Annotated in this window: 37 protein-coding genes (2 of these 37 cut by a window edge); 28 read left to right on the top strand and 9 right to left on the bottom strand. The window is 67.4% G+C overall.

The features are described from left to right. On the top strand, positions 1 to 926 hold the 3' end of the coding sequence (locus XnspCFBP7698_RS12945; protein ID WP_199680150.1) for a TonB-dependent receptor. The gene continues 1,744 nt to the left of window position 1, outside the view; the window shows 926 of its 2,670 coding nt (coding positions 1,745–2,670); its start codon lies beyond the left edge, outside the window; its stop codon occupies positions 924 to 926. Positions 927 to 1,163: 237 nt separating this feature from the next. On the opposite strand, the gene XnspCFBP7698_RS12940 is transcribed toward XnspCFBP7698_RS12945, so the two are convergent. The 4 genes from XnspCFBP7698_RS12940 to XnspCFBP7698_RS12920 form a co-directional block, all read right to left on the bottom strand. Then, on the bottom strand, positions 1,164 to 2,429 hold the full coding sequence (locus XnspCFBP7698_RS12940; RefSeq protein WP_047697100.1) for a multifunctional CCA addition/repair protein: 1,266 nt from the start codon (positions 2,427 to 2,429) through the stop codon (positions 1,164 to 1,166). Between the two features lie 429 nt (positions 2,430 to 2,858). After that, entirely contained in the window at positions 2,859 to 5,693 is a 2,835-nt protein-coding gene (locus tag XnspCFBP7698_RS12930) for a valine--tRNA ligase (RefSeq protein WP_104579116.1), read from the bottom strand. A 112-nt stretch (positions 5,694 to 5,805) separates the two neighbouring features. Beyond that, positions 5,806 to 6,231, bottom strand: a complete 426-nt coding sequence (locus tag XnspCFBP7698_RS12925; protein WP_047697096.1) for a DNA polymerase III subunit chi — start codon at positions 6,229 to 6,231, stop codon at positions 5,806 to 5,808. 114 nt (positions 6,232 to 6,345) lie between these two features. Beyond that, on the bottom strand, positions 6,346 to 7,827 hold the full coding sequence (locus XnspCFBP7698_RS12920) for a leucyl aminopeptidase (protein WP_047697094.1): 1,482 nt from the start codon (positions 7,825 to 7,827) through the stop codon (positions 6,346 to 6,348). A 107-nt stretch (positions 7,828 to 7,934) separates the two neighbouring features. On the opposite strand from XnspCFBP7698_RS12920, the gene lptF reads away from it, so the two are divergent. From lptF to XnspCFBP7698_RS12905, 3 genes are all read left to right on the top strand, one after another. Next, the gene (gene lptF, locus XnspCFBP7698_RS12915; RefSeq protein WP_039413717.1) at positions 7,935 to 9,017 is read left to right on the top strand and encodes an LPS export ABC transporter permease LptF; all 1,083 of its coding nucleotides are present in this window, start codon (positions 7,935 to 7,937) and stop codon (positions 9,015 to 9,017) included. Continuing rightward, the gene (lptG, locus tag XnspCFBP7698_RS12910) at positions 9,014 to 10,120 is read left to right on the top strand and encodes an LPS export ABC transporter permease LptG (protein WP_047697090.1); all 1,107 of its coding nucleotides are present in this window, start codon (positions 9,014 to 9,016) and stop codon (positions 10,118 to 10,120) included. The genes lptF and lptG overlap by 4 nt, the downstream gene beginning before the upstream one ends. Positions 10,121 to 10,237: 117 nt before the next feature. Then, a complete protein-coding gene (locus XnspCFBP7698_RS12905) occupies positions 10,238 to 10,531 on the top strand; it encodes a hypothetical protein (RefSeq protein ID WP_104579115.1) in 294 nt (97 codons plus the stop codon). Between the two features lie 137 nt (positions 10,532 to 10,668). On the opposite strand, the gene XnspCFBP7698_RS12900 is transcribed toward XnspCFBP7698_RS12905, so the two are convergent. Further along, positions 10,669 to 11,145, bottom strand: coding sequence for an RDD family protein (locus tag XnspCFBP7698_RS12900; RefSeq protein WP_104579114.1), 477 nt, complete (start codon positions 11,143 to 11,145; stop codon positions 10,669 to 10,671). Positions 11,146 to 11,495: 350 nt separating this feature from the next. On the opposite strand from XnspCFBP7698_RS12900, the gene xerD reads away from it, so the two are divergent. From xerD to XnspCFBP7698_RS12795, 19 genes are all read left to right on the top strand, one after another. Beyond that, positions 11,496 to 12,467: a site-specific tyrosine recombinase XerD gene (xerD, locus tag XnspCFBP7698_RS12895; RefSeq protein WP_104579406.1), complete on the top strand. Its 972-nt coding sequence runs from the start codon at positions 11,496 to 11,498 to the stop codon at positions 12,465 to 12,467. Between the two features lie 219 nt (positions 12,468 to 12,686). After that, entirely contained in the window at positions 12,687 to 13,487 is an 801-nt protein-coding gene (locus XnspCFBP7698_RS12890) for a DsbC family protein (RefSeq protein ID WP_104579113.1), read from the top strand. 397 nt (positions 13,488 to 13,884) lie between these two features. Beyond that, positions 13,885 to 17,931, top strand: a complete 4,047-nt coding sequence (purL, locus tag XnspCFBP7698_RS12875; RefSeq protein ID WP_104579112.1) for a phosphoribosylformylglycinamidine synthase — start codon at positions 13,885 to 13,887, stop codon at positions 17,929 to 17,931. 919 nt (positions 17,932 to 18,850) lie between these two features. After that, entirely contained in the window at positions 18,851 to 22,675 is a 3,825-nt protein-coding gene (locus XnspCFBP7698_RS12870) for a YadA-like family protein (protein WP_233548981.1), read from the top strand. 88 nt (positions 22,676 to 22,763) lie between these two features. Continuing rightward, the gene (locus XnspCFBP7698_RS12865) at positions 22,764 to 24,647 is read left to right on the top strand and encodes a S8 family peptidase (protein WP_199680149.1); all 1,884 of its coding nucleotides are present in this window, start codon (positions 22,764 to 22,766) and stop codon (positions 24,645 to 24,647) included. A 545-nt stretch (positions 24,648 to 25,192) separates the two neighbouring features. Continuing rightward, positions 25,193 to 32,251, top strand: coding sequence for an ESPR-type extended signal peptide-containing protein (locus XnspCFBP7698_RS12860; protein WP_104579109.1), 7,059 nt, complete (start codon positions 25,193 to 25,195; stop codon positions 32,249 to 32,251). A 237-nt stretch (positions 32,252 to 32,488) separates the two neighbouring features. Further along, a complete protein-coding gene (locus XnspCFBP7698_RS12855) occupies positions 32,489 to 34,372 on the top strand; it encodes a S8 family peptidase (RefSeq protein WP_104579108.1) in 1,884 nt (627 codons plus the stop codon). Between the two features lie 130 nt (positions 34,373 to 34,502). After that, the gene (gene gspE, locus XnspCFBP7698_RS12850) at positions 34,503 to 36,230 is read left to right on the top strand and encodes a type II secretion system ATPase GspE (RefSeq protein ID WP_199680148.1); all 1,728 of its coding nucleotides are present in this window, start codon (positions 34,503 to 34,505) and stop codon (positions 36,228 to 36,230) included. A 169-nt stretch (positions 36,231 to 36,399) separates the two neighbouring features. Beyond that, positions 36,400 to 37,617: a type II secretion system F family protein gene (locus XnspCFBP7698_RS12845; protein ID WP_104579106.1), complete on the top strand. Its 1,218-nt coding sequence runs from the start codon at positions 36,400 to 36,402 to the stop codon at positions 37,615 to 37,617. A 227-nt stretch (positions 37,618 to 37,844) separates the two neighbouring features. Then, the gene (gene gspG, locus XnspCFBP7698_RS12840) at positions 37,845 to 38,276 is read left to right on the top strand and encodes a type II secretion system major pseudopilin GspG (protein WP_039408341.1); all 432 of its coding nucleotides are present in this window, start codon (positions 37,845 to 37,847) and stop codon (positions 38,274 to 38,276) included. A 9-nt stretch (positions 38,277 to 38,285) separates the two neighbouring features. Next, on the top strand, positions 38,286 to 38,795 hold the full coding sequence (locus XnspCFBP7698_RS12835; protein ID WP_039408337.1) for a GspH/FimT family pseudopilin: 510 nt from the start codon (positions 38,286 to 38,288) through the stop codon (positions 38,793 to 38,795). Next, positions 38,792 to 39,205: a prepilin-type N-terminal cleavage/methylation domain-containing protein gene (locus XnspCFBP7698_RS12830; RefSeq protein WP_104579105.1), complete on the top strand. Its 414-nt coding sequence runs from the start codon at positions 38,792 to 38,794 to the stop codon at positions 39,203 to 39,205. Before XnspCFBP7698_RS12835 ends, XnspCFBP7698_RS12830 begins: the two co-directional genes overlap by 4 nt. Continuing rightward, complete coding sequence (locus XnspCFBP7698_RS12825) at positions 39,205 to 39,840, top strand: type II secretion system protein J (protein WP_104579104.1); 636 nt, start codon at positions 39,205 to 39,207, stop codon at positions 39,838 to 39,840. The genes XnspCFBP7698_RS12830 and XnspCFBP7698_RS12825 overlap by 1 nt, the downstream gene beginning before the upstream one ends. Continuing rightward, positions 39,837 to 40,688 (top strand): type II secretion system protein GspK, encoded by an 852-nt coding sequence (locus tag XnspCFBP7698_RS12820; RefSeq protein WP_104579103.1) that lies wholly within the window; start codon positions 39,837 to 39,839, stop codon positions 40,686 to 40,688. Before XnspCFBP7698_RS12825 ends, XnspCFBP7698_RS12820 begins: the two co-directional genes overlap by 4 nt. Next, positions 40,685 to 41,806, top strand: coding sequence for a PilN domain-containing protein (locus XnspCFBP7698_RS12815; RefSeq protein ID WP_123137450.1), 1,122 nt, complete (start codon positions 40,685 to 40,687; stop codon positions 41,804 to 41,806). The genes XnspCFBP7698_RS12820 and XnspCFBP7698_RS12815 overlap by 4 nt, the downstream gene beginning before the upstream one ends. Next, the gene (gene gspM, locus XnspCFBP7698_RS12810) at positions 41,790 to 42,440 is read left to right on the top strand and encodes a type II secretion system protein GspM (protein WP_047697695.1); all 651 of its coding nucleotides are present in this window, start codon (positions 41,790 to 41,792) and stop codon (positions 42,438 to 42,440) included. The genes XnspCFBP7698_RS12815 and gspM overlap by 17 nt, the downstream gene beginning before the upstream one ends. Next, complete coding sequence (gene xpsN, locus XnspCFBP7698_RS12805) at positions 42,430 to 43,227, top strand: type II secretion system protein XpsN (RefSeq protein ID WP_039408320.1); 798 nt, start codon at positions 42,430 to 42,432, stop codon at positions 43,225 to 43,227. Before gspM ends, xpsN begins: the two co-directional genes overlap by 11 nt. Beyond that, complete coding sequence (gene gspD / locus XnspCFBP7698_RS12800) at positions 43,224 to 45,521, top strand: type II secretion system secretin GspD (protein ID WP_123137449.1); 2,298 nt, start codon at positions 43,224 to 43,226, stop codon at positions 45,519 to 45,521. Before xpsN ends, gspD begins: the two co-directional genes overlap by 4 nt. Continuing rightward, positions 45,518 to 46,357, top strand: coding sequence for a hypothetical protein (locus tag XnspCFBP7698_RS12795; RefSeq protein ID WP_039408314.1), 840 nt, complete (start codon positions 45,518 to 45,520; stop codon positions 46,355 to 46,357). The genes gspD and XnspCFBP7698_RS12795 overlap by 4 nt, the downstream gene beginning before the upstream one ends. A gap of 335 nt (positions 46,358 to 46,692) precedes the next feature. Here XnspCFBP7698_RS12795 and XnspCFBP7698_RS12785 read toward each other — a convergent pair whose 3' ends face one another. From XnspCFBP7698_RS12785 to XnspCFBP7698_RS12770, 4 genes are all read right to left on the bottom strand, one after another. Beyond that, entirely contained in the window at positions 46,693 to 47,421 is a 729-nt protein-coding gene (locus XnspCFBP7698_RS12785) for a UTRA domain-containing protein (protein ID WP_123137447.1), read from the bottom strand. Positions 47,422 to 47,526: 105 nt separating this feature from the next. Continuing rightward, positions 47,527 to 48,102, bottom strand: coding sequence for a nicotinamide riboside transporter PnuC (gene pnuC, locus XnspCFBP7698_RS12780; RefSeq protein WP_123137446.1), 576 nt, complete (start codon positions 48,100 to 48,102; stop codon positions 47,527 to 47,529). 322 nt (positions 48,103 to 48,424) lie between these two features. Next, positions 48,425 to 50,593, bottom strand: a complete 2,169-nt coding sequence (locus tag XnspCFBP7698_RS12775) for a TonB-dependent receptor (RefSeq protein WP_123137445.1) — start codon at positions 50,591 to 50,593, stop codon at positions 48,425 to 48,427. Positions 50,594 to 50,624: 31 nt separating this feature from the next. Beyond that, positions 50,625 to 51,782 (bottom strand): phosphotransferase, encoded by a 1,158-nt coding sequence (locus XnspCFBP7698_RS12770; protein ID WP_123137487.1) that lies wholly within the window; start codon positions 51,780 to 51,782, stop codon positions 50,625 to 50,627. Between the two features lie 352 nt (positions 51,783 to 52,134). Here XnspCFBP7698_RS12770 and XnspCFBP7698_RS12765 point away from each other — a divergent pair, with 352 nt between their 5' ends. The 5 genes from XnspCFBP7698_RS12765 to XnspCFBP7698_RS12745 all read left to right on the top strand — a co-directional run. Continuing rightward, the gene (locus XnspCFBP7698_RS12765) at positions 52,135 to 52,974 is read left to right on the top strand and encodes a glycosyltransferase family 2 protein (RefSeq protein ID WP_047697682.1); all 840 of its coding nucleotides are present in this window, start codon (positions 52,135 to 52,137) and stop codon (positions 52,972 to 52,974) included. Positions 52,975 to 53,104: 130 nt separating this feature from the next. Beyond that, the gene (locus XnspCFBP7698_RS12760; protein ID WP_199680146.1) at positions 53,105 to 54,139 is read left to right on the top strand and encodes a hypothetical protein; all 1,035 of its coding nucleotides are present in this window, start codon (positions 53,105 to 53,107) and stop codon (positions 54,137 to 54,139) included. Between the two features lie 13 nt (positions 54,140 to 54,152). Further along, entirely contained in the window at positions 54,153 to 56,060 is a 1,908-nt protein-coding gene (locus tag XnspCFBP7698_RS12755; protein ID WP_047697679.1) for a glycosyltransferase family 2 protein, read from the top strand. A gap of 49 nt (positions 56,061 to 56,109) precedes the next feature. After that, complete coding sequence (locus tag XnspCFBP7698_RS12750; protein WP_199680169.1) at positions 56,110 to 57,405, top strand: hypothetical protein; 1,296 nt, start codon at positions 56,110 to 56,112, stop codon at positions 57,403 to 57,405. Next, on the top strand, positions 57,387 to 57,671 hold the beginning of the coding sequence (locus XnspCFBP7698_RS12745; protein WP_047697677.1) for a hypothetical protein. The gene runs 684 nt beyond the window's last position; 285 of the gene's 969 nt are visible here — the first part of the coding sequence; the start codon lies at positions 57,387 to 57,389; the stop codon falls past the right edge of the window. Before XnspCFBP7698_RS12750 ends, XnspCFBP7698_RS12745 begins: the two co-directional genes overlap by 19 nt.

Raw genomic sequence — 57,671 nt, 5'->3', positions numbered from 1 at the left:
GGTTCCTGCAGGGCAACTTCTCCGGCGCGCGCTATCGCGGCAATATCGGCGTGCGCTACGTGCATACGCGCGACTCCACCGATGGTTTCAGCTACGCACCGGGCGGCAGCTACACACCGGTCAACTTTCTCAGCAGCTACGGCAAATGGTTGCCGTCCTTCAACATCGCCTACGACCTGCGCGACGATCTGCTGCTGCGCTTTGCCGCCTCCAAGGTCATTGCGCGACCGCGCTACACCAACATGACCCCGTATGTGGCCACCGACGACACCACGCTGACGGCGTCCACCGGCAATCCCGGCCTGAGCCCGTACGAATCGACCAATCTGGGCGCTTCGGTCGAGTGGTACTTCTCCGACAGCAGCCTGCTCAGTGGTGAATTCTTCTCGCGCGATATCTCCAACTACATCCTGACCACGGTGCAGGACCGGGTGTTCTTCAACAACGCCACCGGTGGGTCGAGCACGTACCAGACCTCGGTGCCGACCAATGCCGGCGACGCCAAGGTGCAGGGCGTGGCGCTCAACCTGCAGCACAACTTCGGCAACGGCTTCGGCGTGGTGGCCAACTACACGTACTCCGATTCCAACACCGATGGCGATTACAGCCTGCCGTACAACTCGCGCAACGCCTACAACATCAGCCCGTATTACGAGCAGGGCAAATGGAGCGCGCGGGTCAACCTGGGCTGGCGTTCGGAATACTTCACCCAGATCGGCCGGCTCAACGGCCAGCAGATGACCGATGCGTTTACCCAGGTGGATGCCTCGTTCGGTTATCAGGCCACCGAGCGGCTACGCGTGGCGCTGGAGGCCACCAACCTGCTGGATGAAACCTACTACAGCTATATCGGCAACAAGAACCAGCCGTACTACATCTACAAGAACGGCCGCTCGTTCATGCTGAGCCTGAATTTCAAGATGTGATGGAGACGGGGCGGCTGCACGAAGCAGTCGCTCCAGCGTCGGTGCCGCACAGAGCGCAGGTCACGGCCGGCTCATCGCGTGATTAAACGGCAGTGACACACCAGCGATGGCGCAGCCCGGCAAGGCCGCTGCGCTACCGCAACCACACAGTCACGCAGTCACGTTGCGCAGCTGCCCGGCACTGCACGGCCCGTGTCGCTGAGTGCAGCCAGATCCCTGATGTGCCGCAGCGCCCGATCAAGGTGCGGCAACAGACTCCGTGCCGCCGCCGTGTCTGTCGCCGCCGCGCGCGGCAGCAATCGCGGCGATGCGTGCCCTGGCCAGTGCTTCGCCGACCTGCGGGCCTTGCAGGCCTTCGGCTGCCAGGTTGCGTGCATTGATCGCCAAGGCAGCAGCGTGCAGGCGTGTGAGTTCGGCCCCTTGCGGGTAAGGCATATCGGCGCTGCCCAGCCTGCCGCGCTTGTCGGCCTCGCACACCAGCGCCAGTTGCGCGATGCGTTCGGGCCGCCGGAACCCGTCGCAGCGCACCAGCAACTCGTGCACCGTGCGATCGCGCAGTTCCGCCAGGCGATGCACGTTGAGATGCTCGCGGCAGGCGGTGACCGCAAGCTGACGATAGTCCTGCGGCACCTTGAGGCGTTCGCACAGCGCCTGCAGCGGCGCGACCCCGCGCTGTTCGTGCATGACGTGGCGCGGCCATTGGTCCGGCGGTGTCAGCGCCTTGCCCAGATCGTGCGTCAACGCGGCAAAGCCGATCAGCGCATCGCCGGGCGCCAGCCGCGCGGCCATGTCGCTGACCATTTCCTGATGCACGCCGGTGTCCACTTCCGGATGAAACTCGGCACGTTGCGGCACGCCGTACAGTGCGTCGATCTCCGGCAGGATCACGCGTAGCGCATGCGTTTCATGCAGCGTGCGCAGAAACGCCGAGGGCCGGGCGCAGGTCAGTGCACGGCGCAGTTCCTGCCACACGCGCTCGGGCACCAGGGCGTCCAGCTCGCCGCTGGCCGCCATCTCGCGCATCAGCGCCGCGGTTTCCGGGGCGAGGCTGAAACCCAGTGGCGCCAGTCGCGCCATGAAGCGCGCGGCACGCAATACCCGCACCGGGTCTTCGACGAAGGCCGGGCCTACATGCCGCAGTACCCGTGCCTGCAGGTCGCGCGCACCGCCGTACGGGTCCACCAGCTCGCCGCTGTCTTCGTCGCGTGCGATGGCGTTGATGGTGAAGTCGCGCCGCAGCAGATCTTCTTCCAGCGTCACCGATGGATCGGCATCCACCACGAAGCCGCGGTAGCCGCGTCCGGACTTGCGCTCTGTGCGCGCCAGGGCATATTCCTCGCCGCTACGCGGATGCAGGAAGACCGGGAAGTCCTTGCCCACCGGTTTGAAGCCCTGTGCCTGCATGTGCGCCTGATCGGCGCCCACCACCACCCAGTCGCGGTCGCCGGGCGGCTGGCCAAGCAATGCATCGCGGACGGCGCCGCCAACGAGATAGATCTTCATCGCCACATGATGCCCGATGCGGTGCTTGCGTCGAAACAAGGCGCGGCCAGCGCTGTCGGGTTTTGCTTGGGTGTGGTGCCCGGCGGGAGCATCGCGTAGATATCGGTGTCTGCAAGCGATTGCTGCGGATGGATGATGCGCCGGGCGTCTGGTCTGCGACTTGGCTGCAGGGCCCTTGGCCGCCCACCATCGCGGGACACGCCGTGAATCCGTCCATGGAGGCTCTTCTGCGGCATCCATGCCGCAGAAGGTCCCGCGACGGTGGGCGGCCAAAGGCCGGTCACGATGGTCGGTGCACCACCAAGCAGTGCGTGCATTCATCGCTCTGAGCGATCCGCCCAGTGCCCGGCCCGGTGTTGCCGTCGCATCGGTGCAGCTTGCACGGATGCGTGGCCGTGCAGTTGCAGCGCACCGAGACGATCCGCTGCGTCAGATCTTGGCGCGCTGTTCCCGCAGGCCCGTCAACTGCACGGTCCAGTCGTTCAGGCGGGCACGTTCCTGTTCCACCACGGCTGCGGGCGCGTTCTGCACGAAGGTGGCATTGCCGAGCTTGCCGTTGCACTTGCCGATCTCGCCTTCCACGCGCTTGATCTCCTTGTCCAGGCGGGTGCGCTCGGCTTCCATGTCGACCAGGCCTTCCAGCGGCACCAGCAAGGTGAGCTCGCCGACGATGGCGGTGGCGGCCGGTGGCGTGTCCTGGCCGGCGTCCAGCCAGTCGATCGTCTCCAGCTTGAGCAGGAACGACAGCTGCGAGGCGAAGCGGGCAACGCGCGGGCGGTCCTCGGCGGTGCCGGCCTGCAGCAGCAGGCGCACCTGCTTGGAGGGCGGCACGTTCAATTCGCTGCGCACGCGGCGCAATGCCGACACCATCGACTTCAGCCATTCGACATCGGCGTCTGCGCTGGCGTAGCTGCTGGTGTCCACATCGCCGACCTGCGGGAAAGCCTGCAGTGAGATCGTTGCAGCGGTGATGCCCAGGCGCGGTGCAACCTGCTGCCACAGCTCTTCGGTGACGAACGGGGTCAGCGGGTGCAGCAAACGCAGCAACGCATCGAGCACGTACAGCAGGGTGTGGCGGGTGCTGGTCGCATCCGCGGCGTCCTCGCCGTTGAGCGCGGGCTTGGCCAGTTCCACGAACCAGTCGCAGAACGCATTCCAGGCGAACTCGTACAGCGACTGCGCGAGCAGGTCGAAGCGGTAGTTGGCGTAATGCGCGTGCGTTTCGGCAGTGACCTTGTCCAGCCGCGCCAGGATCCACTTCTCCGCTTCGGTACGCGGCTGCGGCACGCCGTTGAAGCGTGCGCCTTCGGTGTTCATCAGCACGAAGCGCGTGGCATTCCACAACTTGTTGCAGAAGTTCTTGTAGCCTTCGGCGCGCCCCAGGTCGAACTTGATGTCGCGGCCGTGGGTGGCGAGTGCGGCGATGGTGAAGCGCAGCGCATCCGCACCATGGGCGATGATGCCGTCCGGAAATTCCTTGCGCGTGGCTTTTTCGATCTTTTCGGCCATGCGCGGTTGCATCAAGCCATGCGTGCGCTTGGCAACCAGCGCTTCGATGCTGATGCCGTCGATGATGTCCAGCGGGTCGAGCACGTTGCCCTTGGACTTGGACATCTTCTGGCCTTGCGCATCGCGGATCAGGCCGGTGATGTAGACATCGCGGAACGGCACCTGGCCGGTGAAGCTGTCGGTGGCCATGATCATGCGCGCCACCCAGAAGAAGATGATGTCGAACCCGGTGACCAGCACGCTGGAGGGCAGATAGCGCTCGAATCCGCGCTCGGCCATCGCGGCCGCCTCCGGCCAGCCCAGGGTGGAGAACGGCCACAGCTGCGAGGAGAACCAGGTTTCCAGCACATCGCTGTCCTGATGCAACGCGATCTCTGCGCCCAGGCCATGCGTCGCTCGCACCTCGGCTTCGTCGTGGCCGACGTAATACTTGCCGGCATCGTCGAACCACGCCGGAATGCGGTGGCCCCACCACAGCTGACGGCTGATGCACCAATCCTGGATGTTCTCCATCCAATGGCGATAGGTGTTGATCCAGTTCGGCGGCACGAACTTGACCTGGCCGCTTTCGACCAGCTCCAGGCCGCGCTTGGCCAGCGCGTCCATCTTCACGAACCATTGGTCGGTGAGATAGGGCTCAATCACCTGGCCGGTGCGATCGCCGCGCGGCACCTGCAGCTTGTGCGGCTTGGTTTCCACCAGGATGCCGAGGTCTTCCAGCTCGGACAGCACCAGCTTGCGCGCGTCGTAACGATCCAGTCCGCGATAACGCTCCGGCGCGTTGTCGTTGATGGTCGCGGTAACGGTGAATAGATTGATCAACGGCAGGTCATGCCGCACACCCACCGCATAATCGTTGAAATCATGCGCAGGCGTGACCTTGACCACGCCGGTGCCGAACGCGCGGTCCACGTAATCGTCGGTGATCACCGGCACCTGGCGGCCGGTGAGCGGCAGCACGATGCGTGCGCTGTGCAGGCTGGCATAGCGCGCATCGTCCGGGTGCACCATCACCGCGGTGTCGCCCAGCATGGTTTCCGGGCGCGTGGTGGCCACCACCAAGTAGTCGCGGGTTTCGTGCAAGGTCTCGACGCCGTCGGCATCGTGCTCGATGTGTTCGTAGGTCACGCCATCGGCCAACGGGTAACGGATCGACCACAGGAACCCGTCTTCTTCGACGTTTTCCACTTCCAGATCGGAGATGGCGGTCTTCAGCACCGGGTCCCAATTGACCAGGCGTTGGCCGCGATAGATCAGGCCCTGTTCGTACCAGCGCACGAACGCTTCGTTGACCGCCGCCGAGGGCTGCGGATCCATGGTGAAGGTGCTGCGCGACCAATCGCTTGAGGTCCCCAAACGGCGCATCTGGCGCTCGATGGTGTCGCCGGATTCGGCCTTCCATTCCCACACCTTGGCGATGAACCCTTCGCGCCCCAGCGAGTCGCGCGTTTCACCGTTGCCTTCCAGCGCCAGATTGCGCGACACCACCATCTCGGTGGCGATGCCGGCATGGTCGGTACCCACCTGCCACAGCGTGTCGTAGCCGCGCATGCGGTGATAGCGCACCAGCGCATCCATCAGCGTCTGCTGAAACGCATGGCCCATGTGCAGCGTGCCGGTGACGTTCGGCGGCGGCAGCAACACGGTGTACGGCTCGCCCTTGCCGGACGGCACGAAATAACCAGCCGCCTCCCACTGCGCATACAGGCGCGATTCGAAGGAAGCGGGGTCGTAGCTGGAGGCGAGGGTGGTCATAAGGCGGGGAATGGGGAGTCGAGAATAGGGAATGGGTGAAGCCGGATGTACTGGTCGGTGACGGTCTGATGGGAGGGAGCCACGTTTCGATTCCCCATTCCCAATTCCCGATTCACATGTCGTACTTGGTCAGTTCCAGGCCCAGGGCCTTGTACTGCTTCCAGCGTTCGCGCAGCGGTTCGCGGGCGGCGGGGTCGGCGGGCACCACTTCCAGCACGCGGTCGCAGGCGCCCAGGTACGGGTCGTCGCGCAGGTTGATCACCAGCGGGCGCGAGGGTGCGGCGAATTCGGGCGCGGCGATCAGCACCGGCGCTAGTTCGTCTTCCTCGTCGGTGCCGGCGATCTGGTGCGGCACATAGGCCTCGTCATCGAACGCCCACAGCAGGTCGTCCAGCGCTTCGGCCTGCGCCGCGTCGCGGGCCAGGATCAGCGTAGGCAGGTTGGCGTCGTTGGCCTTGCGCGCCAGCTCGCAGACCAGCCGCAGCGGTTCGTTGAGGAAGCGCGGCTTGGCAATCAGATAGAAGTCGGCACGGGGCATCAGGGCAGGGAATCGGGAGAGGGGAATTGGGAATGGGCACAGCAACGCCGTGACCTCCGAGGTCGCGGCGTTGCTTGAGGATGAAGGGCTTTCACAATTCCCGATTCCCTATTCTCAATTCCCACCTTCGGCGCGGTCCAGCAACCACTGCGTCAGCAGCCCGACCGGGCGGCCGGTGGCCATGCCGCGCTTGCCTTCGTCGCTGGCCACGCCGGCGATGTCCAGGTGTGCCCAACGCTGGTTTTCGGTGAAGCGCGACAGGAAGCAACCCGCCGTGATCGCGCCGCCCCAGCGGCCGCCGATGTTGTAGACGTCGGCAAAGGTGGAATCCAGCAGGCCCTGGTATTCGTCCCACAGCGGCAGGCGCCAGGCGCGGTCGAACACGTGCTCGCCGGCGGCCAGCAATTCGTTGGCCAGGTCGTCGTGCTTGCTCATCAGGCCGGCGGTCTGGTGGCCCAGTGCCACCATGCAGGCGCCGGTCAGCGTGGCCACGTCCACCAGCGCTTCGGGGTTGAAGCGTTCGGCGTAGGTCAGCGCATCGCACAGGATCAGGCGGCCTTCGGCGTCGGTGTTACCGACCTCGATGGTCTTGCCGGACATGCTGGTGATCACGTCCGACGGGCGGTACGCATTGCCGTCGATGGCGTTCTCGACCGCCGGCACCACCACCACCAGGTTGATCGGCAGCTCGGCCTTGACCGTGGCCACGAAGGTGCCGATGACGTTGGCGCCACCGCACATGTCGTACTTCATTTCCTCGATGCCGCCCTGCGTCTTGAGGTTGACGCCGCCGGTGTCAAAGGTGATGCCCTTGCCCACCAGCACATACGGACGCGCGTCGCCGCCGCCGTTCCACTTCAGCACGATCAGGCGCGGGCGGTTGGCCGAGCCGCGCGCCACCGACAGCAGCGAGCCCATGCCCAGCGCTTCCATCTGCGCCTCGTCCAGGATCTCGGCCTCGGCGCCGGGGAACTTGCCGGCAAACGCGGCCGCGGTGTCGGCCAGGTAGGCCGGGGTGCAGTAGTTCGGCGGCAGGTTGCCCAGCTCGCGGGCGAACTCCACGCCCTCGGCGGTGGCCACGCCCACGGCCAGTGCACGGGCGTCGTCGCCGGCGATGGCCAGGGTGCTCAGGCCGCTCTCGTCGACCTTTTTCTTGCCGAGGGTGGCGGTGTAGCGGTAGGCCGCGTGGTCGCTGACGGTCACCGCCTGGCGGATGTTCCAGGCTGCATCGCGGGCCTTGACGGTCAGCTCGGTCAGGGTGAGCAGGGCGGTGCCCACCGCGCCGGTCTTCAGCGCACGGGTCGCATCGCCGATGGCCTTCAGGTAGGGCGCCACGCCGAACTTGCCGGCTTCGCCCAGCCCCACCACCAGCACGCGCGGGGCGCTGACGCCCGGCAGGTCATGGACCAGCGTGGTGCTGCCGGTCTTGCCGGTCACGTCGCCGCGTGCCACCAGGGCGCTCAGACGGCCCTGGCTGGCGCTGTCCAGCGCCTGGGCGGCAGGCGAAAGGGTCTTGTCGGCGAACACGCCAACCACGATGCAGTCGACGGCAGCGCTTGCCGGCGCGTCTTGGTTCAGGGTGAATTGCAGGGCCATTGATCAGATTCCGTAGGCAAATCCGTACAATCGCGGGCTGTTTACGCCAACCGGACTAGGCTGGCGGAGCCGCGAACGAATCCGAGAGTTTAAAACAAGCCCACCCCATGCCGAAGCTCGATCGATACCTGCTTAGCGATTTCACCCAGAGCTTCCTGGCCACCTTGATCGTGCTGCTGGTCGTCAGCGTCGGCGGTGTGCTGGTGGATATCCTCGGCAATATCGCCGACGGCCGCATCCCCGCTCGCTTGCTGCTGTCGCAGGTGGGCCTGCAGTTCGTGGCCTACCTGCCCATCATCCTGCCGCTGGCGCTGATGCTGGGCCTGTTGCTGGCGCTGGCGCGGCTGTACCGCGATTCAGAAATGGCCGTCATCACCGCCATTGGCGTGGGCCCCAGGCGCATGTTGCGGCCGATGCTGATGCTGGTGGTACCGGTGGTGGCCATCATCGGGCTGTGTTCGCTGTGGTTGGGCCCCTGGGCCAGCCGCACCGCCGAGACCATGCTGGAAGACGCCAACCGCAGCGTGCTGATGGCCGGCCTGGAGTCGGGCAAGTTCACCCCGCTGTCCGGCGGCGGCGTGGTCTACCTGACCACGATTTCGGCCGACGGCAAGGGCCTGGGCAAGGTGTTCCTGCAGCGCCAGAAGGACGACCGCATCGATGTGGTCACCGCGCAACGCGGGGCGATGTTCTTCGAAGGCAAGACCGACCGCTACCTGCGCCTGGAAGACGGCTACCGCATCGAGGGCCCGGCCGCAGGCGCCACCCTGGACTACCGCCTGATGAAGTTCGCCAGCAACGACGTGGCGCTACCCGACCGCACCCAGGTGCACGATGCCAACGACCCGGAAGTGATGTGGACCACCCAGTTGCTCAGCGATGAACGCCCGGCCGCGCGTGCGCAGCTGCACGAGCGTCTGGCGCCGCCGCTGCTGGCGCTCGCCTTTGCCCTGCTGACCCTGCCGCTGTCGCGCAGCGCGCCGCGCCAGCAGCGCTATGGCCGGATCATGCTGGCGTTCCTGGCTTACATGGTCGGCACCAATCTGATGATCGTCGGCACCCAGTGGATCGCCAACGGCAAGACCCCGGCCGCGCTGGGCCTGTGGTGGCTGACCCTGCCGCTGCTGGGCGTGGCGATCTGGGCATATGCGCGCGATGGCCGCGTGCGTCGGCCGAGGGTGCGCGCATGAGGCTGATGCCGCGGGTCCACGATTGGTATGTCGGTCGGGTGGTGTTGTTCACCGTGCTGCTGACCTGGGCGGTGCTGTTGGGCCTGGACCTGGTCAATGCGTTTGCCAGCGAAGCCAAGAGCATCGGGCAGGGCAGCTACAGCTTCGGGCATGCGGTGGCCTATGTGGCGTATACCGTGCCGCGCCGGGCTTACACCTTGTTCCCCACCGCCGCCGTCATCGGCGCCCTGATGGGCCTGGGCCAGTTGGCGGCAACCTCGGAATTGACCGCGCTGCGTGCGCTGGGCGTGTCGCGCAAGCGCATGTCCGCCTCGGTGGTGGCCGCAATGGCGCTGCTGACCGCAGGCATGGTGATCAGTGGCGAGACGATCGGGCCATGGGCCCAGAACCAGGCCGACACGCTCAAGACCAGCGCGCGCTACAACAGCAACATGGCAATGGCGCGCTACTCGGGGCTGTGGGCGCGCGAGGGCGACACCTTCCTCAATGCACTCAGCGGCGAAGAAAAACTGCTCGAGGGCGGCGGTACCGCGCTGGCCCTGCACGACGTGCGCCTGTATCACCTGGATGCCAGCGGCCGCATGCAGCAGCTGACCTACGCAGCGGTGGCCGAGCACCGTGACGGCCGCTGGACCTTGCACCAGGTGCGCCGCGATACCTTCCAGGAACGCTCGGTGCAACGCGAAACCTTCCCGGAACTACCCTGGCAGTCGCAGCTGAGTCCTGCGGCGCTGGCGGCCGGACTGGCCAAGCCGCGCAATCTTTCGGCCCACGAACTGCAGCAGAGCATCGAGTACCGGCGCCGCAATGGCCTGGATGCGCGCGATTACGAAGACCAGTACTGGAGTCGCTGGTTCTACCCGCTCAACGTGCTGGCGCTGTGCATGGCGGCCATCCCGTTTTCGTTCGGCTCGCTGCGCAGCGGTGGTCTGGGCAAACGCCTGTTCCTGGGCATCCTGTTTGCACTGGGATTCTGGCTGCTGCAGCTGTTCTTCGGCCGCATGGCCGGCGCGCTCAAGCTGGACTACCGCATCGCCTACGCATTGCCGCCGATGGTGATGCTGGGGGTGTCGGTGTGGTTGTTCAGGCGACGCAGTAGCTAAACGCTGCCGCTGGCGCGATGCCGTGTGTGCCGCAGGGCATTGCTGGTCCGTTACGCCGCGTCCGCTGGCGCGGCACGCCTGCAAGCTGGGTGATGACGTGCTAGCAAATGGCGCCGTATGCGTCGCGTAAGTATCGGTGGGCTGCTGCTGTGTCTGCCTTATCTGGCGGTAACCCTGCTGTGCGTCTGGGCCGCCAATGCGAGCACCGACCCGAAGGGGAACTTCGTCCTGTTGCAGCTGCCGCTCACGCCGCAGCTGGAGGTGGTGCATGCAGTGGGCGCGACGGCCTTTCTGGAGCATCTCTCCTGGGCGTGGGCATACGCCCTGTTGTATCCGCCGATGCTGGCGGGTCTGTACCTGCTTGGTTACGGGCTGCAAGCACTGATCGAGCGGCCTTCTGCCGACTTTTAGGCACCAGCGAAGGTGGGTGCTGGCCGCCTTGCTGGACACGCGGTGCTGGCGGGCACGCCTTGAGGGGCAGTGCGGTTGAGTGCAGACGCGTCACGCACGCCACTGCCGTGTCGACGACGATGGTGCAGTGGGGACGGTTATCGGGGTTGATGGTCTGGCTTGATGCGGCGCTCCAGCCGGGTGCCACTCGCACGGTCATGCCAGGTCAGGCGCTCGCGATCCAGCCATGCCCACCAGAATCCGGCGCCGCCCAGCATCAGCGACAGCGTGCCCACTGCATAACGCATCCAGGCCTGTCGCCAGCTGGGTGATGGCCCTTGCAGCTGCAGTCGCCACGGGCGCATGCCCAGGGTCTGCCCACCGCGCCGCCAGCTCACCGTGGCGTAGATCCCGCCGGCGACCCAGCAGCACAGCCACAGCAGCCACTGCCAACTGCTGAAGGGAGCGATGTTTTCGCGCGCCGGGTGCCCGGCGAGCGTAAAGCCCAGCGTGAACGCGGCGGAGATCAGCATCGACAGCGCCAGCACCGGCCAGGCGTCGTAGCACAGCGCCAGCAGTCGCCAGCCCACCAGGGCGGGGGGCCGTGCAACGCGAGGCGACGGGATCGAGGTCATGGCGCGAGCATAGCGGCCGGCAGGCACGGCGCAACGCTGCGCTGCGGTGACGGCGATCCGGGGCGTGCACGTGCTGCGCCATCGCTACATCGCGCCGCGCCAGGCGTCTCGATCGGGCGCGTGCCTGTGCCCAGCGTCTGCCTGCCGTGGTGCCGGCTCGCGGCGCGTAGACCGCCGCATTCCCGCCACACCGCTGCCGGTTGTCGGTCTCTCAGCAGGTGACGAGGTCGGTCATGCCTGGCACAGCCGTTTGGCGCAGCGGCATCACGATGCCGCGCATCCAGGCAGGCTGTGTGCAGGCGACAGCCAGCGCAGCGCCCCTCAACCGCGCCGCCCGTTATGCTGTTGCGATGTCAGCCAGCAGTCCCGCCGAACGCCGCCAGCTTGCCCAGCAGTTGCCCCCCGTCCAGGCGGCCGACGCCGCGGCCATCGAGCGCTTTCTAGATCGGTTGTGGGCCGAACAGGGCGTGGCGCGGCAGACCCTGGAGAGCTACCGGCGCGATCTGGAGGGCCTGGCACGCTGGCGCGATGGTGCCGGCGGCGGCCTGCTCGGCGTCGACCGCGCGGTGTTGTTCGACTATCTGCGCTGGCGCACCGAGGTGCGTTATTCGCCGCGCAGCAATGCCCGGCTGTTGTCGACCTTGCGCGCCTTCTACGGCCTGTGCCTGCGCGATGGCGTGCGCAGCGACGACCCCACCACGCTGCTGGACCCGCCGCGATTGCCGCGCTCGCTGCCCAAGGCGCTGACCGAAACCCAGATCGAGGCCTTGCTGGCCGCGCCCGACATCCAGACGCCGCTCGGCCTGCGCGACCGCGCCATGCTCGAGCTGATGTACGCGGCCGGGCTGCGGGTCAGCGAGCTGGTCACGCTGCCGGCGGTGGGCGTCAACCTGCGCCAGGGCGTGCTGCGCGTCACCGGCAAGGGCAGCAAGGAGCGCCTGGTGCCGTTGGGCGAGGAATCGCAGCATTGGCTGGAACGCTATCTGCGCGAGGCGCGCACGCTGCTGGCCGACGGGAAGCCGGTACCCGCCGTGGACGGGCAGGTGCCCCTGTTCATCGACGCTGCGCGCCAGCCGCCCAGCCGCCAGCAGTTCTGGTCGCTGGTCAAACGCTACGCGGCGCTGGCCGGCATCGACCCGGCAACGGTCAGCCCGCACGGCCTGCGGCATAGCTTTGCGACCCATCTGCTCAACCATGGCGCCGACCTGCGCGCGCTGCAGATGCTGTTGGGCCACAGCTCGCTGTCCACCACCCAGATCTACACGCTGGTCGCACGGCAGCACCTGCAGACGCTGCATGCCAGGCATCACCCGCGCGGCTAGCGGGGTGTTGCCGGGACCGCCCCGTCGCCTGCACCCGCGTTCCCCGAGGATCGATGGCGCCGGTCGCGCAATTGGCAGCGCCCGCGGGCCTGCCGCGCATGCCCGACGTCGAATGGTCACGAACCTACCGGCTGGCGAACGAACAAACTGTCGCGGCCGCTGCCTGGCTTCATCTGCCCTGTGCGAGAATCCAGCCACCCCATTCCACTGGATGCGTGAATGTATCGTCTTGCCATCGCCGCACTGCTGGGTGCCCTCAGCCTCACCGCCTGCGCGCAATCCTCGCAGCCCGCGGCAAGCAACGCTGGCGCCAAGCCGGCCGCCACCGCGCCTGCCGCTGCCGGCAATGTGGATCAGCGTGTGGGCGCGGCGCTCAAGGCGCTGGACCCGGATTTCAAGCCCGACTACATCGGCGCCGCGCCGTTCCCCGGCTTCCGCGAAGTGGTGGTCGGTGGGCAGGTGCTGTACGTCAGCGATGATGGCCGCTACCTGATCCAGGCCCAGCCGTTCGACATCCAGAACAAGCAGTTCGCGGCCAGCCCCGGCCTGCTGGCCTATCGGCGGAAGCAGCTGGACACCGTGCCCAAGGCCGATCGCATCGTGTTCGCGCCGGCCAACCCGAAGTACACCGTCACCGTCTTCACCGACGTGGAGTGCGGCTACTGCCGCAAGCTGCACAGCGAGATCGGCGAGCTAAACAAGCAGGGCATCGCCGTGGAATACCTGGCGTTCCCGCGCATGGGGCTGGGCAGCCAGGACCACAAGGAAATGATTGCGGTCTGGTGTGCGGCCGACCGTAAGCAGGCGCTCACCGCCGCCAAGTCCGGCCAATCGGTGGCGTCCAAGGACTGCAAGAACCCGGTATCGATGGAATACACGCTGGGCCAGCGCCTGGGCGTCAATGGCACCCCGGCGATCTTTGCACCGGACGGGACCCAGCTCGGTGGCTACCTGCCGCCGGCGCAGTTGCGTGAAGCGCTGGAAAAGCGTGCCGTGACCACGGCGGGCGGCAGCCTCTGAGGCGGGCTCGGCCCTGATCATCGCGGCGCCTCGCCGATGGCGCCGTCGCGGTGGTGGTCTGTGCAATGACAAAGGCCCGGGTGTCCGCATCCGGGCCTTTGCTGTTAAAAGCGGTGGGACGCCATCTGGCCATCACATGCTGCCGCCCGGCGCTACACGCCGGCATGGGCGCGGGTAGCGCAGAGGCCTGCATGCCTGACGATTCCGACTCCCGACTCCCCATTCCCCATTCCCCATTCCCGATTCCCCATTCCCGATTCCCCATTCCCGATTCCCGATTCCCGATTCCCGATTCCCGATTCCCGATTCCCGATCCGTAACGCCGCACACCCGACCAACGCCGACCCACCGGCTCCGTTACAATCTGCAGCCCCGTTTCTGACACGGTTCCCCGGACATGATGGTCCTCGAGGGCGCTTCCGCCCTTTCGCCGTTCCGCCGCGCTCGGCTCGAAACCCGCCTGCAAACCCTCGTTCCCGCGCTGCGCATCACCGGCGCCTGGCACGTGTACTTCATCCGCGCCGAAGCCGGGCAAGCGCCCGATCAAGCCACCTTGCAGCGGATCCTGCAGGCCGACGCCGCCCCTGCGCCACGCGACGCGGATGCCTCCTCGCGCTATGTGGTCCCGCGGCTGGGCACGCTGTCGCCGTGGTCCAGCAAGGCCACCGAACTGGTGCGCGGCGCCGGGCAGCCGATCCAACGCGTGGAACGCGGCACCCGCATCGACCTGGCCGGCTGGCCAGAGGACGCGGCCGCGCAGGCTGCCGTGGCCAAGCTGCTGCACGACCCGATGACGCAGTCGCTGCTTGGCTCGGCCGCCGCTGCCGAGGCACTGTTCAACGTGCCCGACCCGGGCCAGTTGCAACGCGTGCCGCTGGACGCGCTGGAGCAGGCCAATCGCGACCTGGGCCTGGCGCTGGCGCAGGACGAGATCGACTACCTGCGCGAACGCTTCGCCGCGCTTGGGCGCGACCCGGCCGATGTCGAACTGATGATGTTCGCCCAGGCCAATTCCGAGCATTGCCGGCACAAGATCTTCAACGCCAGCTGGACCATCGACGGCAAGCCGCAGGAACGCTCGCTGTTCCGCATGATCAAGCACACCCACCAGCAGACCCCGCAGCACACCTTGTCCGCCTACAGCGACAACGCGGCGGTAGTGGAAGGCGTGCCGGCCGCGCGCTATCGCCCGGACCCGGCCAGTGGCGAGTACCGCAGCGAAGCGGTGCTGCCGTCGGCCTTCGCGATCAAGGTGGAAACGCATAACCACCCCACCGCGATCGCGCCATTCCCCGGTGCGGCCACCGGTGCGGGCGGCGAGATTCGCGACGAGGGCGCCACCGGCCGCGGCGGCAAGCCCAAGGCAGGCCTGACCGGGTTTTCGGTGTCGCACCTGCGCATTCCCACCCTGCCGCAGCCGTGGGAAGCGCCGCGCGCGCTGAACCCGCGCATGGCGCCGGCGCTGGACATCATGCTCGACGGCCCGCTCGGCGGCGCGGCCTTCAACAACGAATTCGGCCGGCCCAACCTGCTCGGCTATTTCCGCAGTTTCGAGCTTGCAGAAGGCCCGGGCCTGACCCGCGCCTACGACAAACCCATCATGCTGGCCGGTGGCCTGGGCGCAATCGATCGCAACCAGGTCGAAAAGCTGCGCCTGCAGCCGGGCGATGCGGTGATCGTGCTGGGCGGCCCGGCGATGCTGATCGGCCTGGGCGGTGGTGCGGCCAGTTCGGTGGCTGCCGGCGACAGCGCCGAAGCGCTGGATTTCGCCAGCGTGCAGCGCGAAAACCCGGAAATGGAGCGCCGCTGCCAGGAGGTCATCGACCGCTGCGTGGCGCTGGGTGTCGACAACCCGATCCGCTGGTTCCACGACGTGGGCGCGGGCGGCTTGTCCAACGCCATTCCCGAGTTGCTGCACGACTCCGGCGTGGGCGGCATCATCGACCTGGGCCGCGTGCTCACCGACGACCCCTCGCTGTCGCCGCTGGAACTGTGGTGCAACGAATCGCAGGAACGCTATGTGCTCGGCGTGCCGCAGGCGCGCCTGGAAGAATTCGCCGCCATCTGCGCCCGCGAACGCTGCCCGTTCGCCGCAGTCGGCATGGCGACGGCCGAGGAGCGGCTGATGGTCGGATACGGCGTCCTGGACGCCGGGAATGGGGAATCGGGAATCGGGAATGGCAACGGCGCATTGCCGGCGACCGATGCCGCTTCTCACCAATCCCCAATCCCGACTCCCGGCTCCCAGCTTCCCATCGATCTGCCCATGGACGTGCTGTTCGGCAAGGCGCCGAAGATGCATCGCGATGCCGTGCATCCGCCGGCGCCGCAGTGGCCGGTGTTGCAGACCGCCTCGCTGGAACTGCAGCAGGCCGGTTTGCGCGTGCTGGCGCATCCCACCGTGGCATCCAAGAGTTTTCTGGTCACCATCGGCGACCGCAGCGTGGGCGGGTTGACTGCGCGCGAGCAGATGATCGGGCCGTGGCAGCTGCCGCTGGCCGATTGCGCGATCACCCTGGCCGGCTTCGACACATTCGAAGGCGAGGCGATGTCGATCGGCGAGCGCACCCCGCTGGCACTGTTGAATGCGGCCGCTTCCGCACGCATGGCGGTGGGCGAAGCGATCACCAACCTGTGCGCCGCCCCGGTGCAGCGGCTGGACAGCATCAAGCTCTCGGCCAACTGGATGGCCGCCGCCGGCCACAACGGCGAAGACGCCCTGCTGTACGACGCGGTGCGCGCGGTCGGCATGGAACTATGCCCGGCGCTGGAGCTGAGCATTCCGGTGGGCAAGGACTCGCTGTCGATGCAGGCGCAGTGGGTTGCCGGGAATGGGGAATCGGGAATCGGGAATGGCGAAACGCCACAGCCCTCCGCCCCTACCATTCCCGATTCCCGACTCCCGATTCCCGGTGAAACGCTGAAAAGCGTTTCACCGGTTTCGCTGATCATCAGCGCCTTTGCGCCGGTCGGCGATGTGCGCCGACAGTTGACGCCGTTGTTGCGCAACGACGAAGAGAGCGAGCTGTGGTTGATCGGGCTGGGTGGCGGCAAGCAGCGTCTGGGTGGATCGGTGCTGGCGCAGGTGTATGCCGATGACGCGGCGTTGCCGGCGTTTGGCGGCGAAGTGCCTGACCTGGACGATGCGCAGCGGCTGCGCAGCTTCTTTGAGCTGATTGGCGATGCACGCGAGAGCGGTCTGCTGCTGGCGTACCACGACCGCAGCGATGGCGGCGCGTTTGCGGCGCTGTGCGAGATGGCGTTCGCGTCGCGTCAGGGCCTGGACATCACCCTGGATGCATGGGGCGAGGACGCATTCCGTAGCCTGTTCAACGAAGAGCTCGGTGCGGTGGTGCAGATCGCCAGCGAAGATCGCGCCGCGTTCGCCGATCTGGTCGAGCGGCACGCCTTGACCGAATGCGCGCAGCGCATTGCACGCCCCACCGGCACGCCGCGCATCCGCGTGAGCGGGCAGGGCCGCGTGCTGGCCGAATGGCGCTGGGAAGAGCTGTTCGATGCGTGGTGGTCGGTGACCCATGCCATGCAGAAGCTGCGCGACAACCCGGACAGCGCCGACGAAGAGCGCGCGCTGGCGCGCGATTTCCAGGCGCCCGGCCTGCGTCCGAAATTGGTGTTCGACCCCTCGGAAGATGTGGCGGCGCCGTTCGTGGCCACCGGTGCGCGGCCCAAGGTGGCGATCCTGCGCGAGCAGGGCGTCAACGGGCAGATCGAAATGGCTTACAACTTCGAGCGCGCCGGTTTCCGCGCCTACGACGTGCACATGAGCGATCTGATCGAAGGCCGCGTGGAGTTGAGCGAGTTCGTCGGCTTCGCAGCGTGCGGCGGTTTCAGCTACGGCGACGTGCTGGGTGCCGGGCGTGGCTGGGCAACCTCGATCCTGGAGCGGTCGGCATTGCGCGATGCGTTTGCCGCATTCTTTGCGCGGGGCGATACGTTCGCGCTGGGTGTGTGCAATGGCTGCCAGATGTTGAGCCAGCTCAAGGACATCATTCCCGGCGCCGAGCATTGGCCGCGCTTTTTGCGCAACCGCAGCGAGCAGTTCGAAGCGCGCACGGCGTTGCTGGAAGTGGTGGAGTCGCCGTCGATCTTCCTGCGTGGTATGGCCGGTTCGCGGATTCCGGTGGCGGTGGCGCACGGCGAAGGCCGGGCCGAGTTCGAGACTGCCGTGGACCAGGCCGCCGCGCGCGTGGCCTTGCGTTTCGTCGATGGCGACGGCGCAGCGGCCTTGCGTTACCCGCTCAATCCGAACGGCTCGCCGGACGGCATCACCGGGCTGACCAGCACCGATGGCCGCGCCACCATCCTGATGCCGCATCCCGAGCGCACCCCACGCACGGCGAACCTGAGTTGGCATCCGGCCGACTGGGGCGACGATTCGCCGTGGCTGCGGATGTTCCGCAACGCGCGCGTCTGGTGCGGCTGATGGCTGCACGCCGCGCGCGCTGACCCGGGCGCGCGGCGATCCGGCTGCATTTGGCGCACGCCGTGCGGCCGGCGCGGGAACCAGCCGCATGCCGGCCGATTGCCGGAACCAGCCGGGTGAGCGACGGACGTCGCCCGCTGCCAGCGCCATCATTCACGGCCGTGTGCAGCCCTGCGCGCGGCCGTTGTCGTTTGTGCGATGGCCTGACATCGGCGTTCGCCAGGCGCGCCGCGTGCTGGCAGCGATGTCCCTGCGCCAGTGATTGATGGCGCCCGCTGGGCGGCCAGCGCGACCGCTGCGCCGTGATACCTGCTGCGCCGGGCCTGGCGCGGGGCCGGCCAGCACGACAGCCGAGCGCACTCCGCACCCCACCCCGACCGCCCACGGCCTCCAGCAGATCGAAGCGCAAGCGCGCTGCGCGATGCCGGTCTGCAGGTGGCGTGGAGATCGTATGCAAGTAAATGAAAACGCCGGTACGTGGTATTTTTTAAGTAACTAATAAAAATACTAGTTTTTCATGGGTGGATGGTCGCCACTTCGATAATGCGACGTCTAGCGCATTTGAATACTGTGTTTTTCAATAGATTCATCTGGCGTTATCCATTTGCGGAATTTCCGCATTATCTGCTGCATCCGTTTATTTACTTGATTGAATCTTTTGCGCGGGAGGTTTTCCGCCGCAGAAGGCATGTGTGCGCATGTCGACAGAGCCTCAGGGGGACCGTGCGATGCAATCGCGCGGTGGCCGGTTTTTTTACACACCAGGCCAATGGGGAGTAAGGCGTTAATGAAACGACATTATCTGCAGGACGGTCTCGAGCAGGGCGCTCTCGACCGAATGGCGGCGCATGCCTGCGCCACCGGACATCACCGGCCAAGCATGCGGCGGGCACAGGCCGGCAGCCTGCTGACGGCATCCATGGGGGTGGTGCTGTTCGGCATGGCGGGCGTTGCCGGTGCGGTCACCGCGCAGGCGGCGCCGGGCGCGCAATGCCGCCTGATCGATGGCCAGCAACACTGCGGTCCCGATGCGGGCATCGATGCCGCTGCCACGGCTGCACCGTTGGAGCGTGCAACGACCCAGCGCGCGGCAACACCCGCGGCCGACAGCGACCTGCCGCCCTTTGCCGACGGGCAGGATGCGCTGGCCCTGGGCAATGCAAGCAATGCCCTGGGCGATGGAACCATCGCGCTCGGCGGCGGCAGCCTGGCGGTGGAGCGCAATGCCACCGCAATCGGCTACAACGCAACGGCAGCCGGAGAATCGGCCGTCGCCCTCGGTGGGGTGGCCACCGTTTACGACTACGACGCGTTCGGGTTTGTCATTGGTCAACGCGAACTGGCCGCGCAGGCGGCAGGCGTTGGCGCCACCGCCATCGGGGGCGGTGCGGTGGCCGCCACGCCATTTGCCAGCGCGCTTGGCAGTGGTGCCAGCGCCGACGGCGTGCAGAGCACGGCGCTGGGCTACCGCGCGCAGACCTTCAGCGATGGGGCGACCGCAGTAGGCGGCCTGTCCACGGCAAACGGTTTCCTGTCCACTGCCGGTGGCTACCTGTCGCGGGCCAGTGCCGACACGGCAACCGCCTTCGGCTACCGGGCGCGCAGCGATGGCGCCAGCAGCGTTGCGATCGGCGATACCGCTTTCGCCATCGGTGCGCAGAGCGTGGTGATCGGGGGTGTCAGCGATTTCGGCGCGATCACGGCGGCCACCGGGCGTGGTGGCATCGCCTTCGGTGCGGGCGCGCAGAGTCAGTCCGACTATGCCATTGCGATCGGCTACGACTCCAACGTGTTTCCCAACAGACCCGGCAACACCGATTCGATAGCGATCGGGCACTCGGCGGGCACCTTCGCACCGGGCACCGTGTCGCTGGGCGGCTTCGCGTTGACGATGGGCGACGGTGGCATCTCGATCGGCCAGGACAGCGTCACCTATACCGAAAACAGCGTCGCACTCGGTGCCCGTGCCAGCACCTCGTGGTTCAACGGCAACAACACCGCCATCGGTGCCGATGCGCAGACCAACGGGGTCGATGCGGTGGCACTCGGCTATGGCGCGCGGGTTGGCGACTTTGTCGACGATGCGTGGAACCGTTCTGCCTCCAGCGCAGTGGCGCTGGGCGCGTTTTCCTACGCGGACCGCAGCAACACGGTGTCGGTGGGCAACGTGCAGACCGGCCTGACCCGGCAGATCACCAATGTGGCGGCCGGGACCGAGGCATCGGATGCGGTGAACGTCGCGCAGCTGGATAGCGTGCGCGCGGTCGCTGCACGCCTGGATAGCCATCTTGCGTTGGCCAAGTCCGACACCGACGAGCCGGCGGCCTTTGCCGAAGGCAGCAATGCGGTTGCGCTTGGCAGTGCCAGCAATGCGCTGGGCGAGGGTGCGGGTGCGCTGGGATCGGGCAGTGCGGCGATCGGGCGCGACGCCGTGGCGGTTGGCCGCAATGCCAGTGCCTCCGACGCCTCGGCGCTGGCGGTAGGCGGTGTTGCCACGGTGCCGCTGGTGGATGCCGCCGGCTTCATCATCGGCGAGCAGGAGCAGGCCACCACCGCGCAAGGGCGCGGCGCAGTCGCCCTGGGCGGCGGCGCTACCGCCATGCAGGTGTTTGCCACCGCCGTGGGGACCGGTGCCAGGGCACTGGGCACGCAGTCGACCGCGGTGGGTTTCGGTGCGCAGGCGCTGGCGGACACCACCGCCGCGTTGGGAAGTTTCTCGGCCGCACGCGGCGCCGGATCGTCGGCGTTCGGGTTCAATGCCACCTCCGCCGCCAGCCTGGCGACGGCGGTGGGCTTCAATGCGCTGGGTTTTGGCGAAAGCAGTATCGCCGTTGGCAGCAGCGCGGCATCGACCGGCGAGCGCAGCATCACCGTGGGCGGCTTCTCGCTCATCAGCAACACGCTGCGCAGTGCCGGCGCGTCCGGTGTCGGGGGCATTGCCATCGGGGCTGGCGCGCAGAGCCAGGCCGACTATGCAATTGCCCTGGGCTACAACGCCAATGTCTTTCCCAATGGCAGCAATACCGATGCGGTGGCGATCGGCCATAGCGCAGCGGCGTCCGCGCCACGTGCCGTGGCGCTCGGGGGCGCAGCATCGGCCTGGGGCGAGGAAGGCATTGCCATCGGCTACGACGCGCGTGCCGCAAACAACCGCAGTATTGCCATCGGCAGCGGTGCCGACACCTCAATCGTCCATCGCGATGCCATCGCGCTGGGCACCAACGCCAGGGCCGACGCCGCCGATGCGATTGCGATCGGGCGCGACGCCAGCGTCGGGGTGTTCGTCGGCGACATCGGCAGTGCGGCGGTCGCGGTGGGCGTGCAGGCGCGTGCGCTCGGCAACAACAGCCTGGCACTGGGCCACAACGCCTTTACCCGCGAGAGCGGGCGCAACGCGGTGGCGGTAGGCACCAACGCCGGTGCCAACGGCGCCGATTCCGTCGCGCTCGGCGCAGGTGCACGCAGTGACCAGGCCGAGGTGGTCTCGGTGGGCAATGGCAACGGCCGCGGCGGTCCGGCCAGCCGTCGCATCGTCAATGTCGGTGCCGGTGCGATTGCAGCGGGCAGCACCGATGCGCTCAATGGCGGGCAACTGTTCCAGTCGTTGAGCAATGCGGCCAGCTTCCTTGGCGGCGGTGCGGCGATCGGCGCGCAGGGCGTGTTCGTCGCGCCGACCTACGTGATCCAGGGCAGCAGTTACAGCAATGTGGGCGCTGCATTGACGGCCCTGGACAGCAAGGTCAGCGAGCTGGATGCGCGTGGCGGCACGGCAGTGGCGTCACGCGGCAGCGCCGCGCGCGTGGCATCGGCCCGCGTGTCGTCGGCGGCCAATGCGGTGGGCGGCAGTGGTGCAAGCGACCTTGCCGCTGGCGCACTGGCAACGGACGACACCGGCGCTGTCGCGGCCTCGCTCGCCACGGCGTCGGCCGGCAGTCCTGCGCAGGCCGATGGCGTGCAGGGCACGCCCACCGCTGCCGTGGTCGGCAGCATCACGCCGGCGGCAACGTCCACGGCGGTCGGCCCTGCTGCAGTGGCCAACCACGTCACCGGTACTGCAATTGGCGGCAGTGCGTATGCGCACGGCCCCAACGACACGGCGATCGGCAGCAATGCACGCGTCAATGCCGATGGCAGCACGGCGGTGGGCGCCAATACGCAGATTGCCGCGGTGGCCACCAATGCGGTGGCGATGGGCGAGGGCGCGCAGGTCAGCGCGGCCTCCGGCACGGCGATCGGTCAAGGGGCACGTGCCAGTGCGCAGGGCGCGGTTGCCCTGGGGCAGGGCTCGGTGGCCGATCGTGCCAACACGGTGTCGGTGGGCAGCGTCGGCGGCGAGCGTCAGGTGGCCAACGTGGCGGCCGGTGTGCGCGCCACCGATGCGGTGAACAAGGGGCAGCTGGACAGCGGGGTTGCCGCAGCCAACAGCTACACCGACAGCCGCTACAGCGCGATGGCCGACAGCTTCGAAAGCTACCAGGGCGATATCGAAGACCGTCTGCGTCGGCAGAACCGTCGCCTGGACCGTCAGGGCGCGATGAGCTCGGCGATGTTGAACATGTCCGCCAGCGTGGCGGGTATCGCATCGCAGAACCGCATCGGTGCCGGTGTGGGGTTCCAGAACGGCGAATCGGCATTGTCGGTGGGCTACCAGCGTGCGATCAGCCCGCGCGCCACGTTGACGGTGGGCGGTGCGCTCAGCGGCGACGACAGCTCGATCGGCGTGGGTGCCGGTTTCGGCTGGTAACGCAGGCCTTGCACGCGTAGCGGTGGCATGTGCGGCCGCTGCGCGCTCACTCATTCGCCATGCATTTCATCTTGAAGAGGACGTCATCGTGATTCAGACCCATCATTCCCGCGCGCTTGCCATCGCCTGCAGCGCCGTACTCTTGCTGTCCGGCGGCAGCGCCCTTGCGGCTGCCGCCGATGCCGGCATGCGCACCGTGCAACGTCAGCAGGCCCTGCGCGATGCGCCGGTCGACGGCATCATCGTCAAATATCGCAGCGGCACGGTGGCCGCGCGCAGTGTCGGCGCCGTGTCGGTGGCCACGATCACCGCGGCCGCGTCACGCGCTGCCGTGCAGTTGGCTCCGGCCGCGCGCAGCGGCGTGCATCCGGCGCCGACGCATGTGCGGACGCTGGCAGTGGGCAGCGAGTTGATCAAGTTGCCCACTCGACTGCACCGCAGCGACGCCGATCGCCTGGTACGTGCGCTGCAAGCGGATCCTGCGGTGGAATATGCGCAGATCGACACGCGCATGTATCCGTTGCAGAGCAGTGGCGGCAGCCTCCCCAACGACCCGTTGCTGGCGAGCAATCAATGGCATCTCACCGATCCGGTCGGCGGCATCGATGCGCCGGCGGCGTGGAAGACCGCGCAAGGCGAGGGCGTGGTGGTGGCCGTGATCGACACCGGCATCTTGCCGGGGCACCCGGATCTGGCCGGCAACCTGTTGCAGGGCTACGACTTCATCACCAACGCCGACACCTCGCGACGCGCCACCGATGCGCGCGTGCCGGGGGCGCTGGATTACGGGGATTGGGAAGCGACGGACGGCGAATGCGGCATTTTTTCAGCAGCCCGCGACAGTTCCTGGCACGGCACGCACGTGGCCGGCACGATTGCCGAAGCCACCGGCAACGGCATCGGTGGCGCCGGCGTGGCCTACAAGGCCAAGGTGTTGCCGGTGCGCGTGCTCGGCCATTGCGGGGGTTCGTCTTCGGACATCAGCGATGCCATCGTGTGGGCGTCCGGCGGGCATGTGGATGGTGTGCCGGACAATCGCGATCCGGCGGAAATCATCAACATGAGCCTGGGCGGTTTCGGTCCCTGCGATTCGGTGACGCAGGCGGCGATCAATGGCGCGGTAGCGCGAGGCACCACCGTGGTGGTGGCGGCCGGCAACGACAGCTCGGATGTATCCAGCGCGGTGCCGGCCAACTGTGCCAACGTGGTGTCGGTGGCGGCCACCCGCCTGACCGGCGGGCTGGCGTACTACAGCAATTTCGGCAGCTTGATCGATCTGGCCGCACCCGGCGGCGGCGCGCGCAATCTGGAAACCGACACCTTGTACGACGGCCCGATCGGCAGCTGGATCTGGCAGACCGGCTACACCGGCAAAACCACGCCCACGTCCGGGCAATTCACCTATGTCGGGCCTGGTTTTGCCGGGACCTCGATGGCCTCGCCGCATGTGGCCGGGACCGCCGCACTGGTGCAAAGCGCCTTGATCGCCGACGGCAAACCGCCGTTGACACCTGCGGCGCTGGAACGCCTGCTCAAGCGCAGCGCGCGCGCCTTTCCCGTGCAGTTGCCGCTGACCACACCGGCCGGTAGCGGCATCGTGGACGCCGCCGCAGCCATCGATCGTGCACTGCGCCGCTGCGACAGTGGCGACCTGAGCTGCCAGCTGGACGCGCAGACGCTGCGCAACGGCGTGGCCGAACGCGGTCTGTCGAATGTGGCCGGCGATGCCGGCGTCTTTGCCTTCGAAGCGAATGCCGGCGCGGTACTGAGCTTCATCAGCTTCGGCGGCAGCGGGCAGACCGCGCTGTATGTCGCGTTGGGCCGCGCGCCGACCGCGACCGATAACGACGGCATGTCCAGCCGCAGCGGAACCAGCCAGACCGTGCGCTTTACCGCGCCACGCACCGGAACCTATTTCCTCCGGCTCGATGGCAGTGGCTTCGATGGGGTGAGTCTGCTGGCGCGTCAGTGATCCGACACGCGGCAGCGCAAGGGAGCGCTGTCGTCGGTTTCTTGGCGCAGTTCTGTAGGTAACACCGGTCTCGGCGACAAGGGCGCAGCCTGAGGACGGCGGCGCGGAGCGCGCTGACCGGCCTTCTGACCTGTTCCGCGTACGGTTTTGCGCAACCAAGCCCGCTGGCGTCCTGCCAGCGGGCTTTTTTGTCTTCACCAGACACGGCTATTCAGGATCCGAATGTCTCGTGAGACACGATCTAGGTCGCTGTTTTCCAAAGAATTATCAAAAAAATAATAAAAGCAAGCAGAAGTGTGACTAAATGCACGCTTATCTTCGCTTTCTGTCAAAAACTTGACGCCTGATTTGACGACTGTTAACACTTCGCGCAGTTCTATGGTTGGGTAGCGTTCACTTTTTGACTATCCAGGGTGCAGGCGCGAGCCGCCCATCGCCGCAAGGTCCATAGCGCAACCAACCGCGGGGAATCGCCTGGCCGAACGGCCTTCCGATGGTGGGTGTTCGCCAAAAACCAGTCCAAACAACTCAGGAGTCGTGCGTCGATGAATCGGATTTATCGCAAGGTCTGGAACAAATCATTGGGCGTATGGGCCGTGGCATCGGAATTGGCCAGCGGTGACAGCCCCGGAGCCGTCGCTCCAGCCTCGCTCATCGACCGCCGCCAGAGCCTGGCCCTGGCCGCCGCCATCACCCTGGCGCTGGGTAGCGCCGGACTTGTCACGCCGCTCCCCGCAACCGCGCAATCGGTCGAAGTCGGCCGCGGCGCTGCTGCATCCGCCGCCAAGGCGACCGCCATCGGCGCAGGCAGCCATGCCAGCGCGACCGGCGCAGTGGCCACCGGCGCCGACAGCAGCGCCAGCGGCGTGAACAGCAGCGCGATCGGGCGCCAGACCAATGCGATCGGCGAAAACGCCGTGGCCATCGGCTACAACAGTTTCGTGCGTCAGGCCGGCGAAAACGGCGTGGCGCTGGGTGCCAATGCCGGCGTCACCGGTGCAAATTCCGTGGCGCTGGGCGCAGGCTCGCGCACCCACGAAGACGACGTGGTGTCGGTGGGCAGCGGCAACGGCCGCGGTGGCCCGGCCACGCGCCGCATCACCAATGTCACCGCGGGCGTCAACGCCACCGACGCGGTCAACGTCGCGCAGCTGCGCGACGTGGCCGACGTGGCCGAAGACACCGCAACGTTCTTCAAGGCAAGCCCGGGCGAAGACAGCGTCGGCGCCTATGTCGAAGGCGAGCGCGCCCTGGCTGCAGGCGATGGCGCCAATGCAGTGGGCGCCGCCGCCACCGCGCTGGGCAGTGGCGCCAATGCCGTGGCCGAGAACGCAACGGCAGTGGGGTTCAATGCACTGGCATCGGGCCAGAACAGCGCGGCCTTCGGCCATAACGCACAGGCCACTGGCCCGGCCAGCGTGGCCGTTGGCGGCGCGGCGGTGAACGAAGACGGCCAGCCGTTGATCACCAACGGCGGCGTGCCGGTCGATACCGGCGCCACCAGCGCCGGCGTCGGCGGAACCGCGGTTGGCGCCAGCGCCAATGCCGATGGCTTTGCGGCCTCCTCGTTCGGCGTCGGCGCGTATGCGGCCGGTGCGCAGTCGTCCGCGTTCGGCGCGGTGGCCAATGCGGCCGGCGATTACGCCACTGCCGTGGGCACGCAGACCAGCGCCAGCGGCACCAGCAGCACCGCTGTCGGCGGCCCGGTGGATCTCATCCCCGGCCTGGGTTTCTTCGTGCAGACCCAGGCCAGCGGCGAAGCGGCGACTGCGCTCGGCGCTGGTGCGATCGCATCCGGCACCTACACCACGGCCGTCGGCACGCTCAGCGAAGCCTCTGGCACCGAAGCCACCGCCGTGGGCTACTTTGCCTACGCACCTGGCGAAGGCGCCACCGCGGTTGGCCCGGAATCCTGGGCCAGCGGCGAACTCAGCACCGCGCTCGGCTACTACAGCACTGCACGCGGCGCCAACTCGGTTGCGTTGGGTGCCAACTCGGTCGCCACGCGCGCCAACACCGTATCGGTGGGCGCGGCCGGCGATGAGCGTCAGATCACCAACGTGGCCGCTGGTACCGAGGGCACCGATGCGGTGAATCTCGAGCAGCTCAACGCGGTGTCCGACGTTGCATCCACCACCGCGCGTTCCTTTGTCGCCACCGGCGATGGCGCCGCCGTTGCAGAAGGCGTCGACAGCGTCGCTGCCGGTTCCAACGCATCGGCCTTCAGCGATTACAGCACCGCGCTGGGTTCGAGCAGCGCGGCCTCTGCGCAGGGCGCAACTGCCGTTGGCAGTGGCGCCAATGCCACCACCGACAACGCCACGGCGGTGGGTTTCAACAGCGCCGCAATCGCCGAAAACACCACCGCGCTCGGCGGCAACAGCAGCGCTTCGGGCGAGTCCAGCACCGCAGTGGGCGGCGCAAGCCAGGCCACCACCAGCGGCGCGACCGCCCTGGGTTACGAAAGCATCGCCAACGGCGCCGATTCCACTGCGCTGGGTGTGGGCAGCGTGGCCTTCGGCGACACCAGTACGGCCGTGGGCGGCGCAAGCGTCGCGTTCGGCGATGACAGTGCCGCCTTCGGTGCCAATGCCGCCGCCGGTGGCAGCGCATCCACCGCGATCGGCGCAAACAGCAGTGCCTTCGGCGAGCGCACCGTTGCGCTGGGTAGCACCAGTAACGCGTCGGGCGACGACGCCATTGCGCTCGGTGCAGGCAGCCAGGCCTCCGCGCTGGGCACCACGGCGGTCGGCAGCAATGCCAACGCCAGCATTGCCAATGCCACTGCGATCGGTTTCAACAGCAGTGCCGGCGACGACTACGCCACCGCGCTCGGCGGCGACAGCAATGCATCGGGATATTTCAGCACTGCCGTCGGCGGCAACAGCATTTCCAACGGGCGTGGTGCAACGGCAATCGGTTACGAAAGCATCGGCAACGGCAGCGCATCGACTGCGCTGGGCTTTGCTAGCGTGGCATGGGGTAACGGCGGCACCGCCATCGGGACCGAAAGTGTGGCCTACGGCGATGACAGCACGGCAGTGGGCGCGAACGCGTTTGCGGCCGATACCGGCGGGATTGCGGTAGGCACCTACGCAAATGCATATGGTCCGCGTGCCATTTCGCTCGGCGGCCAATCCGATGCGACGGGCGATGACAGCATTGCACTGGGTTGGGAAGCCACTGCGGTGGGCACGCAGAGCATCAGCCTCGGCGGCGGCGCGCTGGCATCTGCCGACAACAGCGTTGCGCTGGGTGCAGGCGCCGTCGCCGATCGCGCCAACACGGTGTCGGTGGGCACGGCCGGCAGCGAGCGCCAGATTGCCAATGTTGCGGCCGGCACCGAGGGCACCGATGCGGTGAATCTCGATCAGCTCAACGCCGTGGCTGGCGCTGCGGAAAATACCGCGCGCCTGTACGCGGGCACCGGTGACGGCACCGCCCTCGCACAGGGCGACGACGCGACCGCGGCCGGTTCCAATGCCACCGCGGACGGCGATTACAGCAGCGCATTCGGTGCCGGCAGCCAGGCCACCGCAATCGGTGCGGTGGCCATCGGCAGCGGTGCCAGCGCCACGGCGCAGTACGCCAATGCGGCCGGTTACAACGCCGCGGCCAGCGGTTTCGGCAGCGTGTCCAATGGCGCCTTCAGCCAGGCCAGCGGTGACTACGCGGTGGCCGTGGGTGGCGAGAGCGAAGCAGCCGGCGCGCAGAGCACCGCGCTCGGCGCAGCGGCAGGCGCCTATGGCGATGGTTCGCTGGCGGTCGGCGCGTTGAGCGAAGCGCAAGGCAGCGAATCCACCGCGATGGGCTATTTCGCCAGCGCCAGCGGCGAGTCGGCCACCGCGGTCGGTGCGGAAAGCGTCGCCAACGGCACCAGTGCGGCGGCCTTCGGCTTCGGTGCCGAAGCCACCGGCAACTACACCACCGCCTTGGGCGGCTATTCCACCGCCAGCGGTTTCAACAGCACCGCGCTGGGTAATTTCAGCACGGCCAGCGGTTCCAACACGCTGGCCGTGGGTAGCGATGCAACCGCCACCGGCGCCTACAGTGTGGCGGCCGGCCAGGGCAGCGTGGCCAGTGGCTACAACAGCGTGTCGGTCGGCGGTGCGGTGCTCGGCCTGTTGCCGACCGAAGCCTCCGGCGATTTCTCCACGGCACTCGGCGGCGCGGCGTGGGCGCCGGGCCTCAACAGCACCGCGCTGGGGAATTTCTCCGAATCCACCGGCGAAAGCAGCGTGGCGTTGGGCGCCGATTCGGTGGCCGATCGTGACTTCGCGGTGTCGGTGGGCAGTGCCGGCAACGAGCGCCAGATCACCAACGTGGCAGCCGGCACGCAAGGTACCGATGCGGTGAATCTAGACCAGCTCACCGCGGTTGCCGAAGCCGGTGCAGCCACCAGCAAGTACTTCCAGGCCAGCGGCAGCGACGACAGCGACGCCGGCGCGTATGTGGAAGGCGACAACGTGTTGGCGGCAGGCGAGGGCGCCAATGCCACCGGTACCGGCACCACCGCATTGGGCGCAGGGGCGCAGGCAGTAGTCGACAACGCCACCGCAGTTGGCGTCGCCGCGTTGGCTGGCGGCATCGGCGCGGCAGCGGTGGGCAACAACGCTCAAGCAGTGGGCGAAAACAGCAGCGCGGTCGGCAGCAACGCATTGGCCAGCGATATCGGCGCCACCGCGAACGGTGCCGGTGCGCAGGCGATTTCCACCTACACCACCGCACTCGGCAGCGAAGCGGTGGCCTCCGACAACCAGGCCACCGCTGCGGGTTTCCGCAGTGCCGCCTCCAATGTCGGCAGCGCCGCATTCGGTGGCTACAGCGAATCCAGCGGCCGCCTGTCGTCGGCACTGGGCTACGGCGCAGTGGCCTCGAGCGACTACAGCACCGCCGTCGGCGCTGCCTCGCTGGCCTCCGGCGCCAGCGCCGTGGCCGTGGGTGAATTCAGCGAAGCCACCGGCGACGAAAGCGTGGCGGTGGGCGGCAGCACGTTCTTCGGGTTCATTCCGGCACGTGCGTCCGGCACCGGCGCGGCCGCCTTCGGTGCAGGTGCGTGGGCAACCGCGGACTACACCACCGCAATCGGCTGGAATTCCTATGCCGACGGCGCCAATGCGACTGCACTGGGCCAGAGTGCAGCCGCGCTTGCCGACAACACGCTGGCCTTGGGTGGCGGCAGCCGCGCCGATGCAATCGGCGCCAGCGTGGTCGGTGTGGATGCATCGGCCACCGGCATCAACAGCACCGGCGTCGGCCGTCAGGTCAACGTCATCGGCGAAAACGCGGTCTCGGTTGGCTATAACTCGTTCGTGCGCCAGAGCGCGGTCAACGGCGTGGCCCTGGGTGCCAACGCCGGTGCAACCGGTGCCGATTCGGTCGCGCTGGGCTCCGGTTCGCGGACCTATGAAGCCGACACGGTGTCGATCGGCAGCGGCAATGGGCGCGGCGGTCCGGCCACGCGTCGCATCGTCAACGTCAGCGATGGCCAGGCGGCGACCGATGCGGTCAACAAGGGCCAGCTCGATGCGCTGACGGCCGATGTGCAGAACACCAGCAGCAAGTTCAAGACCACCGGCGATGCAGTGGCTTCGGCGACCGGCGAGCGCAGCACCGCTGCAGGCTCGGGCGCCGCCGCCACCGGCGCACGTAGTGTGGCCATCGCCTCCGGCAGCAGCGCGTCGGCCACCGGTGCCAGCGCGATGGGCGTGGACAGCAGTGCCAGCGGCGTGAACAGCACCGCGATGGGCCGTCAGACCAGTTCCATCGGCGAAAACGGCGTGGCGCTGGGCTACAACTCCTTCGTGCGTGAAAGCGGCAGCAATGCCGTGGCATTGGGTGCCAACGCCGGCGCCAGCGGTGCCGATTCGGTAGCGTTGGGCTCGGGCTCGCGCACCTACGACGCCAACACGGTGTCGGTGGGTAGCGGCAATGGGCGCGGCGGTCCGGCCACGCGCCGCATCGTCAACGTCAGCGATGGCCAGACCGCCAGCGATGCGGTCAACAAGGGCCAGCTGGATGCATTGGCGGCCGATGTGCAAACCACCAGCGGCATGGTCAAGACCACCGGCGACGGCGTGGCCGTGGCAACCGGTGACCGCGCGACCGCCGCGGGTGCGGGCGCCACTGCCAGTGGTGCACGCAGTGTGGCCATCGCCTCCGGCAGCCGCGCGTCGGCCACCGGCGCCAGCGCGATGGGCGTGGACAGCAGCGCCAGCGGCGTGAACAGCACCGCGATGGGCCGTCAGACCAGTTCCATCGGCGAAAACGGCGTGGCGCTGGGCTACAACTCCTTCGTGCGTGAAAGCGGCAGCAATGCCGTGGCATTGGGTGCCAACGCCGGCGCCAGCGGTGCCGATTCGGTAGCGTTGGGCTCGGGCTCGCGCACCTACGACGCCAACACGGTGTCGGTGGGTAGCGGCAATGGGCGCGGCGGTCCGGCCACGCGCCGCATCGTCAACGTGGGCGCCGGTGCGATTGCCGATGCCAGCACCGATGCCATCAACGGTGACCAGCTGTTCCAGTCGTTGAGCAATGCGGCCAGCTTCCTGGGCGGCGGTGCGGCGATCGGCGCGCAGGGCGTGTTCGTTGCGCCGACCTACGTGATCCAGGGCGCCAGCTACAACAACGTGGGCGCGGCGTTGACTGCGCTGGACAGCAAGGTCACCGAACTGGATGCACGTGGTGGCAGCGCGGTTGCCGGCACGACGGCCGGCACCGCGTCGCTGCGGGCCGCAACGGTGCCCGCGGTTGCCGCAACTGTCACAAGCGATGCGGCCGGCAACGTGAGCGCCTCCACGGCGGCGAGCGGCGTGCAGGGCACGCCCACCGCCGCCGTGGTCGGCAGCATCACGCCGGCGGCAACGTCCACGGCAGTGGGGACGGCGGCGGTGGCCAACCACGTCACCGGTACTGCAATTGGCGGCAGCGCGTATGCGCACGGCCCCAACGACACGGCGATCGGCAGCAATGCACGCGTCAATGCCGATGGCAGCACGGCGGTGGGCGCCAATACGCAGATTGCCGCGGTGGCCACCAATGCGGTGGCGATGGGCGAGGGCGCGCAGGTCAGCGCGGCCTCCGGCACGGCGATCGGTCAAGGGGCACGTGCCAGTGCGCAGGGCGCGGTTGCCCTGGGGCAGGGCTCGGTGGCCGATCGTGCCAACACGGTGTCGGTGGGCAGCGTCGGCGGCGAGCGTCAGGTGGCCAATGTGGCGGCCGGCGTGCGCGCCACCGATGCAGTGAACAAGGGGCAGTTGGACAGCGGGGTTGCGGCGGCCAACAGCTACACGGACAGCCGCTACAGCGCGATGGCCGACAGCTTCGAAAGCTACCAGGGCGATATCGAAGACCGTCTGCGTCGGCAGAACCGTCGCCTGGACCGTCAGGGCGCGATGAGCTCGGCGATGTTGAACATGTCCGCCAGCGTGGCGGGTATCGCGTCGCAGAACCGCATCGGTGCCGGTGTGGGATTCCAGAACGGCGAATCGGCGTTGTCGGTGGGCTACCAGCGTGCGATCAGCCCGCGCGCCACGTTGACGGTGGGCGGTGCGCTCAGCGGCGACGACAGCTCGATCGGCGTGGGTGCCGGTTTCGGCTGGTAACGCGGCACACGCACGCGCAGTTGCATCACACGCGGCGGCGCGCACATGCGCCGCCGCGGCAAGGCAAGGCCTGAGGGGGCGGGCAAGGACCGTGGCTAGGCCAGCCAACGGATTCGCATGGAGTGATGGCCGTACCAGGAGCGATCCACAGCAACAGCGCAGGCCGTTTGACGGCTGCGCGCCGTTGCCGACGTCGTTCCAAGCCTGATTCACGAAAAACACGAAGAGGATTTCACCGTGATCGACAAGACCTTCCGCCTCACCCCGCTGACCGGCGCCATCCTGATGATGGCCCTGGGTGCATCCGGCACCCTGGCTGCCGCACCGAAACTGCTGGTCAAGGAACCGACCCAGGCAGCTCCGGCCGGCGCCGCATTCAGTAGCCGCCTAATCGTGCGCTACAAGGACAACACTGCCGCTGCGACCGATCGCAGCAGCAAGCTCAATGCCGTGCAGGCCGCTGTCGGCCGCGTTGGCGCCAGCACCGGCGCACGCAGCGCTGCCGCCGCTGCCAAGGCGACGTATGTGCGCAAGCTGGGCATCGGTTCGGACCTGATCAGGCTGTCCAGCACGCTGACTGCCGCACAGGTGAACAAGGTGGTGGTGGAGCTGAAGAACGACCCGTCCGTGGCCGACGTGCAGATCGACCGCATGCTGCGTCCGATCGACATCCAGAAGAACGTGCCGGCCACCGACGTGAGCCCGCAACTGGTGCCCAACGACCCGCTGTACGCGCAGTACCAGTGGCACCTGAGCAACCCGACTGGCGGCATCAATGCGCCGGCGGCATGGGACCTGTCGCAGGGCGCCGGCGTGGTGGTGGCAGTGCTGGACACCGGCATCCTGCCGGGCCACCCGGACTTTGCCGGCAACCTGCTGCAGGGCTACGACTTCATCACCGACGCAGAAGTCTCGCGCCGCCCGACCGATGCCCGCGTGCCGGGCGCGCTGGACTACGGCGACTGGGAAGAGGCCGACAACGTCTGCTACAGCGGCTCGGTGGCACAGGAGAGCTCCTGGCACGGCACCCACGTCTCGGGCACCGTGGCCGAGGCCACCAATAACGGCATCGGCATGGCCGGCGTGGCGCCGAAGGCGACCATCCTGCCGGTGCGCGTGCTCGGCCGTTGCGGCGGCTACACCTCCGACATCGCCGACGCCATCGTGTGGGCGTCCGGCGGCACCGTCGAAGGCGTGCCGGCCAACACCAATCCGGCCGAAGTGATCAACATGAGCCTGGGCGGCGGCGAGCCGTGCGACTCGGCCACCCAGCTGGCGATCAATGGCGCGGTCTCGCGCGGCACCACCGTGGTGGTGGCGGCCGGCAACAGTGGCGAAGATGCAGCCAACCATTCGCCGGCCAGCTGCAACAACACCATTACCGTGGGCGCCACGCGCATCACTGGCGGCATCACCTATTACTCCAACTACGGCAGCAAGGTCGACCTGTCCGGCCCGGGTGGCGGTGGCAGCGTGGACGGCAATCCGGGCGGCTACATCTGGCAGGCCGGCTACGACGGTGCGACCACGCCGACCTCCGGTTCCTACATCTATATGGGAATGGGCGGCACCTCGATGGCGTCCCCGCACGTGGCCGGCGTCGTGGCGCTGGTGCAGAGCGCGTCCATCGGTCTGGGCGATGGCCCGTTGACCCCGGCTGCGGTGGAAGCCCTGCTCAAGCAGACCAGCCGCCGTTTCCCGGTGACCCCGCCGGCCAGCACCCCGATCGGCAGCGGCATTGTCGATGCCAAGGCCGCACTGGAAGCGGTGCTGGTGGAGCCGTGCGACCCGTCCACCGAGAGCTGCGCGCCGACCGCCATCGCCCTGACCAACAAGGTGCCGGTGACCGGCCTGAGCGGCACTGCCGGCAGCGCCACGCTGTACAGCTTCGAGGCCAAGGCCGGCGCCGTGCTGAGCTTCATGACCTATGGCGGCACCGGCGACGTCTCACTGTACGTCAGCCATGAAGCCGAGCCCAGCGCCACCAGCTTCGATGCCAAGTCGACCCGCCCCGGCAACAGCGAAACCGTGCGCTTCACCGCGCCCAAGGCAGGCACCTACTACATCAAGTTGGTGGGTGCGTCGGCCTATGCGAAGGTGACGCTCGTTGCGCGACAGTAAGCGCATGCAATAGTGTGACCGATGCCCCCGGCTCATCACCGGGGGCATCGTTTTTCAGGGGGATTCAGATGCGTGCGGTTGATCGTCGCGGCAAACTGCTACAGTCGGCGCCGGACCAGTGGAGACGAGTGTGAACGCGGTTGCCGTCGATTCAATTGAGCAGCGAAGTGCCGAAACGCGCATCGTCGAAGCACTGCTTGAACGCCGTCGTCTGAAAGACTCCGACCTGCTGCGCGCGCGCCAGTTGCAGGCCGAGTCAGGCATGGGCCTGCTGGCCCTGCTCGGCCGTCTGGGCCTGGTGTCCGAACGCGATCACGCAGAGACCTGCGCCGATGTGCTCGGCCTGCCGTTGGTGGATGCACGCCAACTCGGCGATACCCCACCGGAAATGCTGCCGGACGTACAGGGCCTGTCGCTGCGCTTCCTCAAGCAATTTCATCTGTGCCCGGTGGGCGAACGCGATGGCCGGCTGGAGCTGTGGATCGCCGACCCGTATGACGATTACGCCGTGGATGCCGTTCGCCTTGCCACCGGCTGCGCATTGTTCCTGCAGGTTGGGCTGCGTTCGGAAATCGACGATCTGATCGAGCGTTGGTACGGCCAGGGCCGCAGCGCGATGGGCACCATTGTCGAAACTGCCGATGGCGATGCCAACAGTAACGACGACATCGAAGCGCTGCGCGATCTGGCCTCCGAAGCGCCGGTGATCCGGCTGGTGAACTTGGTGATCCAGCACGCGGTGGAACTGCGCGCCTCCGACATCCATATCGAACCGTTCGAAAGCCGGCTCAAGGTGCGTTACCGCGTCGATGGCGTGCTGGTGGAGGGCGAGAGCCCGCCGGCCAAGCTCACTGCCGCGGTGATCAGCCGCATCAAGATCATGGCCAAGCTCAATATCGCCGAGCGCCGCCTGCCGCAGGACGGCCGCATCATGTTGCGCGTGCAGGGCAAGGAGCTGGACCTGCGCGTCAGCACCGTGCCCACCGCGCATGGCGAAAGCGTGGTGATGCGCCTGCTCGATCGCGAAACGGTGGTGTTCGACTTCTACAAGCTGGGCTTCACCGAAGAGTTTCTGCCGCAGTTCCGCAAGGTGCTGGAGCAGCCGCACGGCATCATGCTGGTCACCGGCCCCACCGGCTCGGGCAAGACCACCACGCTGTACACCGCGTTGAGCCAGCTCAATACCTCCGACGTCAAGATCATCACCGTCGAAGACCCGGTGGAATACCAGATCGAAGGCATCAACCAGATCCAGGCCAAGCCGCAGATCGGGCTGGATTTTGCCAATGCGCTGCGCAGCATCGTGCGCCAGGACCCGGACATCATCATGATCGGCGAAATGCGCGATCTGGAGACCGCGCGCATCGCGATCCAGTCCGCGCTCACCGGCCACCTGGTGCTCTCCACGTTGCACACCAACAACGCCGCCGGCGGCATCACCCGCCTGCTGGACATGGGCGTGGAAGATTACCTGCTGACCTCCACCATCAACGGCATCCTGGCCCAGCGGCTGGTCCGCAAACTCGACCTGGCCAATGCCGAACGCTATGCCGCATCGCCGGAGGAGATCGACAAGTTCGATCTGCGCCGCCTGCAGCCGGAGGGCGAGATCTACCTGTATCGCCCGCGCCCCTCCGCCGCCGCACCCACCGGTTACCTGGGCCGCACCACCATCGTCGAGTTCCTGGTGATGAACGATGAACTGCGGCGTGCGGTGATGCGCCGCGCCGGCATGGGCGAGATCGAACAACTCGCACGCCAGGCCGGCATGCGCACCATGTACGAAGACGGCCTGTCCAAGGCCCTGCGTGGCGAAACCACCATCGAAGAAGTCCTGCGCGTCACGGAGGATGCGTGAGCATCAATGGAGCAAGAGTGAGCATCGGATGCTCGGGATTTGAGATTCAGCCGAGCGACGAGCTGGCAATGCCGCGCGCACATGTTTGCCATTTCGCGCCAACGCAGCGCGGCACCCTGCTTCTCCCGATTCCCGAATCCCGATTCCCGATTCCCGGCCTTCCAGTCTGATGCCCCTCTACCGTTACAAGGCCCTGGACGCCCACGGCGAAATGCTCGACGGCCAGATGGAAGCGTCCAGCGATGCCGAGGTGGCGTTGCGCCTGCAGGAGCAGGGCCATCTGCCGGTGGAAACACGCCTGGCCACCGGTGAGAACGACTCGCCATCGCTGCGCATGCTGTTGCGCAAGAAGCCGTTCGACAATGCGGCACTGGTGCAGTTCACCCAGCAGCTGTCCACCCTGATCGGTGCCGGGCAGCCGCTGGATCGCGCGCTGTCGATCCTGATGGATCTGCCCGAAGACGAAAAAAGCCGGCGCGTCATCGGCGACATCCGCGACACCGTGCGTGGCGGTGCGCCGCTGTCGTCGGCGCTGGAACGCCAGCATGGGCTGTTCTCCAAGTTGTACATCAACATGGTGCGTGCGGGCGAGGCAGGCGGCAGCATGCAGGACACCCTGCAACGCCTGGCCGATTACCTGGAGCGCAGCCGCGCGCTCAAGGGCAAGGTGATCAACGCGCTGATTTACCCCGCGATCCTGCTAGCGGTGGTCGGCTGCGCATTGCTGTTCCTGTTGGGCTACGTGGTGCCGCAGTTCGCGCAGATGTACGAAAGCCTGGATGTGGCCTTGCCCTGGTTCACGCAAGCGGTGCTGAGCGTCGGCCTGTTGGTACGCGACTGGTGGATCGTGCTGATCGTGGTGCCCGGCGTGCTTGGGCTATGGCTGGATCGCAAGCGCCGCAACGCTGCATTTCGTGCGTCGTTGGATGAGTGGCTGCTGCGCCAGAAAGTGGTCGGCAGCCTGATCGCGCGGCTGGAAACCGCACGCCTGACGCGCACGCTGGGCACCTTGTTGCGCAATGGCGTGCCGTTGCTGGCGGCCATCGGCATCGCACGCAATGTCATGTCCAATCTGGCGCTGGTCGACGATGTGGCCGCTGCGGCTGACGACGTCAAGAACGGGCATGGCCTGGCAATGTCGCTGGCGCGCGGCAAGCGCTTTCCGCGCTTGGCGCTGCAGATGATCCAGGTGGGCGAGGAATCCGGCGCGCTGGACACGATGTTGCTCAAGACCGCCGACACCTTCGAGCTGGAAACCGCGCAAGCCATCGATCGCGCACTGGCGGCACTGGTGCCCTTCATCACGCTGGTGCTGGCCTCGGTGGTGGGGCTTGTCATCATCTCGGTGCTGGTGCCGCTGTATGACCTCACCAATGCGATCGGCTGAGCGCAATGACCAACATCGCAGCAGCGCCGTCGCCGGACCCGAGCGGGGCTCGGCATCGGTACGCATCGCTCGTACACTTCGGTGGCAATGCACAGCTCCCTGACCGCAGTAACGGCTTCACGACAACTTTCCGGTGACCGCACGACACCCATGCGGGAACCAATGCAATGGCCGCCGTGTCCTTTGTTGGCGGCAGCATCCTTCATCGACGTGCAAGGAAATCGTTCATGATCAAGCGCTCCATCACCCGTAGTCCGTCGCGCGCAGGCCAGGCCGGCATGAGCCTGCTGGAAATCATCATCGTCATCGTGCTGATCGGTGCAGTGCTCACCCTGGTCGGTAGCCGCGTGCTCGGTGGTGCCGATCGCGGCAAGGCCAATCTGGCCAAGTCGCAGATCCAGACCCTGGCCGGCAAGATCGAAAATTTCCAGCTCGACACCGGCAAGTTGCCGGGCAAGCTCGATGACCTGGTGACCCAGCCCGGTGGCAGCAGCGGCTGGCTGGGCCCGTACGCCAAGCCGGTGGAACTCAACGACCCGTGGGGCCATACCATCGAATACCGCGTGCCCGGCGATGGCCAGCCGTTCGATCTGATCAGCCTGGGCAAGGACGGCAAGCCCGGCGGCAGCAGCTACGATTCGGACATCAAGTACCAATAAGCCCTCGCCATGCGCGTTGCGTGTCAGCCGTTGCGTCATCGGCATGGAGTGGTCGGCCCTGGTCGTCCGCGCACGCGTGGCACATCGTTGCTGGAAATGCTGCTGGTCATCGCGTTGATCGCCATGGCCGGCGTGCTCGCGGCGGCGGCATTGAACGGTGGCATCGACGGCATGCGCCTGCGCACCGCCGGCAAGGCGATCGCCTCGCAACTGCGCTACACGCGCACCCAGGCGATTGCCACCGGCACGCCGCAGCGGTTCCTGATCGACCCGCTGCAACGTCGTTGGGAAGCCCCCGGCGGCCATCGCGGCGATCTGCCGTCGTCGCTGCAGGTGCGTTTCACCGGCGCGCGCCAGGTGCAGTCGCGCGAAGACCAGGGCGCCATCCAGTTCTTTCCCGACGGCGCCTCCACCGGCGGCCGCATCGATCTGCAGGTCAAGGACGCGCGCTGGCGCGTGGACGTGGGCTGGATCACCGGCGAAGTGCGTTCGGGCCCATTGCGGACGCCGTCGCCATGAAGCGTCAGCGCGGTTACACCCTGATCGAAGTGATCGTCGCCTTCGCGCTGCTGGCGCTGGCCTTGAGCCTGTTGCTGGGATCGTTGTCGGGTGCGGCGCGGCAGGTGCGTGCGGCCGACGACAGCACCCGCGCCACGCTGCACGCGCAATCGTTGCTCGCCCTGCAGGGCATGGACAAGCCACTGGTGCCCGAGCAGCAGCAGGGCAGCTTCGAGAACGGGCATTTCCGCTGGTCGATGGATGTGCGCCCGTACGACGAACCGCGGCGCAACCCGCAGGCGCCGGTCGCGCCGGGCGCGCACAAGCTGCTGCAACTGACCCTGGTGGTGCGCTGGGGCGAGCAGTCCAATCAGATGCTGCAGTGGCGCACCTTGCGGCTGGTGGCCGCCACCGCGCAGGACGGCGCCTGATGCGCCGTTCGCGCAGTGCAGGGTTCACCCTGATCGAGGTGCTGCTGGCCACCATGCTGCTGGTTGGCGGCCTGGCGTTGGCCTTTGCCACGCTGCGCTCGGCCAGCGCAGTGAGTCAGCGCGGCGAGGCGATTGCCCAGCGCAGCGAGCGCGTGCGCGCGGTGGAAGAATTCCTGCGCCGCCGTCTGGCGGCCGCGTTGCCGCTGGCGATGAGCATCGACCCGCAGAGCCAGCAGCCGATGCTGTTCGTCGGCGAGCCGCAGCGCATGCGCTTTGCCGCCGACGTGCCGGATTACCTGGGGCGCGGCGGCCCGTATCTGCATGACCTGTCGGTGGTCGGCGACGGCGAGCAGCGCACCTTGCAGATTGCCCTGACCATGCTGCAGTCGGGCAAGTCGATCGAAGAAGGCAGTGCGCTGCCGCCGGAGCCGCTGGCGCAGGACGTGCAGCAGGTGAGCTTCCGCTATCGCGGCATGGACCCGCAGACCGGCCGCCTGAGCGCGTGGTTGCCGCAGTGGGAATGGCACGACCGCCTGCCGCTGCTGGTGCGCATCGACATCCGCAGCGGCGATGCGGCATGGCCGTCGCTGGTGGTGGCGCTGCCGCAATCCAGCAACCCCGGAGCAGGGCAATGAACCGGATGCGCGGCGCGGCGCTGGTGCTGGTGTTGTGGCTGATTGCCCTGCTCACCGCGATGATCGGTGCGTTCGCGCTCACCGCACGCGTGGAAGCGTTGCAGGGCAGCATGCTGCGCAACGGCGCGCAGGCGCAGGAATACGCGCGTGCTGGCCTGGAATACGCACTTTCGCGCTTGCAAAGCACCGATACCCAGGCACGCTGGCGCGCAGACGGCCGGCGCTATCGTTGGCAGCTGGACGATGCCACGGTGGAGATCCGCGTCACTGACGAAAGCGGCAAGGTGGATCTGAACATGGCCGAGCCGGCGCTGCTGGCCGGGCTGGTGCGTGCGGTGGGCGGCGAACAGGGCCGCGACACGCGCATTGCCGGCGCGATCGTCGATTGGCGCGATGGCGACTCGCTGAGCCAGCCCGGCGGCGGCGCCGAAGACCGCGACTATGCCGACGCCGGCCTGCCGTACGGCGCAAAGGACAGCCCGTTCGAAACCCTGGGCGAACTGCGGCTGGTGCTGGGCATGGACAGCGAGTTGTATCGCAAGCTGCTGCCCAACATCACCTTGTACAGCGGCCGCTCGCGCCCCGAAGCGCGCTTTGCGCCCGGCCCGGTGTTGACCGCAATGGGCCTGGATGCGCGGCAACTGCTGGCGCAGCGTGACGCGCCGCTGGGTTTGCCGGGCAGCGAGGCGACGGTCGGTGGGTCTGACACTTATAGTATCGAGAGCCGGGCGCGACTGAGTCAGGGACGCGAGGCTGTGTTGCGGGCGGTCGTGTCCACCAGCGCGTCCGCAGTACCGGGATCGGCCTACACCGTGTTGCGTTGGGAAGAGGGAGCAGCAGTGCAATGACCGCATGGCGGGATACCTTGGGTCGTATCGGCGTACGCGCCATGCCGGGAGCCGGAGGCTTCTGGCGTTGGTGGCAACAATCGCTGCTGGCCTGGCTGCCGCAACGGTGGCAATGGCAGTTGGGTCTGTCGCAGGCACGCCTGTTGTTGCAGCTCGATGGCGATACCTTGCAGTTGCTGCGCCAGCGCGACCATAGCCGCGAGGCGGTCGCCAGCCTGCCGTGGCCGGTGCAGCCGCAGGAAGTCAACGCCGTGCTGCCGAGTGCGCTGGATGGGTTGCCGCGGCATTGGCTGCTGCCGTCGGCGCATGCGCTGCGGCGCCCATTGCGGCTGCCGGCCGCCGCCGCCGCACGCCTGCAGGACGTGGCGCGTTTCGAGATCGATCGGCAGACCCCGTTCACGGCCGACCAGGTGTATTTCGATGCGCGCGTGCTCGACGTGCGCGAAGACGGCCAGCTCGATGCTGAACTGGTGGTGGTACCGCGGCGCATGATCGACGGCCCGGCCGGCGTGCCCGATGCCTGGACCAGCGCGTTGTCCGGCATCGACGTGGCCGACGCCCAGGGCGTGCCGCTGGGAGTGAACCTGCTGCCGCCGGCGCGCCGGCTGCGGCGCAGCGACCCCATGCAGCGCTGGAACCTGATGCTTGCCGCCACCGCGCTGGTGTTGCTGGCAGTGGCCGGCTGGCTGCTGCTGGACAACCGCCGTCAGGCGGCCGACGACCTGCGCGCCAAGGTGCAGGCCAATGCCGCGCGCGCGCGCCAGGTGGCCGCCGAACGGCAGCAACTGATGGACCTGGTCGAAGGCGCCAACTTCTTCCAGAAACAGCGCGCCACGCGTCCGACCTCGGTGGAAATCTGGGACGAGCTGAGCCGGCGTCTGCCCGGTGGGACCTATCTGGAAAAATTCTCGGTCGAAGGCGGGCAATTGCAGTTGATTGGCTTGAGCAACGAAGCCTCCTCGCTGGTGCGCCGTCTGGAAGGCTCGCCGTTATGGCGCACGCCCTCGCTGACCGGCGTGCTGCAGAGCGATGCCGGTCGTAACGTCGACCGCTTCACCATCACTGCCGAGCTGGCCGGCCCCGACGCCAAGGAGGCGGCCGATGCCACGCAGCGTTAAGCGCGATCGCTGGATCGCTTTGGGGTTGTTGCTGCTGGTGCTGGGCGTGGCGTATCTGGTGCTGGTGCACCCGTGGTTCACCCAGCCGATGATCGCCGTGCAGGACGACCTGCAATCGCTGCGCGAGCGCGAACTGCGCGTGCGCGTGCAGCTGCAGCAGGCGCCGGAAGTCAGCAAGCGGCTGCGGCAGGCACGCCAGACGCTGGAAAGCCGCCCGGGCTTCCTGCCGGAAACCTCCGCCGAGCTGGCCTCGGCCGGGCTGGTGCAGCGGCTGGAACGCGCGGTGGTGGAAGCCAGCCCCGGCAACCGCAGCTGCGCCATCAGCAACCGCTCGCCGCTGCAGCCGGAGAGCAAGGACCGTTTCACCCGCGTGGCCGTGCAGGTGCGCCTGCGCTGCGGCACGCCGGAGCTGGCCTCGGTGTTGTACAGCCTGGAAAACGGCACGCCGCGGCTGTTCGTGGACAACCTCAATGTCATGGCGCAGCGTTACCAACTCTCTCCCAACGAAAGCGGCAACGGGCTGGATATCGCCTTCGAACTGGCCGGCTACCTGCGCCCCGGCGCCAGTGCCGCACCGTTGAACACCGATGCCGCGCCCGCCGCCGCCGCCGGGGAGGCCAGCAATGCGCCTTGACCTGATCGGTTTACGCACCTGGTTGCTGGCCACCGTGGTTGGCTGGGCGCTGCTGGTGTGCATCCTGGCGGTGGCCGGCCTGGGCAAGCGCGTGGAGCTGCTGCCGGACGACCCCGCGCTGGTGCAGCGCCTGCCCACGTTGCCGGCACCGGCGCCGGAACGGCTGGGCGCGTTCGAGAAGTATTCGGAGATCGCCGCGCACCCGGCCTTCGCCGAGGACCGCCTGCCGCATCCGTTCTTCTTGTCCGGCAACGATGGCAGCGGCGCGGCCTCGACGGTGCGCCTGACCGGCGTGCTGCTGACGGAAAACTTCAAGATGGCCACGCTGACCCTGGACCCGCAGGATTCGGTGCGCGTGCAGCTCGGCGGCGACGCGGTCAAGGGCTGGCGCCTGCTGGCCCTGCAGCCGCGCAGTGCCACCATCGAAGGCCCCGGTGGCACCCAGACCCTGGAACTGCACGTGTTCAACGGCCAGGGCGGGCAGCCGCCCACCGCCAATGCCGCCGCGCGCGGGGCTGCGGGCGCCACCCCGCCGTTGCCCTCGCCTGACGCAGCCGATCCTGCCGCCACGGCGCAACCGCCGCAGCCACAGCCGGCCACGCCGCCGCAGCAGCAGCCCGGCGGGCAGGCACCGCCCACGGTGCCGCCGCAGCGCAGCGATGGCGCCCAGGAAGCCCCACGCCCCTCCGACGATCAGATGCGTGCCATCCGCGAACGCATCGAAGCCCGACGCCGCCAGCTGCAACAGCAGCGCCAGAGCGGCTCTACCCCCGGTCAGACCCAATGAGTGAACGCATGACGCCGCGCCTGTTTCCCGTGTCCCTGCTGATTGGCCTGCTGGCCGGTTGCGCCACCACTCCGCCACCGGACGTGCGCCGCAACGCGCGCCTGGACCCGCAAGTCGGCGCTGCCGGCGCCACCCAGACTCCCGCCGAACAGCGCGCCGACGGCGATGCCAACGCCAAGCCCAGCCCGGTGATCCGCCGCGGCAGCGGCACCATGATCAACCAGAGTGCGGCTGGCGCGCCGGCGCCCACGCTCGGCATGGCCAGCAGCGGCAGCGCCACCTTCAATTTCGAAGGTGAGTCGGTGCAGGCCGTGGTCAAGGCGATCCTGGGCGACATGCTCGGGCAGAACTACGTCATCGCGCCGGGCGTGCAGGGCACCGTGACCCTGGCCACGCCCAACCCGGTCTCGCCGGCCCAGGCCTTGAACCTGCTAGAGATGGTGCTGGGCTGGAACAACGCGCGCATGGTGTTCAGCGGTGGCCGCTACAACATCGTGCCTGCCGACCAGGCACTGGCCGGCACCGTCGCGCCCAGCACCGCATCGCCGTCGGCCGCGCGCGGGTTCGAAGTGCGCGTGGTGCCGTTGAAGTTCATTTCCGCCAGCGAAATGAAGAAAGTGCTCGAGCCCTACGCACGGCCGAATGCCATCGTCGGTACCGACCCGGCACGCAACGTCATCACCCTCGGTGGTACTCGCGCCGAGCTGGAAAACTATCTGCGCACCGTGCAGATCTTCGACGTGGACTGGTTGTCTGGCATGTCGGTGGGCGTGTTCCCGATCCAGTCCGGCAAGGCCGAGAAGGTCTCTGCAGACCTGGAAAAGGTGTTCGGCGAACAGAGCAAGACGCCCAGCGCCGGCATGTTCCGTTTCATGCCGCTGGAAAACGCCAACGCCGTGCTGGTGATCACCCCGCAGCCGCGCTACCTCGACCAGATCCAGCAGTGGCTGGATCGGATCGATAGTGCCGGTGGCGGCGTGCGACTGTTTTCGTACGAGTTGAAGTACATCAAGGCCAAGGACCTGGCCGATCGGTTGTCGGAAGTGTTCGGCGGCCGCAGTAGCGGTGGCGATTCCAATGCCTCGCTGGCGCCGGGCGCCGAGAGCAGCGTGCTCGGCGGTCAGCTGGGTAATCGCGACAGCACGATGGGCGGCAGCTCCGGCCTGACCGGTGGCAGCGTCGGCGAAAGCGGCGATGGCAGTGGTTCGGGCAGCTTCGGCGGTAGCAGCGGCATGGGTGGCGGCAGCAGCGGTAGCGGCGGCCTGGGCAACGGCAGCTTGCAGCTGTCGCCGCGCAGCAACGGCAATGGCGCGGTGACGCTGGAGGTGCAAGGCGACAAGGTCGGCGTATCGGCAGTGGCCGAAACCAATACCTTGCTGGTGCGCTCCACCCCGCAGGCATGGACGTCCATCCGCGATGTCATCGAGAAACTCGACGTGATGCCGATGCAGGTGCATATCGAGGCACAGGTGGCTGAGGTGAATTTGACGGGTGCGCTGCAGTACGGTGTGAATTGGTATTTCGAGAATGCAGTGAGCGTGCCAGTGGCATCCGGTGGGCCTGGCCTGCCACCCGCCGTAGGACGCGGCATCTGGGGCGATATTGCAGGTACCGTCACCAACGGCGGCGTGGGCTGGACGTTTCTCGGCAAGAATGCTGCGGCAGTCATCAGTGCCCTGGATACGGTCACCAATTTGCGACTGCTGCAGACACCGTCAGTCTTTGTGCGAAACAATGCCGAAGCCACGCTCAATGTTGGCTCACGCATCCCGATCAATTCCACGTCGATCAATACTGGCCTGGGCAGCGACAGCAGTTTCTCGTCGGTGCAATACATCGATACCGGTGTGATCCTGAAGGTGCGTCCACGCGTCACCAAGGACGGCATGGTGTTCTTGGATATCGTGCAGGAAATCAGCACCCCGGGCGCACGGCCTCAAGCGTGTACGGCAGCAGCCACAACCACCGTCAACAGCGCTGCTTGCAATGTCGATATCAATACGCGTCGTGTAAAAACCGAGGCAGCAGTGCAAAGTGGCGACACGATGATGCTGGCTGGCCTGATCGACGACAGTACGACCGATATCAGCGCTGGCGTGCCATTTCTCAGCAAGTTGCCGGTCGTCGGCGCCCTGTTTGGTCAGAAAAATAAAGATACCAACCGCCGTGAAGTCATCGTCTTGATCACTCCCACGATCGTGCGCAACCCGCAGGAAGCGCGCAATCTCACCGACGAATACGGCCAGAAGTTCAAGGCCATGGAGCCGCTGAAACCCAGCCAGAAGCCGCAATGAGTGCGGCACTGCCCGTCGTGCTGGTGCCGGTCGGTACCGACGACGAGGCGCTGGACGCGTGCCTGGGTGCATTGGATGCGGCCACACCTGCAGGCACGCGGGTGTGGCTGGCCGACGACGCGCAAGCCGGCCCGCGCGGGCGTGCGGTGATCGAACACTGGTTGGCACGCACTCGATTGCAGGCCCATCACACCCGTCGCCAACGCATGCTCGGCGAGGTGGCGCATCTGGATGAAATGCTCAGCGCCTGCGGCGACGCCGATGTGGTGGTGTTGGGCGTGGACGCCTGCCCATTTCCGGGCTGGTTGAGCCAGTTGAGCGCGTGCTTTGCGCGCGATGCGGCGATCGCCACGGCCACGCCATGGAGCAATGTGGGCGAAGCCTGCAGTTGGCCGCGGCTGGGTGAACTCAACCCGTTGCCGGACGCGCCGGAACGATTGGCCGCTGCCTGTGCGGCCATGCCGCCGTTGCACCCGGAGCTGCCTTCGGCGGTCGGCCACGCGGTGCTGTTGCGCGGCACCGCGCGACGCAAGGCCGGCGGCCTGGATGCCAGCAGTTACGGCTCGTGGTACGCCGCGCTGGTGGACCTCAGCCTGCGCATGGGCGGGCTGGGCTGGCGCAACGTGTTGTGCGACACCGCCTTCGTCGCCTCCCCGCACGAGGGCCGCCCGGCCGATGGCGACATGGATGCACTGGCCACGCGTTGGCCGGCCTGGCATGCACGCCTGGCCAACTTCCTGATGCACGACCCGCTGCGTGCGCAACGCGAACAGCTGAGCCGGCTGCTGGCCGAACTGCCGCCCCCCGATCCGCAACGCATGCTGTTCGACGCCTAGCCGCCCGCAAAACAACGCCTTCCACGCATGCCAGCGGTGGCGCAGCGACGTCGCGATGACGGACGAGACGTCGCGATCACGCAAGAAGATGCAAGGGCATAACCATCGCGCAGTGGTCAGCGCACGCAGCTGCTGCCCGGTACAGCACACAGCACAGCGATCCGCATTTGCGCCGCTCGCCGCCTGGTGTCAGCTGCAAGACCATAATCACCAAGACACACGCAACACTGCCGATAGCAGCGCATGCTTTTCCCGATTCCCGATTCCCGATTCCCGATTCCCGATTCCCGAATCCCGAATCCCGATTCCCGAATCCCGAATCCCGAATCCCGGCGCTAAAGCGCATCCCGCGTCGGCGCATCGGTCCGCACCACCACATCCAGCGCATCGTGACGCCAGGATTCGATATCCAATTCCACCGCGCGGCCGTCTTCGGCGAAGCTGATGCGTTGCAGTCGAAAACAAGGTGTGCCGGTGGTGGACTGCAGCAGCAGCGCCTGGGTGGCATCCAGGCCGGCCGGATGCATCGACACCTGCGCACGGCTCAGGAACAGCCCCAGTTTCTGGTTGAACACGCTTGACAGCGAGCCGGCCAGATCGTGTTCCAGCAGGCCCGGCGCCCACGCTGCAAGCACCACATTGGTTTCCAGCAGCACCGCGCGGCGGTCGATCCAGCGCCGGCGCTGCAGCACGAAGACATCCTCGTAGGGCGACGCCAGGCGCAGCGCGGCGGCGAAGGCGGCGCCGGCCGGTTGCCGGGTCGCACTGAGCAGCTCGGTACGCGGCTTGCGCCCTTGCGCGGCCACGTACTGCATGAAGCCGGCAATGCTGGTGGGGTCGTAACGCACGCGTGGCGCGCTGACGAACCAACCGCGGCGGTTTTCGCGGTAGATGCGTCCCTGCGCTTCCAGTTGCTGCAGGGCCTCACGCAAGGTGATGCGGGTGCAGCCGAACCGCTCGGCGAGTTCGCGCTCAACCGGCAGGCGCTGGTCAGGGCCCCATTCGCCGGCAGCAATCTGCGCGGAGATGATCTCGGTGATGGCGTGCTGGCGCGAGGCGCTCATGCGGCGTGCCGCCCGGCAAGGAGTTGACGCATCGGTAAGGCAACAGGCTGAAAGTCGTGCATGCGCCGATGGTAAAGAAGAACGCGCCAGCAAACCGCGCCGGACTCAGCGCAGCGCCGCCGGATTCCGGTTCTGTTGGGGTTTCCAGCTGCGCCACCCGTAGACCGCCAGCGCCACGAAGCCGGCGTAGAGCAGGGCAGTGGGGTACAGGCCCTTGCTGACGAAGACGCCGACATACACGCAGTCCAGCACGATCCACAACACCCAGTTGGCGATGCGCTTGCGCGCGGCCCACACGCTGGCGACCAGGCTGAAACTGGCCAGCGCCGCGTCCAGCCAGGGCAGTGCGGCGTCGGTGCGGTGATGCATGTACGCGCCCAACCCCGCAGCGAACGCAGCACCGATGCCCAGCGAGATCCACAGTTCCTGTTGCGGCATCGGCAACGGACGGATACGCGTGTCCATGGCATTGCCACGCTGCCACTGCCACCAGCCATACAGCTGGGTCAGCACGTAGACGCCCTGCAGCAGCATGTCCGAGTACAGCTTCCACTGGTAGAACAGCCACGCGTACAAGGCTACTGCCACGATGCCCACCGGCCAGCACCAGCGGATGCGTCGCGCGGTCAGCCACACGCCCAGCAGGTTGATCACGACAGCGATGGATTCGAGCAACGACATGCAATGCCTGATGGAGAGTGGAGAGCGGGGAGCAGGTGCACCCCGTGCAAACCGTGTTGCAGTCGCAAGTGGATGCTGCGCGACTCCGAGCCTGTATGCGATGGAAACCCAACAGCGTCCTCACCGCCGAGCCCCTGCCTCAAGAGCGGCTGACACAAGCTGGCGCCCGCCCGCCTGGCGGCCGCGCAGGAGTGCTGTCAGCTGCTCTCAGTTGCCGCCATCAGCCAGTGCCTGAAACCCGCCAAAGCACAGCTGATTCCGACGTCCTTCTCCCGCTTGCGGGGGAAGGTGCCCGAAGGGCGGATGGGGGAGGCAGCAGACCTCAAAAATCCACCTGCACCGTCAGCCGCGCCGTACGCGGCGCACCCGGGAACAGATACGCATCGCCCTGGTATTCGCCGGAATCGCGCCAGTAGCGCTTGTCGAACACGTTGTCCACGTTCACCCGCCACGTGGTTGCCAATGTGCCCAGTGTCGTGGCGTAGCGCGCGCCCAGATTGGCCACCGTGTAGGCGGGCACGCTGGCATTGCCAAGGCGGTCGGCGAACTTGCGCCCGCTGTATTGCACGCCGGCCAGCAGCGCCAGCCCATCGACGCCAGGCACGCTGTAGTCGGCCTGCACGCTGGCGCGCAGCTTGGGCACGTTGATGGCCTGATGGCCCTCATACGCTGCAATGTCGGTGTCTTCTGCGCGGGCGCGGATGGCCGCGATGCTGGCGAACAGGCGCAGCTGCTCGGTCGCCGCGCCATCGGCCGACAGCTCCAGGCCGCGGTTATGCAGGCGTCCCTGCTGCACGAACAGCAGGCCACCGTCGGCTTGCGGCTGGGCGAACTGGTAGGCCTGGCGGATGTCGAACAGCGCCGCGCCCAGACGCAGGCCCTGCAGGTCGATCTTGGCGCCGGTTTCCAGCTGATAAGCACTGGTGGGCGGCAGGATCTCGTCGGCATTGTCGGCAAACCACGGCGCGGTGCCGCCGGCGGCCAGGCTCTTGGCGTAGCTGGCATACAGCGACACGTTCTGCTGCGGTTTGAACAACAGCGCCGCCTGCGGCAACACCGCGTCCTTGCGGGTGCGGCGTTCCAGCACGCCGTCGCGATCGAACGCGCGTTCGTCCAGCCGCACGGCGCGCGCGCCCAACGACAGCTCCCACTGCTCACCCAGGCCGATACGGTCGGCCAGCACCAGCGCGCGCTGGCGGCTGTCCAGGCGGCGTTGCCTGGGGTCCAGCGCTACGTCGGTCTGCGCGAAGACCTCCGGGTCGCGGTCGATGCTGCCGCTGCCGACGAATTCGTTGACCGAGCCAAAGCGGTCGATGGTGCGGCGCAGCCAGTCGCCGCCGATGCTCAGGCGATGCTCCAGCGCACCGGTGAGCACGCGGCCTTCCAGGGTGGCGCGCAACTGGTCGTGCACGCGGGTGTCGTCCGGGCTGCGGTAGTCGTAGACGTCGTACTCGCCCTGCGCGCTGAAGAAGTTCGGCGTGGCGATGTCCGCGCAGCTTGCCGCGCCATAGCAGCCCCAGGCGAACGCGGAGAAATCGTTGATCGTCGAGCGGCTGCGCGACGCGTCGACGGTGGCGCGCCAGTCGTCGTTGAACTGATAGGCGTAGCGCAGCTGCGCGTTGAGCGAGCCCATTTCCACCGGGCGTGACCAGGGCTGGTACCCGAGCAGGCGGCGCACGTCGATATCGCGCGGCACCTGCGTGCCGCCGAGCAATTGGTAGCCGGGCACCGAGCGCTGTTGCCGGTGCTGGTATTCCACGTCCAGCTGCAGCAGCGACTGCGGTGTGAGCTTCCAGTCGCCGGCCAGCGACAGAAAATTACGGTAGCCATCCGCATGGTCGACATAGCTGTCGATGTCTTCGCGTGCGGCATTCACGCGCAGGCCCAGGCCGCGCTCGGCACCGAACCAGTCGCCCAGGTCGGCCGCGATATAGCGCGAGCCCTGCTCGTCGGTACCCAGGGTCACGCTGCGCACACGCTCGGGCCGCTTGGTGCGGTAGTCGATCAGCCCGGCCGGTTCGTTGACGCCGGACTGCAGCCCGGCCAGGCCTTTGAGGATCTGTACCTGCTGCTTGTTCTCCAGTGCGATGGATTGCTCGCCCACCGCACTCAGGCCATTGATGCGGTAGCTGTTGGCGGCATTGAGCGAATACCCGCGCACCACGAAGTTTTCGTAATAGCCGATCGGCGCATACGCATCGCCGGCGGAGGCGTCGGCACGTAGCACCTCGCTGAGCACGCGCGCCTGGCGATCGAGCAATTGCGGGCGGTCGATCACCGCGATGGAGGCGGGCGCATCCAGCAGGCGGGTGGCGCCGAAGCCGGTCAGCGCGGTGGCTGCCTCGCTGCGTTGCCCAAGCACGTTGACCGCGTCCAGTTCCACCGCTGCGCTGTCGGGTTGTTGTTGTGCCAGGACGGGTGTGGACAGGCACACCGCCAGGGCAAGCGCGAGCGGGCGGCGGGACAGCAGGCGAGTGGATGCGAAGGACATGGGTAAGGCTCGATGGAAGAAGGGAAACCGCTCAGGGCGAGCGGTGCGCGCGCGCATGCAAATGCGCGAGCAGGGCCTGGCCATCGGCGCTGGAAAACCAGTCCGCATGCCCAAGCAGATAACGGTGATAGGCGATGTCCACGTTGTCGGCGGAGCGCGTGATGCCGGCGAAATAATCGATCTCGCTCAAGGCGAAATCGACATGCACGATCGGCAGCAGTGCGGCCAGGCAACGCAGCTGTGCGGCACCGAGCGGGCAATGCGCTGCGTAGCCATCCAGCAATGCATCCAGCTGCGCCAGCTCGGGCTGCGCGCGTGCGCCGGTGTCCAGGTGCAGCCACGGGATCAGGTTGCGTTCGATGGCCGTGGCCAGATCGAACAGCGCGCTGTTGCGATCGCTCAATCCGAAATCGAAGATCGCACTGACCCTGGTGGCGCCGTGGTCGGTGCTCCAGAGCAGGTTGGACGCGTGCCAATCGCCATGCGTCCACAGCGGCGGCATGGCGCCCGGTGCAGACAGCAAGGGCCAGGCACGTGCATGCCAGGGCAGCACGTGGGTGGCCAGGTCGCGCTGCCAGGAATACCCGTGCAGGGCCGCGGCCAGATGCGGCCGTGTCGGTAGCGCGCGCTGCAGTGCCGGCAGTGGCTCGGCCTGCGCGAACACCTGCAGGTTGGCAACCAGCACGGCGCTGGAACGCGCTGGTGCAGTGAAGCCCCGCGCAGCGCGGTGAAGCTGCGCCAGCGCCGCGCCGGCGGCGTGTGCATGGGCGGTGTCGATGAACGGCGTCCACGACACCGCGTCGCGATACAGGTCGTGCCCGGCACCGGCGCGCTGCACTTCGTAGACCCAGGCGTCGTGGGCAAACGCGGTCTGGCCATCCGCCGCATGCAGCACCTCGACCACCGGCGCCCCGGCCCGGCGCAGATGCGCCATGAACGCGTGCTCCTCGCGCAACGCGGCAACGCTGCGCACGCGGCGATGGTGGCGTTTGACGATCACTGGCCCGGTGGCGGTTTCCACGCGGGCGGCGGCAGAGAACGGGCGCGCACTGTGCCACTGCACGTCCTGCGTACCGCCGAGCGTGGGCAGGCGCTGCAGCACGCGCCGGATTTCCTCCAGGGTCAGCGCCGGCCAGTCGGGCGGCGCCAGCGCCAGGCTCATGCCATGGACCTGATGCGGCGCGTTCACGGCTGCAGGCTCCACGCGCAAGCCATGGGGATATCGGGTGGTATAGACCAACCGGGAAAGGCCGATCCGACGGGCCCGGCGCGTGTGCCGGCATTGCGGACGGCGCTGCCGGGCCGTCGGTGCAGGGCGGGCGCCATCAGGCGGTCGCACTGCATGGAATGAAAGGGCAGCGCGAAACCGGAAGGTCGCTGGCCGTCATCTCTGAGGATCAAGTGGGGGTGCCGCGGACGGCGCCGACGCGGGCCGCGTGGCGGCTGTCGGGCGCGCAGTATGCCTGCTGCTGCGGCATGCCGCCATGCCGGGGCGCCACACGCGATGGCGCGGCGGTGGCCCCGCACCGGATAATGGGCGGATGACTCCAGTCCAGATCGCCGCCGTCGTCGTCACCTACCAGAGCAGCAGCACCATCGATGGCTGCCTGTCGCGGTTGCGCGCGGCCGAGGGCATCAGCGAGATCCGGGTGGTCGACAACGCCTCCAGCGACGACACCCTGGACGTGGTGCAGCGGCACGCGCTGGCCGACGCCCGCGTGCACTTCATCGCCAACCCGGACAACCCCGGCTTTGCCACCGCCTGCAACCAGGGCGCGCGTGACTCGCAGGCGCCCTGGCTGGTGTTCATCAACCCGGATCTGATGGTCGAGTCCGACACCCTGGTGCAGTTGTGCGCGCGCGCGGCCGGGCATGCTGCCGTGCTGCTGGGCGTGGAGCAGGTGGACGAGCAGGGCCGCCCCGACGCCGCAGTGCGCCGCCGCGACCCGGACTTTGCGGCCATGCTGCGCGCGCCGCGTGCCGCCGCCCAGCTGGCGATGCCGGCCGACCCGTCGCAGGCGCTGCAGGCGGTCGATGCAATCTCCGGTGCGCTGATGCTGATGCAGCGCAGCCTGTTCGACCGGCTAGACGGCTGGGACGGCCATTACCGGCTGCATGCCGAGGATCTGGACCTGTGCCGGCGTGCCCGTCAGGCGGGTGCGCTGGTCGCGGTGGCCAACGATCTGCAGGTGGTGCACGTGCGCGGCGTCTCCAGCCGAGCCCGCCCGTACTTCGTTGAATGGCATAAACACCGCGGTCTGTGGCGCTATTTCCGCAAGTTCGAAGCCGCCCAGCGCGGCCCGCTGACCCGGGTCGGCGTGTGGCTGGCGATCTGGGCGCATGCGGCCGCGCAACTGCCGCGGTTGGTGCGTCGGGCATGACGCGCGGCCCGTTAAATTAGTGATAAATCCGTGATGGGGAGCCGGTCGTAACTGTGATACGTTGCGTGGCGAAGTGTGATCCAGTCAGTGCTTCCTGTCCCTAACGGGTCCCCCATCAGGAAACGTACAAATGTCCTTACAGATCGACCCGCGCTCGCGGGTACGTCAGTCGTGCCTTATCCCCCTACAGTCCAGTCCGGTTGCCCGGTCGTCGGCCTCTTTTCGTTCCCTCGGCCGCAAGCCGCTGGCTGCGCTGTCGGCGCTGGCGCTGGGCTGCACGCTGGCGGCATTGCCGGGCGCTGCGCTTGCCGGTGCCTGGACGCAACCGCAGGGCGACACGCTGGTGATCGTCAAGGCGCTGCATAGCGATGGCCGCGGGTGGTTCGACGACAGCCATCACCGCACGACCTTCGGTGACGGCCAGCAATTCGACGGAAACGGGCGTAGCCGCCAGGACCAGCTGAATGTCTACGTCGAGCACGGGCTGACCGACAGGCTCAGCGTCATCGGCAATTTTTATTTCAGCGATGTCGGTTTCAGCAGCCATGACAGTGGCCGCGGCCGCCAGCAGACCAGCACCACCGGGTTTGCCGATCAGGAAATCGGCCTGCGCTATGCGTTGCCGAGCGCGCCGGACGATGTCTGGCGCAGTTCGGTGCAGGGGCTGGTCAGCATCCCGGCGTATGGCCGCAGCAAGACCTACCACCCGAACAATCCCCAGGCGAACACCGATCCTGCGCTGGGTTTGGGCGATTACGGGCTGGAGCTGCGTTACAGCCGTGGCCGCGGGTACACGCTGGGCGGACGCAACGGCTATGTCGATCTGGGTGGCGCGGTGCGCCTGCGCGGCAGTGCGGCCTCCGATGAGGTGCGCGTGGATGCCTCCACCGGTCTGAGCCTGACCCCGAGCTGGTTGCTGCTCGGCGAGCTCAACGTCATCCAGGGGCTGGGCAACGGGCGTAACAACTTCGATGTCGCAGGCTCTGCGGGCGGCGTGGGTTTCGTCGCCACCGGCACCAACTACGACCTGACCAAGCTGCAGCTGTCCACGCTGTACACCGCCCCGGGCGGCAGTCAGTGGCAGCTGGGCTATCAGCAGCCGGTGATGGGGCGCAACACTGCTGCCGCAGGCGGGCCGTTCGTGGCCGCCTGGTGGCGTTTCTGAGGACGCCACGCCCATGACGGTCAGCTGCGAGAGCGAGGCGCTGGGACGGGTGCCGGATATCGGCCGCGAACGCGGCCTGCTGGGGCGTGCGCTGGTGTCGGCGGGCGTCATCACCGACGAACAACTGCGCGCGGCGCTGGCGTTGCAGCAGCGCTGGAACTCGCGCCTGGGCGATGTGATCCTGGCCCAGCGCGGGGTGCCTGCGCAGCGCTTCTACGCCATCGTCGCCGCGCACTTCGGGCTGGAATTCATCGACCTGGTGCAGCAACCGCCGGATCCGGCGCTGCTCACTGCCGGCGATCTGGACAGTTACGCCCAGCGCCTGCTGCTGCCCTGGCGGCGCGAGGACGGCGTGCTGGTGTTGGCCGTGGCCGACCCCGACCCGGCGCTGTTCGCCTGGGCGCGCGCGCACTACGGCGAAGACGTGCGCTTTGTCGGCACCGCCAAGTTCGACATCATCTGGAGCCTGCAGCGCCACGCCGACGAGCAGCTCACCGACAACGCGCTGAACCTGCTGGCCGCGCATGCGCCGACCTACTCGGCACGCCAGGTGGTGACGCGCGGGCAGAAGCACACGCTGTGGGCGATTGCCGCAGCGTTGCTGATCGCGATGGTGGTGTTTCCGGTGCCGGCCCTGATCGCCATCAACGTGCTGGTGGCGCTGGGCTTTCTGGCGACCTTCGGTTTGAAGCTGCTGCTGGTGTGGTTCGGCTCGCGCCACCGCATCGACATCAAGGTCACCGAAGACGAAGTGGCCGCGCTGCGCGACGACGACCTGCCGGTCTACACCGTGCTGGTGCCGATGTACAAGGAACCGGAAGTCCTGCCGATCCTGGCCAATGCGCTGCGCAAGCTGGATTACCCGATCAGCAAGCTCGACGTGAAACTGGTGCTGGAAGCCGACGACTTCGAGACCATCGAAGCGGCCAAGAAGCTCGGCCTGGAGGCGTTCTTCGAAATCATCCGGGTGCCGCCCTCGCAACCCAAGACCAAGCCCAAGGCCTGCAACTACGCGCTGCATTTTGCACGCGGCGAACTGCTCACCATCTACGACGCCGAAGATAAGCCCGAGCCGGATCAGCTCAAGCGCGTGGTGGCGGCCTTCCGCAAGGCCGAGAAGGACGTGGTGTGCATCCAGGCGCGGCTGAACTACTACAACGCCGACGAAAACTGGCTGACGCGGATGTTCACGCTGGAGTACACGCTCTGGTTCGACTTCTACCTGCCGGCGCTGGAATACCTGCGCATCCCGATTCCATTGGGCGGCACCTCCAATCACTTCCGTCTGGATGTGTTGCGCCAGGTGCGTGCGTGGGACCCGTACAACGTCACCGAAGACGCCGACCTGGGCGTGCGGCTGATCCAGAACGGCTACCGCGTCAACGTGGTGAACTCCACCACGTTCGAAGAGGCCAACGTCAGCATTCCCAACTGGATCCGGCAGCGTTCGCGTTGGCTCAAGGGCTACATGCAGACCTGGCTGGTGCACATGCGCGACCCGGTGCATCTGTATCGCAGCACCGGGTTCAAGGGGTTTTGGGGATTCCAGTTTTTCATCGGTGGCGGTTTTTTCACCGCACTGGGCGTGCCGGTACTGTGGACGCTGTATGCGGTGTGGCTGCTCACCGGCACCAGCATGTTCGAGCGCTTCTTCCCGCCGTGGCTTGGCGCGGTATCGCTGGTCAATCTGCTGCTGGCCAACGCGTTCTTCATCTACATCACGCTGGTGGCGGCGTTCAAACGCGACTACTTCAAGTTGGCCCCGTACGCGTTGACGGTGCCGTTCTACTGGGCATTGCAGTCGATCGCCGCCTACAAGGGGCTCTGGCAGCTGATCCACAATCCGTTCTACTGGGAGAAGACCACGCATGGCATCAGCAAGCATTCGGAAAACGAGCGCCGCGCCGCACTCGAAGAGTGAGCCGGGTGTCGCGCGTCGCGACAGCGGCCTGCCCGCGTTCCTGGTGGCGGTGGTGGCGCTGTCGTTGCTGAGCCAGCCGTTGCTGGTGCAGTCGATGGGCGGTGCCGCGCCGGTGAGTGCGCCGGGCGTCGGGTTGCCGGCGTCCGGCGTGCTTGCCTGGGCGGTCGATCTTGCGTTGCACCACTGGCAGCTGCCATTGCAGATCTGGCCGTTCCTGGCGGTCGCCGCCAACGCGTTGTTCCTGTCGCTGCTGTGGCGCGATCTGGCCGGCGTGTTCGGGCGTGGCTGGGCCAGCGGTCTGATCCTGCTGGTGGGCTGCAACCCGCTGTTCCTGCTGCCGATCGCGGCGGGCGGCAGCCAGGCGGTGGGCCTGCTGGCGTTCTACGGCCTGTGCCGCACGCTGCGCCGCCTGCAGACGCCGGTGGAAGCGTTCACCTACCTGCGCATCGCCGGGTGGCTGTGCATCCTGCTGTGTCTGGATCTGCAGACCCTGGCGTTGTCGACGATGGTGGCGCCGTGGCTGTTGCTGGTGATGCCGCCGCAGATGCTGCGCAAGGCGCCCGGCTCGTTCTATCTGGTGTGCTATCTGCCGTTCGTGTTTCTGGTCGGCATGTGGGCCTACGTCAATCTGACCGTGTTCAATGCGCCGTGGCCGACGCTGTCGAGCATCGGCCAGGCTGCACATCCGCTGCCATTGCCGCTGGCCGCCCAGGCGCAGGACTGGTTGCCGGCCGTGCGTTGGGGCGTGGCCGCAGTGGTCTGCTTCCCGGTGCTGGCGCTGGTGGTGCGCACGCGCAGTGGTGCCCTGGCCCGCGGCGTCATCGCCAGCGCCGGCACGGTGATCTGCGCGGCGGCGTTGTCGTTTGCGTTCGGCTGGGCCGGGTTCGACGCCTTGTTGTTGCTGTGGGTGCCGGCAGCGTTGTTGCTGCGCGCGCTGCAGGCCGACCAGCGCACCCAGGCAGCCGGTTTGTTGCTGCTTGGTCTGGTAGGTGCGGCCTGGGTGCAGCCGCCGGGCTGGGGCAGCTGGCTGCGTGCCGCGCCTGCCGACGAGCAGTCGCTGCTGCAGGGCGAGGCGGTCGTCATCGCCGCGCCGGTATCGCTGCCGGTCAAGCCCACAGCGACGCCGTCGGCAGCCGTGCCTGCAACGCCGCAGCTAGGGGACGATGCCGTGCTCACCGCGGTAGCCTCACCGGTGGCGAGCGCACCGGCGGGGCTGGCGGGCCCTGCCACGGCGACGGTGGCGCAGCCGCAAACCGGCAATGCAAGTGTGCAGGGCAGCACATGCGTGCAGGGCACGACAGGGTCGACCACCGAGGCGTCTGTGGCATGTTCAAGCGCGTTCTGACGCTCGTGGCGGTGCTGGCGGTGTGCCTGCTTGCCAACGGCTGCAATGCAGCCGCGCCGATGTGGATGGGCGCCAATGTCAAGGTGTCGGCCAATGCGCCGTGGCAGAGCGCCGCCGCCGCGCAATCGCTGGATGCGTTGGCCGGCACCGGTGCCAGCAAGGCGTTGCTGGTGGCCTTCGTGTGGCAGGCGACGCCGCATTCCAGTGACCCGGTCCTGGGCAGCGACAGCAGCCTGGAGGCCATGCGCGCTGCGTTGCGGCAGAGC

The sequence above is a fragment of the Xanthomonas sp. CFBP 7698 genome, assembly GCF_003600855.1.
In the GTDB taxonomy this organism is placed as follows: Bacteria; Pseudomonadota; Gammaproteobacteria; order Xanthomonadales; family Xanthomonadaceae; genus Xanthomonas; species Xanthomonas cannabis.
This window is presented reverse-complemented; position numbering and strand designations above follow the sequence as displayed.

What these genes read in the sequence shown, in the direction of transcription:
- XnspCFBP7698_RS12940 (WP_047697100.1), bottom strand. Translation starts at nt 2,429, where the DNA reads ATGAAGATCTATCTCGTTGGCGGCGCCGTCCGCGATGCATTGCTTGGC.
- XnspCFBP7698_RS12930 (WP_104579116.1), bottom strand. Translation starts at nt 5,693, where the DNA reads ATGACCACCCTCGCCTCCAGCTACGACCCCGCTTCCTTCGAATCGCGC.
- XnspCFBP7698_RS12925 (WP_047697096.1), bottom strand. Translation starts at nt 6,231, where the DNA reads ATGCCCCGTGCCGACTTCTATCTGATTGCCAAGCCGCGCTTCCTCAAC.
- XnspCFBP7698_RS12920 (WP_047697094.1), bottom strand. Translation starts at nt 7,827, where the DNA reads ATGGCCCTGCAATTCACCCTGAACCAAGACGCGCCGGCAAGCGCTGCC.
- lptF (WP_039413717.1), top strand. Translation starts at nt 7,935, where the DNA reads ATGCCGAAGCTCGATCGATACCTGCTTAGCGATTTCACCCAGAGCTTC.
- lptG (WP_047697090.1), top strand. Translation starts at nt 9,014, where the DNA reads ATGAGGCTGATGCCGCGGGTCCACGATTGGTATGTCGGTCGGGTGGTG.
- XnspCFBP7698_RS12905 (WP_104579115.1), top strand. Translation starts at nt 10,238, where the DNA reads ATGCGTCGCGTAAGTATCGGTGGGCTGCTGCTGTGTCTGCCTTATCTG.
- XnspCFBP7698_RS12900 (WP_104579114.1), bottom strand. Translation starts at nt 11,145, where the DNA reads ATGACCTCGATCCCGTCGCCTCGCGTTGCACGGCCCCCCGCCCTGGTG.
- xerD (WP_104579406.1), top strand. Translation starts at nt 11,496, where the DNA reads ATGTCAGCCAGCAGTCCCGCCGAACGCCGCCAGCTTGCCCAGCAGTTG.
- XnspCFBP7698_RS12890 (WP_104579113.1), top strand. Translation starts at nt 12,687, where the DNA reads ATGTATCGTCTTGCCATCGCCGCACTGCTGGGTGCCCTCAGCCTCACC.
- purL (WP_104579112.1), top strand. Translation starts at nt 13,885, where the DNA reads ATGATGGTCCTCGAGGGCGCTTCCGCCCTTTCGCCGTTCCGCCGCGCT.
- XnspCFBP7698_RS12870 (WP_233548981.1), top strand. Translation starts at nt 18,851, where the DNA reads ATGGGGGTGGTGCTGTTCGGCATGGCGGGCGTTGCCGGTGCGGTCACC.
- XnspCFBP7698_RS12860 (WP_104579109.1), top strand. Translation starts at nt 25,193, where the DNA reads ATGAATCGGATTTATCGCAAGGTCTGGAACAAATCATTGGGCGTATGG.
- XnspCFBP7698_RS12845 (WP_104579106.1), top strand. Translation starts at nt 36,400, where the DNA reads ATGCCCCTCTACCGTTACAAGGCCCTGGACGCCCACGGCGAAATGCTC.
- gspG (WP_039408341.1), top strand. Translation starts at nt 37,845, where the DNA reads ATGATCAAGCGCTCCATCACCCGTAGTCCGTCGCGCGCAGGCCAGGCC.
- XnspCFBP7698_RS12835 (WP_039408337.1), top strand. Translation starts at nt 38,286, where the DNA reads ATGCGCGTTGCGTGTCAGCCGTTGCGTCATCGGCATGGAGTGGTCGGC.
- XnspCFBP7698_RS12830 (WP_104579105.1), top strand. Translation starts at nt 38,792, where the DNA reads ATGAAGCGTCAGCGCGGTTACACCCTGATCGAAGTGATCGTCGCCTTC.
- XnspCFBP7698_RS12825 (WP_104579104.1), top strand. Translation starts at nt 39,205, where the DNA reads ATGCGCCGTTCGCGCAGTGCAGGGTTCACCCTGATCGAGGTGCTGCTG.
- XnspCFBP7698_RS12820 (WP_104579103.1), top strand. Translation starts at nt 39,837, where the DNA reads ATGAACCGGATGCGCGGCGCGGCGCTGGTGCTGGTGTTGTGGCTGATT.
- XnspCFBP7698_RS12815 (WP_123137450.1), top strand. Translation starts at nt 40,685, where the DNA reads ATGACCGCATGGCGGGATACCTTGGGTCGTATCGGCGTACGCGCCATG.
- gspM (WP_047697695.1), top strand. Translation starts at nt 41,790, where the DNA reads ATGCCACGCAGCGTTAAGCGCGATCGCTGGATCGCTTTGGGGTTGTTG.
- xpsN (WP_039408320.1), top strand. Translation starts at nt 42,430, where the DNA reads ATGCGCCTTGACCTGATCGGTTTACGCACCTGGTTGCTGGCCACCGTG.
- gspD (WP_123137449.1), top strand. Translation starts at nt 43,224, where the DNA reads ATGAGTGAACGCATGACGCCGCGCCTGTTTCCCGTGTCCCTGCTGATT.
- XnspCFBP7698_RS12795 (WP_039408314.1), top strand. Translation starts at nt 45,518, where the DNA reads ATGAGTGCGGCACTGCCCGTCGTGCTGGTGCCGGTCGGTACCGACGAC.
- XnspCFBP7698_RS12785 (WP_123137447.1), bottom strand. Translation starts at nt 47,421, where the DNA reads ATGAGCGCCTCGCGCCAGCACGCCATCACCGAGATCATCTCCGCGCAG.
- pnuC (WP_123137446.1), bottom strand. Translation starts at nt 48,102, where the DNA reads ATGTCGTTGCTCGAATCCATCGCTGTCGTGATCAACCTGCTGGGCGTG.
- XnspCFBP7698_RS12775 (WP_123137445.1), bottom strand. Translation starts at nt 50,593, where the DNA reads ATGTCCTTCGCATCCACTCGCCTGCTGTCCCGCCGCCCGCTCGCGCTT.
- XnspCFBP7698_RS12765 (WP_047697682.1), top strand. Translation starts at nt 52,135, where the DNA reads ATGACTCCAGTCCAGATCGCCGCCGTCGTCGTCACCTACCAGAGCAGC.
- XnspCFBP7698_RS12760 (WP_199680146.1), top strand. Translation starts at nt 53,105, where the DNA reads ATGTCCTTACAGATCGACCCGCGCTCGCGGGTACGTCAGTCGTGCCTT.
- XnspCFBP7698_RS12755 (WP_047697679.1), top strand. Translation starts at nt 54,153, where the DNA reads ATGACGGTCAGCTGCGAGAGCGAGGCGCTGGGACGGGTGCCGGATATC.